Source organism: Acinetobacter sp. YH12095 (assembly GCF_013419245.1).
GTDB classification, from domain to species: Bacteria; Pseudomonadota; Gammaproteobacteria; order Pseudomonadales; family Moraxellaceae; genus Acinetobacter; species Acinetobacter towneri.
This window is the reverse complement of record NZ_VPAL01000009.1, coordinates 1-57,671: the sequence shown is the minus strand read 5'-3', so window position 1 is coordinate 57,671 and position 57,671 is coordinate 1. Positions and strand designations below refer to the sequence as shown.

General features: G+C 40.8%; 45 protein-coding genes and 1 rRNA gene (1 of these 46 running past the window's edge). 12 read left to right on the top strand and 34 right to left on the bottom strand.

Going from position 1 to position 57,671, the window contains the following annotated elements; all coding sequences use genetic code 11:
- Together FTU35_RS08100 and FTU35_RS08095 are read right to left on the bottom strand one after the other, a co-directional pair.
- Positions 1 to 3,204 carry the 5' portion of a DEAD/DEAH box helicase gene (locus FTU35_RS08100; RefSeq protein ID WP_180064671.1) on the bottom strand. Its footprint begins 144 nt before the window's first position, so the window shows 3,204 of its 3,348 coding nt (coding positions 1–3,204); it begins with the start codon at positions 3,202 to 3,204; its stop codon lies off the left edge, out of view.
- 166 nt (positions 3,205 to 3,370) lie between these two features.
- Positions 3,371 to 4,609, bottom strand: a complete 1,239-nt coding sequence (locus FTU35_RS08095) for a hypothetical protein (protein ID WP_180064670.1) — start codon at positions 4,607 to 4,609, stop codon at positions 3,371 to 3,373.
- 213 nt (positions 4,610 to 4,822) lie between these two features.
- Between FTU35_RS08095 and FTU35_RS08090 the strand changes: the two genes are divergently transcribed.
- Positions 4,823 to 6,193 (top strand): phosphomannomutase CpsG, encoded by a 1,371-nt coding sequence (locus FTU35_RS08090; protein ID WP_180064669.1) that lies wholly within the window; start codon positions 4,823 to 4,825, stop codon positions 6,191 to 6,193.
- 88 nt (positions 6,194 to 6,281) lie between these two features.
- Here FTU35_RS08090 and galE read toward each other — a convergent pair whose 3' ends face one another.
- The 17 genes from galE to tviB all read right to left on the bottom strand — a co-directional run bounded on the left by galE (position 6,282) and on the right by tviB (position 23,727).
- A complete protein-coding gene (gene galE, locus FTU35_RS08085) occupies positions 6,282 to 7,307 on the bottom strand; it encodes a UDP-glucose 4-epimerase GalE (RefSeq protein ID WP_180064668.1) in 1,026 nt (341 codons plus the stop codon).
- Positions 7,300 to 9,015 (bottom strand): glucose-6-phosphate isomerase, encoded by a 1,716-nt coding sequence (gene pgi, locus FTU35_RS08080; RefSeq protein ID WP_180064667.1) that lies wholly within the window; start codon positions 9,013 to 9,015, stop codon positions 7,300 to 7,302. Before pgi ends, galE begins: the two co-directional genes overlap by 8 nt.
- Complete coding sequence (locus FTU35_RS08075; RefSeq protein ID WP_180064666.1) at positions 9,015 to 10,283, bottom strand: nucleotide sugar dehydrogenase; 1,269 nt, start codon at positions 10,281 to 10,283, stop codon at positions 9,015 to 9,017. Before FTU35_RS08075 ends, pgi begins: the two co-directional genes overlap by 1 nt.
- A 306-nt stretch (positions 10,284 to 10,589) precedes the next feature.
- Positions 10,590 to 11,471 carry a UTP--glucose-1-phosphate uridylyltransferase GalU gene (galU, locus tag FTU35_RS08070; protein ID WP_180064665.1) on the bottom strand — a complete coding sequence of 294 codons (882 nt, stop codon included), beginning with the start codon at positions 11,469 to 11,471 and terminating at the stop codon, positions 10,590 to 10,592.
- Positions 11,472 to 11,494: 23 nt separating this feature from the next.
- Positions 11,495 to 12,118 carry a sugar transferase gene (locus tag FTU35_RS08065; protein WP_180064664.1) on the bottom strand — a complete coding sequence of 208 codons (624 nt, stop codon included), beginning with the start codon at positions 12,116 to 12,118 and terminating at the stop codon, positions 11,495 to 11,497.
- 15 nt (positions 12,119 to 12,133) lie between these two features.
- Complete coding sequence (locus FTU35_RS08060) at positions 12,134 to 12,949, bottom strand: glycosyltransferase (RefSeq protein ID WP_180064663.1); 816 nt, start codon at positions 12,947 to 12,949, stop codon at positions 12,134 to 12,136.
- 91 nt (positions 12,950 to 13,040) lie between these two features.
- Positions 13,041 to 13,370, bottom strand: a complete 330-nt coding sequence (locus tag FTU35_RS13465; RefSeq protein WP_373686816.1) for a hypothetical protein — start codon at positions 13,368 to 13,370, stop codon at positions 13,041 to 13,043.
- Between the two features lie 259 nt (positions 13,371 to 13,629).
- Entirely contained in the window at positions 13,630 to 14,430 is an 801-nt protein-coding gene (locus FTU35_RS08050) for a glycosyltransferase family A protein (protein ID WP_180064662.1), read from the bottom strand.
- The gene (locus FTU35_RS08045) at positions 14,409 to 15,461 is read right to left on the bottom strand and encodes a glycosyltransferase family 4 protein (protein ID WP_180064677.1); all 1,053 of its coding nucleotides are present in this window, start codon (positions 15,459 to 15,461) and stop codon (positions 14,409 to 14,411) included. Before FTU35_RS08045 ends, FTU35_RS08050 begins: the two co-directional genes overlap by 22 nt.
- A 38-nt stretch (positions 15,462 to 15,499) precedes the next feature.
- Positions 15,500 to 16,534, bottom strand: coding sequence for an EpsG family protein (locus FTU35_RS08040; protein WP_180064661.1), 1,035 nt, complete (start codon positions 16,532 to 16,534; stop codon positions 15,500 to 15,502).
- A gap of 54 nt (positions 16,535 to 16,588) precedes the next feature.
- The gene (locus tag FTU35_RS08035; protein WP_180064660.1) at positions 16,589 to 17,482 is read right to left on the bottom strand and encodes a glycosyltransferase family 2 protein; all 894 of its coding nucleotides are present in this window, start codon (positions 17,480 to 17,482) and stop codon (positions 16,589 to 16,591) included.
- A 109-nt stretch (positions 17,483 to 17,591) separates the two neighbouring features.
- Positions 17,592 to 18,860, bottom strand: a complete 1,269-nt coding sequence (locus tag FTU35_RS08030; protein ID WP_180064659.1) for an oligosaccharide flippase family protein — start codon at positions 18,858 to 18,860, stop codon at positions 17,592 to 17,594.
- Between the two features lie 128 nt (positions 18,861 to 18,988).
- Positions 18,989 to 19,543 (bottom strand): dTDP-4-dehydrorhamnose 3,5-epimerase, encoded by a 555-nt coding sequence (gene rfbC, locus FTU35_RS08025; RefSeq protein WP_180064658.1) that lies wholly within the window; start codon positions 19,541 to 19,543, stop codon positions 18,989 to 18,991.
- A gap of 21 nt (positions 19,544 to 19,564) precedes the next feature.
- Entirely contained in the window at positions 19,565 to 20,467 is a 903-nt protein-coding gene (gene rfbA, locus FTU35_RS08020) for a glucose-1-phosphate thymidylyltransferase RfbA (RefSeq protein WP_180064657.1), read from the bottom strand.
- On the bottom strand, positions 20,468 to 21,373 hold the full coding sequence (rfbD, locus tag FTU35_RS08015; RefSeq protein ID WP_180064676.1) for a dTDP-4-dehydrorhamnose reductase: 906 nt from the start codon (positions 21,371 to 21,373) through the stop codon (positions 20,468 to 20,470).
- An 8-nt stretch (positions 21,374 to 21,381) separates the two neighbouring features.
- Complete coding sequence (rfbB, locus tag FTU35_RS08010; protein WP_180064656.1) at positions 21,382 to 22,437, bottom strand: dTDP-glucose 4,6-dehydratase; 1,056 nt, start codon at positions 22,435 to 22,437, stop codon at positions 21,382 to 21,384.
- A gap of 12 nt (positions 22,438 to 22,449) precedes the next feature.
- Positions 22,450 to 23,727: a Vi polysaccharide biosynthesis UDP-N-acetylglucosamine C-6 dehydrogenase TviB gene (tviB, locus tag FTU35_RS08005; RefSeq protein ID WP_180064655.1), complete on the bottom strand. Its 1,278-nt coding sequence runs from the start codon at positions 23,725 to 23,727 to the stop codon at positions 22,450 to 22,452.
- Between the two features lie 343 nt (positions 23,728 to 24,070).
- On the opposite strand from tviB, the gene FTU35_RS08000 reads away from it, so the two are divergent.
- The 4 genes from FTU35_RS08000 to FTU35_RS07985 all read left to right on the top strand — a co-directional run bounded on the left by FTU35_RS08000 (position 24,071) and on the right by FTU35_RS07985 (position 29,531).
- A complete protein-coding gene (locus tag FTU35_RS08000) occupies positions 24,071 to 25,138 on the top strand; it encodes a polysaccharide biosynthesis/export family protein (RefSeq protein WP_373686818.1) in 1,068 nt (355 codons plus the stop codon).
- Position 25,139: 1 nt separating this feature from the next.
- Complete coding sequence (locus tag FTU35_RS07995) at positions 25,140 to 25,568, top strand: low molecular weight protein-tyrosine-phosphatase (RefSeq protein WP_004680161.1); 429 nt, start codon at positions 25,140 to 25,142, stop codon at positions 25,566 to 25,568.
- A gap of 19 nt (positions 25,569 to 25,587) precedes the next feature.
- Complete coding sequence (locus FTU35_RS07990; protein WP_180064653.1) at positions 25,588 to 27,786, top strand: polysaccharide biosynthesis tyrosine autokinase; 2,199 nt, start codon at positions 25,588 to 25,590, stop codon at positions 27,784 to 27,786.
- 305 nt (positions 27,787 to 28,091) lie between these two features.
- Positions 28,092 to 29,531: a capsule assembly Wzi family protein gene (locus tag FTU35_RS07985; protein WP_180064652.1), complete on the top strand. Its 1,440-nt coding sequence runs from the start codon at positions 28,092 to 28,094 to the stop codon at positions 29,529 to 29,531.
- A gap of 92 nt (positions 29,532 to 29,623) precedes the next feature.
- Here the strand turns inward: FTU35_RS07985 and FTU35_RS07980 are convergent, their stop codons facing one another.
- Positions 29,624 to 30,241, bottom strand: a complete 618-nt coding sequence (locus FTU35_RS07980; RefSeq protein ID WP_373686817.1) for an START domain-containing protein — start codon at positions 30,239 to 30,241, stop codon at positions 29,624 to 29,626.
- Positions 30,242 to 30,397: 156 nt separating this feature from the next.
- Positions 30,398 to 31,219 carry a 4-hydroxy-tetrahydrodipicolinate reductase gene (dapB, locus tag FTU35_RS07975; RefSeq protein WP_180064650.1) on the bottom strand — a complete coding sequence of 274 codons (822 nt, stop codon included), beginning with the start codon at positions 31,217 to 31,219 and terminating at the stop codon, positions 30,398 to 30,400.
- A 283-nt stretch (positions 31,220 to 31,502) separates the two neighbouring features.
- On the opposite strand from dapB, the gene FTU35_RS07970 reads away from it, so the two are divergent.
- Positions 31,503 to 31,787, top strand: a complete 285-nt coding sequence (locus tag FTU35_RS07970; protein WP_180064649.1) for a hypothetical protein — start codon at positions 31,503 to 31,505, stop codon at positions 31,785 to 31,787.
- A gap of 94 nt (positions 31,788 to 31,881) precedes the next feature.
- Here the strand turns inward: FTU35_RS07970 and dnaJ are convergent, their stop codons facing one another.
- The 4 genes from dnaJ to FTU35_RS07950 form a co-directional block, all read right to left on the bottom strand.
- Positions 31,882 to 32,997: a molecular chaperone DnaJ gene (dnaJ, locus tag FTU35_RS07965; protein WP_180064648.1), complete on the bottom strand. Its 1,116-nt coding sequence runs from the start codon at positions 32,995 to 32,997 to the stop codon at positions 31,882 to 31,884.
- 129 nt (positions 32,998 to 33,126) lie between these two features.
- A complete protein-coding gene (locus FTU35_RS07960; RefSeq protein WP_026438412.1) occupies positions 33,127 to 33,504 on the bottom strand; it encodes a hypothetical protein in 378 nt (125 codons plus the stop codon).
- Between the two features lie 135 nt (positions 33,505 to 33,639).
- A complete protein-coding gene (locus tag FTU35_RS07955) occupies positions 33,640 to 36,774 on the bottom strand; it encodes an efflux RND transporter permease subunit (protein WP_180064647.1) in 3,135 nt (1,044 codons plus the stop codon).
- A 3-nt stretch (positions 36,775 to 36,777) separates the two neighbouring features.
- On the bottom strand, positions 36,778 to 37,917 hold the full coding sequence (locus tag FTU35_RS07950; protein ID WP_168525909.1) for an efflux RND transporter periplasmic adaptor subunit: 1,140 nt from the start codon (positions 37,915 to 37,917) through the stop codon (positions 36,778 to 36,780).
- 413 nt (positions 37,918 to 38,330) lie between these two features.
- Between FTU35_RS07950 and FTU35_RS07945 the strand changes: the two genes are divergently transcribed.
- The 3 genes from FTU35_RS07945 to FTU35_RS07935 all read left to right on the top strand — a co-directional run bounded on the left by FTU35_RS07945 (position 38,331) and on the right by FTU35_RS07935 (position 43,561).
- Entirely contained in the window at positions 38,331 to 38,945 is a 615-nt protein-coding gene (locus FTU35_RS07945; protein ID WP_019837343.1) for a TetR/AcrR family transcriptional regulator, read from the top strand.
- A gap of 235 nt (positions 38,946 to 39,180) precedes the next feature.
- On the top strand, positions 39,181 to 41,865 hold the full coding sequence (gene ppc, locus FTU35_RS07940; protein WP_180064646.1) for a phosphoenolpyruvate carboxylase: 2,685 nt from the start codon (positions 39,181 to 39,183) through the stop codon (positions 41,863 to 41,865).
- A 397-nt stretch (positions 41,866 to 42,262) separates the two neighbouring features.
- On the top strand, positions 42,263 to 43,561 hold the full coding sequence (locus FTU35_RS07935; RefSeq protein ID WP_004970352.1) for a solute carrier family 23 protein: 1,299 nt from the start codon (positions 42,263 to 42,265) through the stop codon (positions 43,559 to 43,561).
- Between the two features lie 279 nt (positions 43,562 to 43,840).
- Here FTU35_RS07935 and FTU35_RS07930 read toward each other — a convergent pair whose 3' ends face one another.
- From FTU35_RS07930 to ilvD (FTU35_RS07910), 5 genes are all read right to left on the bottom strand, one after another.
- Positions 43,841 to 44,020, bottom strand: a complete 180-nt coding sequence (locus FTU35_RS07930; protein ID WP_004970356.1) for a hypothetical protein — start codon at positions 44,018 to 44,020, stop codon at positions 43,841 to 43,843.
- Positions 44,021 to 44,337: 317 nt separating this feature from the next.
- Positions 44,338 to 44,625 (bottom strand): chorismate mutase, encoded by a 288-nt coding sequence (locus FTU35_RS07925; RefSeq protein WP_179988877.1) that lies wholly within the window; start codon positions 44,623 to 44,625, stop codon positions 44,338 to 44,340.
- Entirely contained in the window at positions 44,615 to 45,934 is a 1,320-nt protein-coding gene (locus FTU35_RS07920; RefSeq protein WP_179990365.1) for a hypothetical protein, read from the bottom strand. The genes FTU35_RS07925 and FTU35_RS07920 overlap by 11 nt, the downstream gene beginning before the upstream one ends.
- Before the next feature lie 118 nt (positions 45,935 to 46,052).
- Positions 46,053 to 47,738 carry a dihydroxy-acid dehydratase gene (ilvD, locus tag FTU35_RS07915; RefSeq protein ID WP_004970362.1) on the bottom strand — a complete coding sequence of 562 codons (1,686 nt, stop codon included), beginning with the start codon at positions 47,736 to 47,738 and terminating at the stop codon, positions 46,053 to 46,055.
- A 218-nt stretch (positions 47,739 to 47,956) separates the two neighbouring features.
- Positions 47,957 to 49,786 (bottom strand): dihydroxy-acid dehydratase, encoded by a 1,830-nt coding sequence (ilvD, locus tag FTU35_RS07910; protein ID WP_019837334.1) that lies wholly within the window; start codon positions 49,784 to 49,786, stop codon positions 47,957 to 47,959.
- A gap of 370 nt (positions 49,787 to 50,156) precedes the next feature.
- Here ilvD (FTU35_RS07910) and fmt point away from each other — a divergent pair, with 370 nt between their 5' ends.
- Together fmt and rsmB are read left to right on the top strand one after the other, a co-directional pair.
- Positions 50,157 to 51,119 carry a methionyl-tRNA formyltransferase gene (gene fmt, locus FTU35_RS07905; protein WP_179994460.1) on the top strand — a complete coding sequence of 321 codons (963 nt, stop codon included), beginning with the start codon at positions 50,157 to 50,159 and terminating at the stop codon, positions 51,117 to 51,119.
- Positions 51,116 to 52,423, top strand: coding sequence for a 16S rRNA (cytosine(967)-C(5))-methyltransferase RsmB (gene rsmB / locus FTU35_RS07900; RefSeq protein WP_180064645.1), 1,308 nt, complete (start codon positions 51,116 to 51,118; stop codon positions 52,421 to 52,423). The genes fmt and rsmB overlap by 4 nt, the downstream gene beginning before the upstream one ends.
- 303 nt (positions 52,424 to 52,726) lie before the next feature.
- Here rsmB and FTU35_RS07895 read toward each other — a convergent pair whose 3' ends face one another.
- The 3 genes from FTU35_RS07895 to FTU35_RS07885 all read right to left on the bottom strand — a co-directional run bounded on the left by FTU35_RS07895 (position 52,727) and on the right by FTU35_RS07885 (position 56,331).
- Positions 52,727 to 52,837 (bottom strand): methionine/alanine import family NSS transporter small subunit, encoded by a 111-nt coding sequence (locus tag FTU35_RS07895; RefSeq protein ID WP_004970370.1) that lies wholly within the window; start codon positions 52,835 to 52,837, stop codon positions 52,727 to 52,729.
- A gap of 1 nt (position 52,838) precedes the next feature.
- Positions 52,839 to 54,323: a sodium-dependent transporter gene (locus FTU35_RS07890; protein WP_104852799.1), complete on the bottom strand. Its 1,485-nt coding sequence runs from the start codon at positions 54,321 to 54,323 to the stop codon at positions 52,839 to 52,841.
- A gap of 565 nt (positions 54,324 to 54,888) precedes the next feature.
- The gene (locus FTU35_RS07885) at positions 54,889 to 56,331 is read right to left on the bottom strand and encodes an aldehyde dehydrogenase family protein (protein WP_154321224.1); all 1,443 of its coding nucleotides are present in this window, start codon (positions 56,329 to 56,331) and stop codon (positions 54,889 to 54,891) included.
- Between the two features lie 172 nt (positions 56,332 to 56,503).
- Here FTU35_RS07885 and FTU35_RS07880 point away from each other — a divergent pair, with 172 nt between their 5' ends.
- Positions 56,504 to 57,187 carry a TIGR04219 family outer membrane beta-barrel protein gene (locus FTU35_RS07880; protein ID WP_154321225.1) on the top strand — a complete coding sequence of 228 codons (684 nt, stop codon included), beginning with the start codon at positions 56,504 to 56,506 and terminating at the stop codon, positions 57,185 to 57,187.
- A 123-nt stretch (positions 57,188 to 57,310) separates the two neighbouring features.
- Here FTU35_RS07880 and rrf read toward each other — a convergent pair.
- Positions 57,311 to 57,425, bottom strand: a 5S ribosomal RNA gene (rrf, locus tag FTU35_RS07875).
- Positions 57,426 to 57,671 lie beyond the last annotated feature (246 nt).

The following is a 57,671-nucleotide window of genomic DNA, read 5'->3' as shown; positions in this document are numbered from 1 at the left end:
CAGCTTATAGACAAATACCGGCTTGTCCTGTCCAATCCGCCATGCACGATCTGAAGCTTGATCTTCAGCAGCAGGGTTCCACCATGGATCATAGTGAATGACCGTATCTGCGGCAGTTAGATTCAAACCGACCCCTCCTGCTTTCAGACTGATTAAAAATACCGGCACTTGTCCAGACTGAAACGCTGTAATGACTTCATCTCGCTTTTTGGTCTTTCCAGTCAGCTTCACATAGCCAATTTCTGCGTGATGGAACTTTTGTTCAATCAGTTCCAACATTGAGGTAAACTGAGAGAAGATAAGAATTTTTCGCCCCTCTTCCACCATTGGAACGACCATATCCATCAACTGTTCAAGTTTGGCAGAATGCGCCTGCCCAATTTTCACTGAATCCAGCTTTAGTAAGCTAGGATGGCAGCACACCTGACGTAGCTTCAGTAAGGCATCTAAAATTTGAATTTGACTACGTTTAAAGCCTTTTTCTGCCACAATTTTCTGAATGCTTGCCTGCATCGTGGCACGAACAGCCTCATATAACTTGGATTGCTGGTCATTCATATCAATATTGACTTCAATCGTGGTTTTTTCAGGCAATTCCTTGGCAACGTCAGTTTTCAAGCGACGTAAAATAAAGGGTTTAATGCGGTTGACCAACTTTTGCCTTAACTGCTGATCACCGCGCTTTTCAATCGGATGACGGTACTTTTTATTAAAAATTTCTTGTGAATATAAAAATCCTGGCATCAGGAAATAAAATAGTGCCCACAGCTCACCCAAATGATTTTCCATAGGTGTACCGGTTAGACATAGACGATGTCGCGCTGTTAATTGTCGTACTACCTGTGCAGCTTTGGCGCGCGGATTTTTGATATTCTGCGCCTCATCCAAAATGAGTTGATGATATTCATATTGCTTTAGTTGCTCTTCATCTCTCGCCAGAAGCGGATAGGTGGTTAACACAATATCATAGTGCGGAATCTGCTCAAAATACTGATGGCGATCGGGCCCCTGTAGCAGCAATACCTTGAGCTCTGGGGTAAATTTCTCCGCTTCTTTGAACCAGTTATGCATCAGCGATGTGGGTGCAACAATTAAGGCGGGACTATCCTGCAAATATCCAGCCTGCTTTTCCATGAGTAAATGGGCTAAAGTTTGTGCTGTTTTCCCCAAGCCCATATCATCTGCCAGAATCCCGCCATGCTGGGTTTCCCTTAAAAACTGTAACCAGCCTAAGCCCTGCTGCTGGTATAGACGCAACTCCCCCTGAAAACCTTGTGGTGTCGGCAGTTGTTGCTGATAGCCTTGTTTGAATTTATGTACAAATTTCTGCAGGCGATCACTGACCTGCCATGTCATCCCAAGATTATGCTGCAATTCTAATAATTGACTCGCATCATAGCGATCAATACTGCGCTCTTCTTGCTGTAAAATGCTCTGCAAATGCAATAATACCGGCTTAATATCCCTAGCGGATAGCGCCAAATCAGGTTGATCAACTGCAGTTTTCACGGTGAAAATTTGACTGTCATGCAGATGAATAAAAGTCCGCGGATCAAGTAAATCAGGATTTACTCGCACCAAAGCTACGAGCGCATCAAGTAAATTATAAGAATTGCCTGCACTGTCTTGAACCGTCGCCCCGATATTGAACCAGTCCTGCTGGCCTTCAGATTCAGTGATAGAAATATTTAAATTTTCAACATATTGCAGGTTAAAGGGGCTGTTTTCCAGATGCTCTATCTGCCAGCCCATCAACTCAATTTGATTGATGGGCATCAGCTGTTTGATCCAGTCTCCATAGAAAGCAAAAACCATAGAATCGAGACGTTGTTTATCCAGTTTTAATTGCTGGTCATAACTAAGATCTTTCACCCACTTCAGTGATTCGACCAATAGCTGTAAACGCTGGATTGACTGTTGTTCCTGAACTAAGTCCCGAAGCTGTCGCACCATTTTGTCATGCTGCTCACCAATGAAACTGTCACCTGATGTACCTGCTTTAATTCGCCCGCCTGCATAGGAGAATTCAATTTCAGCACAAACAGACTCTTCCCATTTCCAATCAAATTTATCTAAAACACCGAAGCGTAAAATTGGCTGGGGACTACCCTCAAGGACATCAATATGCTGAATAAACTCGGGTTGAGGCAGATTTTGCACGTCTGAATATTGATGAGTCAGTTGCTCAAACTCTGGCAAGAGCGTAGCTGGAAGATCAGGCATCTGTAAAAAATGGTAGAGCAGATTTGCCGTATATTCACCATATAACTGGCCCACCGTGTTCTGTTGAATATCCACATAACATGGTGGCTGGCTCGCGAGAATCTGGATATGTGGATTTGATTTTAAATCGAGTCGAATATCGCCATTAACCAATTCAATGTTTAAATGCTCCGTCTGTTTGTTGACACCTTGTTCCCAGATCAATTCGATGTGATAGCCTTGTTCTGACCATTGAAGTGCAGCATAGCTCTTTTTTTGCCAGTACACATCGCCACTTTGAATAAAAGATTTAAAGTGCTCCAATGAAATTCCGGAGATATCAAGATTGCTTTGATAAAAACGCTCGTCGCTGTTTATTTTGGCGTAATAATAAATCTGGTTAAATAATTGTCGTTTTTGTTCAGGTAAAGTCAGATGCTTTCTGGTGATATTTTCATATTGGGTATAATAACTTTCCCCCGCAATTGAGCCGTTTTTATTGCGTCTGGCCTTCTGAACATCAACTGTCAATTTCTTTAAGCTGACCGACTGATCTAGCAGGTAAATTAAATAATTGTTTGTTTTGACAGATTGCTCTGGTTCAGTCTGTTGTAAATACCGTTTAAAATCATTCAACCAGCGCTGCGCCTGATCATCCCCCCATCGGCGTTTTGCGATTCCCTGCGGGGATTGAGAGTCAGCATAACGCTGCTGAAATTCCTGGCGATATTCCTGAAAGAATAACCGCGCTAAAGCAGCAGCATGTTTACAGTTATATCCAACCGGACAAGTGCAGTCGTCATCGATTAAACGGTCTTTTTGGGGATTATAGGTAATTGCAGTATCGTAATAATCTGTCCCTTCAATTTGGGCATACATCGTAACCCCGTCTTTTTCCTCAAAGAACTCAATCGTTTCCCTATCAATGCGTTTAGCATAGCTAAGACTGCGCTGAAGAGTTGCTGTACTAAAGCGAGATAGAAAATTGATCAATGAGGACATAATTACCAGACACTAAAAATGTTTATACAATTATAACGGACAAAGGTGTCATTTCAGAATAGTAGCCGAACGGCCCAACCTGAGCATAACTTGGATTCACTCAAAAGGAATATTGTAAATAAAGACTACTTTTTGCATAAACATTCAAAGCCAAACCTCAATATGTCTACATCATCACAGCATGCATTTCCCACACATATTGACTGCGCATCAATTGCTTTAATTGTTTAAGGTCTTGATATTTTTCCAGTATCTCTTGCGCTCGAGCTAATTTTTGTTGAACATGTCGATAGTCTTGCTCATATTTTCGATACAAATCCTGCACTTTAATTTTACGGTTAGAATATAAAAACTGACTCCAATTAAAAGAGTAAATAATGTCATCTACTTGCATTTGCAAAGTTTCTAACTGTTCTTCTAAAAGCAGGTTATACGCTTTTAATTGTTGATTGGCGAAAGACAAATTATGCTGCTGACCCAACTGAATTTGCAAATTTAACAATGTCAATAAATCATTGGCTTCATAAGCCTGATTGGCTTGCTGCATCAATACGGTTTTTTCTTGTTTTTTCTGCTCATCTTGCTCACGATCTGGGTGAATCCACGCTGTAATTTTTAAGTAAATCGCTTTAATGGACTGATTTGCTAGTTTCTTGGCTTCTTCACGCTGTTGCTGTTTTTTTGCTGCTTTGGCTTTTTCACGGGCAATTTGCTGTTCGGCAAAAGCTTTTTGCGCACTACTCAACTGACTTAAAAAATCCAGCTCCTCTTGTTCTTGCATTTTTTGTTCAAATTTTTTTATAAAGTCATCTAAATCTAATGGATCATGCTGAAAATCAAAAAAATCTAGATCTAGGTCATATTCTTCACAAAGAAAATGCTTCAAACTTTCTAGCTTGAGCTGTGCCAAGCGCTCTTGTTCAGACTTATCATGTTCAAAACTATTTTGTTCACATTGTTCAACATTTTCGTCTTCTGACTCTGTTGCTGTTTTAGCTTCAGATCTTAAATCCACATCATCTGTGTCTAGCAATTCAATATGATGCCCATAACTGTTCAGCAATTCTGTTAAAAACTGAACTTGTTCGGTAGACATCTGCTGCGAATCCAAAAGTTGTAAACTGAGTTGCTCAATTTTTTGATCCAGCTTAGTTTGCTGGGCTGCCGTCACTTTTTGTTGTTTTTGCTGAAGCAATTGTTGAATTTGCTGAAATATAACTTCACGCAATTGCGCATAAGTCAGTAAAATTTCACGGCTGGCACGTGCCTGAATATCGGCTTGTGCGGTCTGCCATTCATTCAAACGTAGCTGTTCCTGCTCAATTTTTTGGCATAATTTCTGAAATTTTTTCTGTGGCGCAGAAAGTTTCTGCTCTGGCTCTAAAGTACTTTTCTGTAATTCCATCTTCAATCATATCGAACACATAAGTCTGAGTCGTATTTTAACCAACTTCTTACTCATTAAAAACACATTTGCCCATCACCACGTCTTTTCTCATCCATAGTCTTTGACCTGAAACATCTTCAAGCAATTGATCTTCCATTCTATACAGCACATTACACACAGTTCGATTATCATAGGCAGCAATACGATTTTTCCAAATATTTAGGACAATACATGAGCACATTAACCTGTTTTAAAGCCTATGACATTCGCGGAAAATTGGGCACAGAACTCAATGAAGAGATTGCCTATAAAATTGGTCGTGCTTACGGACAAATTTACCAACCCAAAACCGTTGCGATTGGTTGCGATATTCGCCTTAGCAGCGAAGGCTTAAAGCAGGCCACCATTCGTGGTTTAAATGATGCAGGGGTCAATGTGCTCGACTTGGGAATGACAGGCACAGAAGAAGTCTATTTCGCAGCCTTTCATTTAGACGTGCAAGGTGGCATTGAAGTAACTGCCAGCCATAACCCCATGGACTACAACGGCATGAAACTGGTACGTGAAAATGCACGTCCGATTAGTGCCGATACCGGCCTAAAAGACATTCAGGCTTTGGCAGAATCGGGCGAATTTACCCCAGTTGAGCACAAAGGTAGCACTCAAAGCTACAATATTTTGCCTGAATTTATTGACCATTTAATGACTTATATCGAGCCTAGCAAAATTCGCCCAATGAAACTGGTCATGAATGCAGGCAATGGCGCTGCAGGACATGTGGTCGATGCAATTGAGCAAAAATTCAAAGCTCTGAATATCCCTGTTGAGTTTGTCAAAATTCACAATGATGCCGATGGTACTTTCCCCAATGGTATCCCCAATCCAATTTTAGTGGAAAACCGTGATAGCACCCGCAATGCCGTATTAGAGCATCAAGCCGACATGGGCATTGCGTGGGATGGTGACTTTGACCGCTGTTTCTTGTTCGATGAAAAAGGCCAGTTTATTGAAGGCTATTATATTGTCGGCTTATTGGCACAGGCGTTTTTGCTCAAACAAGCAGGCGAAAAAATCGTGCATGACCCGCGTTTGGTCTGGAATACCTTTGATGTAGTCGCGCAATATCAGGGTGAAGCGATTCAATCTAAATCTGGACATGCCTTTATTAAAGATGTGATGCGTGAGCACAATGCCGTTTACGGCGGTGAAATGAGCGCACACCACTATTTCCGTGATTTCGCCTATTGTGACAGCGGCATGATTCCCTGGTTATTGGTGCTTTCTGTGTTGTCTGAAACAGGAGAATCGCTATCGAGTCTGGTCGAAGAAATGATTGCCAAGTTCCCATGTTCGGGCGAAATTAACTTTAAAGTGACCGATACTCAAGTCACGATCCAAAAAATCTTTGAGCATTATGCCAACCAAAACCCAGCGATTGACCAAACCGATGGTGTGAGCCTTGACTTTGGTGCATGGCGTTTTAATGTGCGTGCGTCAAATACTGAGCCATTATTGCGCTTAAATATTGAAAGCCGTCGTGATCAAAACCCGCGCCCAATGCAGGACTATGTGGATGAGTTGACACAATTGATTCAAGCTTAATCTGAAAATCAAAGCAATATAAAAAAGGGAGTCAAAACTGACTCCCTTTTTTATGCTCTAAACCTTGTGGCTGAGTGTATGGCTAGAATCATTCATCTTGACGATAACCATTCGGATTCTGCTTTTGCCAGTTCCAACTATCGGCCAACATATCCTCTAAAGCATATTGTGGTGTCCAGCCCAGTTCTTGCACGGCGCGGCTATTATCTGCAAAAGAGGTCGCCACATCGCCTTCACGACGTGGTCCAAACTCAAATGGAATCTGCACACCATTGACCTGTTCAAAAGTATTCTTCACTTGCAGCACCGAAATTCCATTACCCGTACCAATATTCCAAGCACGGCAACCCTGGGCAGTCAAACGGTTATTCAAGGCACATAAATGCGCATTGGCCAAATCGACCACATGAATATAATCGCGCACACCAGTACCATCTGGTGTGGCATAATCCTGCCCAAAAATTGACAGTTTTTCACGACGTCCCACCGCTACTTGGGTGACATAAGGCATTAAATTATTTGGAATACCTTGTGGGTCTTCGCCAATGCAGCCACTTTTGTGCGCCCCCACAGGGTTAAAATAACGCAATAATGCAATTGACCAACGTGCATCGGCAAGGGCTGCTTTTTGTAAAAGCTGTTCTACAATCAGTTTGGTATAGCCATAGTTATTGCTTGGCATACCCGTTGGCATCTCTTCATTCAACGGTGAAATATTGGCTTCATCGTACACCGTGGCCGATGAACTAAACACCAGTTTAAACACATGCGCACGTTGCATCGCCTGAACCAGACTAATTGAACCCGCAATATTGTTGTCAAAATAGCTCAGTGGAATTTGTTGGCTTTCTCCCACTGCTTTGAGTCCTGCAAAATGAATCACCGCATCAATTTGATGTGCAGCAAACACAGCATCCAAAGCAGCAGCATCACGAATATCACCCTGAATAAACTGCAAGGTTTTGCCCGTCAGTTGTTGCACCCGCGCCAATGACTCTGCCGAGCTATTGGACAAATTATCTAGCACCACCACACTGTGCCCTGCATTCAGCAACTCGACACAGGTATGTGAACCAATATAGCCAGCACCGCCTGTTACTAAAACATTAGCCATCTATTTTTCCTAATAAAATTTTTAATAAACCTTGAGTCGATGCATCAAGCTTGGACACATCTGTTTGTTCTCCACTTAAAATCGGCAACAGTTGATTGGCAATCTCTTTACCTTTTTCAACACCCCACTGATCAAATGGGTTGATATTCCAAAGCACAGATTGCACAAAGACTTTGTGTTCATACAAAGCAATCAACATGCCTAAGCTATACGGATTGAGTTCTTGCAATAAAATACTGCTACTTGGCTGATTACCACTGTACTGCTTATACGCAGCTAAGCCATCTAATTCCTGCTGATCTAATGCTTGATTACCAAAGGCCAAAAGCCGCGACTGCGCCAAGCAGTTGGACAAGGCCAAATGATGCTGCTCTACTAAAGCCTCGGCATTTTCCGCATAGGTAAACTGATTGGCATTATAACGCTGCACAGGAGCAATAAAATCACAGCTGACCGCATGTGTCCCTTGGTGCAGCAATTGATAAAACGCATGCTGTGCATTCGGCCCAACCTCACCCCAAACAATCGGGCAAGTGTCCAAGCTCACCGCCTCGCCATTACGCTGAATCGACTTGCCATTCGATTCCATTTCTAATTGCTGTAAATACGAAGCGAAGTATTTTAAACGTCCATCATAAGGCAAGACCGCATGAGTCTGAATATTCAGGAAATTATTATTCCATACCCCAAGCAAGCCCATCAGCACTGGGATGTTCTGATCAAATGCAGCCGTTTGAAAATGCTGATCAACCGCATGTGCACCTGCTAAAAACCGCTGAAAACCCGCAACGCCAATGGTCAGGGCAATCGGTAAGCCAATACACGACCATAACGAATAGCGACCACCCACCCAATCCCACAGCAAGAGCTGATTTTCAGGACAAATGCCCCAAGCAGTCATTTTATCGGCTTTAGTGGATACCCCAATAAAGTGATGTTTCAGAATTTGCGCATGTGTACCCAAAGCCTTTTCCAGCCATTGTTTCACCGTTTGCGCATTGGATAAGGTATCAATGGTGCCAAAAGACTTGGACGAAATAATAAATAAAGTGGTTTCAGGACGCAGACGATGCAGCAATTCGGATAGCTGGCTGCCATCCATGGTGGACACAAAATGTACATTCAGTGGTTTTTCAGTTGCCACTTTAAAATCAGATAAGGCTTGGGTCACCATCAAGGGGCCTAAATCTGAGCCACCCACACCAATATTGACCACATCCTGAATCACTTCACCCGTGGCACCACGGTATTGGCCTGCATGGATTTTTTCCACCAAGGCATACATACGTTCAAGCTGGGTATGCACTTGCTCAGTCAATGCAGCGTAGGCATCACTCTGTTCGGAAGCGTATGCTGCTGGGCTGGTCGCAGGCAAACGCAAGGCCCAATGCATCGCATCGCGCTGTTCGGTATAGTTGATTTTCTCTGAGCCCGTTGCCGTTAAAAATAAACGTTGAATCCACTCAGCAAGCTGACTCTGCTGTGCAAACTGAACCAGAGTCTGCAACACCTTGGCATCAATCCGATGCTTGCTATAATCAAACAGCACACTGTCCAAAGCCACCGAGAAACGCTGAAAACGCTGTGGATCTTGAGCAAACAGCTGATTTAAATGCAGCTGCTGAAACTGTTGTTGCAAGTGTTGTAATTGCTGCAAGGCCGTTTGCTGTGGCTGATTATTTGCCTGTGATGTTGTGGTACCCATCATTAGCGACCGACTCCCATATAAGCAAAACCTTGTGCCTTCACAAATTCAGGATCATAAATATTACGACCATCCAAAATCAGCGGATGCTGCATCTGCTGCAACAAAGTTGGATAAGCCAAACTCCAGTACTGTTTCCACGCGGTCAGCACACATAATGCCGATGCCCCCTCTACCGCTTGGTATTGGTCTGTACATAAAATCAGATCATCACGCTGACCATATTGTGCCGCAATTTCAGGTAAGGCTTGTGGGTCGTGCAATTTGACCGTCACACCCTGCGCCCACAACGCAGGTAACATCACATGAATGGGAGAATGTTGCACCCGTGCGGTATTTTCTTTAAAGGCTGCGCCCCAAATGGCCACAGTTTTGCCGTGTAAATCGCCCTGATAATAATTCCACAGCTTTCTAAACAAGAGTTCTTTTTGTTGTTCGTTAATATCCCAAACCTGCGCCAACAGCTGACTTTTTACCCCTGTGGTGGATACGGTACTGGCCAGAGTCTGAATATCATGGCTAAAGTTTTCACCACCAAACCCCGCACCAGGATACATATAAGATGCACCAATGCGACTATCTGCCGCCATACCCTGCCGCACATGCTCAATATCAATCCCCAGTTTTTCTGCCACCACCGCCAAGTCATTGATATAACTGATACGGGTTGCCAACATGCCTGAAATACTCAGTTTGGTAAATTCTGCATCCAACACGGGCATAAACAGGTATTGCTGTGCACGTGGAAATAAAGGGCGGAGTAATTCTTTGAGTTTGACTTGCGCACGTTCATTTTCACAACCCACCGTGAGTTGCTGTGCACGGGTCATACTTTGAACGGCATTGCCCTCTTGAATCATGTCGGGCAAATACATCCAGTCATCTTGTGGCAAGATTTTTTGCAGGCGCTGTGTGCCATTTAAACCCAAAGTTGAGGCATTGATCATCAATTTAGGGTGAATGATCGGACGTTGTTGCAACTGCCCCAAAACGGTTAAGGCGTGGGCTTCTTCAGTCGGGTTCAAACTGAGTAGATACACATCCACATCTAAAGGCAATGCAGCAAAATCACAATAGTTTAAAAAGCCTTTGCTGCATTGTTGTTGTAATAACAGGCTCAAGGCTTGGTCTTGAAAGCTGAGATGTTGCTGTTCGAGTGGATGGGCAGCATCCTGAAAGATATCGCACCAATAGACGTGATGCCCACATTCTGCCAAGAGTGCAGACATCACGCCTGCATAGAGGGTTTTTCCAAAGACTGCGACTTTCAAAATGTGTTCCTGTGTATTGGTTGATGCTGTTTATTTCACGTGGGTTCCTCCCTTTTTTAAAGGGAGGTTAGGAGGGATTTTTACATTTCATCCTTTCCTACATCATATATGAATAACTTTTCAGGTTTTTTAATCCCCCCTCCTTGCGCCATACATGGCTCACCTTTTTCAAAGGGGGAAGTTCGCACTAGCAAAAGCTTTATAATGGATGTTCCTCCCTGAGCAAGAGTTTAAGCACTGCTTTAAATTCTTGCGTAAGAAGGGAGGCTAGGAGAGATTTTCTAATCTTCCCCCCCTTAATCACCTTTATGACTCAAGCTTTAACTCTTGAATCAAGGCTTTAAAATCATCACCTAATTTTGGATGATCGAGCCCATAATGCAACACTGCTTTTAAGTAACCCAACTTGCTGCCACAATCAAAAGTCTGACCTTGCATACGGTAAGCTTCTACAGCTTCTGTCTGCTGCAACATGGCAATGGCATCGGTCAATTGAATTTCATTGCCTGCCCCTTTAGGGGTATTTTCCAGCAAAGTCATAATTTCTGCAGGCAAGACATAACGCCCCACCACCGATAAATTAGAAGGTGCAGTGCCGACTGCAGGTTTTTCAACAATGCCCTGCATCACGGTACTTTCACCTTCGGCAGGTGTAGTCGCAACATCCACAATACCATATTGATCGACCAGATGATCTGGTACTGCTTCAACCATAATCTGTGCTGCATTAGTTTCATCAAAACGTTGAATCATTAAACTCAAATCATTGGTTTTTGATGAATCTTTTACAAGAACATCTGGTAATAGCACAGCAAAATCATCACCACCTACTACAGCTTTAGCACACAGTACAGCATGACCTAAACCAAGTGGCTGTGGTTGACGTACGCTAATCACACTCACATGTGGCGGTAAAATTTCAGTGATTTCTTTGAGTAAATCAAATTTCTTTTTATGTTCTAGAGTGGTTTCCAGCTCAAAGTTACGATCAAAATAGTTTTCAATGGATACTTTTGAGGAATGGGTAACAAGAATAATCTGTTCAATGCCAGCAGCAATCGCTTCTTTGACCACATATTCAATCGCAGGACGATCGACCACAGTCACCATTTCTTTGGGAATGGCTTTACTGGCAGGCAGAAAACGGGTGCCTAAACCAGCAACAGGCAGAATGGCTTTTTTGATCATTAGAAATATTTCACTAATAAAATTTATGACTTGATTTCATCTTTAATTTTTTCAGGATCATTTCCTTGAAATAAAGAAGGGCCAACATGACCCGGTGCATTAATACCTTCTCGTTTGATCATCACAGCGACTGTTTTGAACATGATTTTAAAGTCCACTAAAGTATTATGGTTATCTACATACCAAACGTCAAATTTAAAGCGTTCTTCATAATCAAGTTCATTTCGACCACTGACCTGTGCTAGGCCAGTCATACCGGGTTTAACTTCCAAACGACGAGCTTGTTCTGGTGAATATAATGCTACAAAGTCTTTAAGCATAGGACGTGGTCCAACAATACTCATATCCCCTTTTAAGACGTTTATGAGTTGTGGCATTTCATCTAAACTTGTAGAACGAAGTTTTTGTCCAAAAGGTGTTATACGCTGTTCATCTGGTAATGGATTGCCTTCTTTATCCACTGCATTTTTCATCGACCGGAACTTAATCATTTTAAAAAGCTTGCCATCTTTACCTGGTCGCTCTTGCAAAAAGAATATCGGTGATCCCAATTTTTTGCGTACTTGATATGCAACATATGCAAAAATAGGAGAGAGTACAATAAGTGCTAAACTAGCAATTATTAAATCTAAAAGCCTTTTAAGCATTTTACTAAAACCCTGTTATGTATTTTGTTTAAAGACAGCTTGATCTAAACATTTGGTATTTAGCTTGGTCTTGTTCAAGTCAAAAAACCATCCCCATTTATTAAAGTATTTAAAAGCACTTTGAAGATGTGCTTTTAATAACTTAGTGTTTTTATAGGAAGATTGCTCATGATGATGTATAACCGTTGCAAGAGGATAATAAATTGTACCAAATTTTTCAGCACATCTCCTTGATAAATCAATATCCTCTAAATACATAAAGAATCTTTCATCAAAACCTTCTAATTCCAACAAATTTACAGATCGAAAGAACATAAAGCAACCTGAGAGATTAGGGACAAAAACTGGCTGGCTAAGATCCATATCTTTTAGCAAGTATTGCTGATCAAGTTGATCCGCGAGTTTTGGAGCAAATCTGCGTGCAAAGAGGTTTAATGGACTCGGTAGTAATCGCGCACCGAACTGATTCTCTCCACTAGGGTACACGATTTTAGGCAAGAATAGGCCTTCAGTACGGGTTTCAGCAAAATCTACTATTTTTTGAAATTCACTTTGAGTAAACTCGATATCAGGATTACAAATCAGAAAATAATCACTTTCTCTTGCATACTTTTGAATTGCAAGATTATGACCATAACCAAATCCAAAATTTCCTGCTGATTTTTCGTATATGACTTTGGGATGATGAAACTTTGAAGCCCAATCACTTTCATCATTATCTACCAAAATAATTTTTTCTATAAGTGGAGATAAAAATAAGCTTTCTAATGTTGGTTTTAAATCAGCATAGGAATGCTTAAATAGTACAACTGAAACAATTACTTTATGCATTATATCCACTCAAAAAATTATAAGCTCGCTAAACTTGATTAAAAAAACAATAAATATTTACTCTAAAATCCACAGTAAACCTTCACACCAATTATATCTTCCGCCATCTCTGCTTCTCAAAATCAAAAAAATTTATTGGCTTTGCTGGTGTGCCAACAGCAATAACATATGGGGGAAGACTTTTAGAAACTACCGAATTTGCTCCAACAATTGTTCCTTTTCCAATTGTGACACCTGGTAGAACTGAAACAAACTCTCCCAACCACACATTATCTTCAATTTTTACAGCTTTTACAGATAACCGTCGATATATAGGTAAAGACATTGGATCACTATCATATTCATTTCCGATATAGCTACCATGAGTACAATCTGAAATATATATTTTACTCGCCATGAGTACATTATTTCCAATTTCCACAGAATGAGCAGCCGTTATATGCACATAATCATTTAATTAGATATTATTTCGAAATTTCAATAATTTAGAATCAGTCAGAGTTTGCGGACAGCTTTCAAACCTACACCCTACACCTGTAGTTAAATTTTCACCAAAATCTATATTTTTTTATTACTTACATCGATTGGAAAACGGATCAACCTAGCTTTTGGAAAGAAAATTTTTGTTTTAATAAGAAACAATAATATTTTCAAAGCACCAAAAATCCCATACGTTGAAATCATTTTTTCATCCTCACAATCACTATGCGGCGAACATATTTTATCGATTCCCACATTCGAGCTAAAATGTATTGTTTTAAAGTTATCAATTGATTTTCATAAGCAAATTTTAAGTTTTTATTAACTCCTCTATGCATTTCTTTAAGATTAGCACTCAAACCACTATCACCAAAACCAGCCTTACCATCTCCGTAATTAATAACTATTAAGTTACAAAAATAACAATTGAACTTACTAGCTACACAAATGAAATAATTAATATCTTCAGCATATTTTTGATTTTCATCAAAATAACCTATTTCTTCAAAAACTTTACGCTTCATAATGACTGTAGAGGGTTGGAAATAATTTTTAAATATCAATTTACTAATATCGATTTTCAAAAGACTACCATCTGGTGTATTAGGTAGATACAAACCATCAAATGCACATCCTAAAAGATCAATCTGCGGATTCAATTCCAGCAGTTTTGTTTGCTTCTCTAATTTATCAGGAAACCATTGGTCATCAGAATCAAGAAAAGCAATAAAATCACCATTTGAAGACCGCAAACCCGTATTTCGAGCTTTAGAAACTCCTCCATTAGATTGATTTATTAAGTTAACATTAAAACTTTTGTTATCTAAAATATATTTTTCAACAACCGATTTACTATCATCAGTAGAACCATCATTAACTACAAAAACCTCAAAATCGCAATTAAAGGATTGATTTTTAACAGAATCAAGCGCTTTGACTATCGTATCGGATGCATTATACATCGGTATAATAACTGAAATTAATAAAGAACTTTTTTCCATTTGTTTAATATAACCTCATCATTCCACTTTGAACTAGATTCAAAAGCACCATTGGAAAGTTTAATCAGTGTATCTTTATTATTGATTAATTTTAAGAGAGCAGATTTCAAACTCTCAAAATCATCCATCGGTATCAAATAACCATTATGTTCATTCTTAATAATATCTCTAGGACCAGAAGGACAATCATATGAGATACAAGGCAAGCCAAAAGAAATTGCTTCTAATAGTACCATACCAAAACCTTCAGAATGCGAAGTTAACATAAATAAGGACGCAGATTGATAATACCTTTCAACATCCTGAACAGGAGGCAGTATTTTCACATAATCTTGCAGTCCAAGAGTAATTATTTTGTTGTTTAACTGCTCATATAAATTGCCATTGCCAACAAGATGTAATTGCCAATCTTTTATATGATGTTTATTAACGATCTTGTTCCATAAATCGATCATTATCCATTGACGCTTGGCTTCCGTCATACGACCAATGGATAGAACAACTTTATTTGATAAGTCACTGCGAACATAATTCATCGTTGATTTGAAATGAGGTATATAAACTACTGGTAAATCCATCTCTGAATATGTCTTAGCATCACTACTCGTTGGAACTACATAACAACGTGCTTTAGGGTATAACCATTGTTTAACTTTTTTATAAACAATATTATAAGCATTTATACCCCCATGTTCTGTGATAATAACTTGCTTATCAATTCCTCTTGCCAAATGAAACTCTATAACATTCAGTGGATGTGCTAAATAATATAAATCATATTCATTTTCATTTAAGAATTGCTTTAGCTTGGCTGCACTTTTGAACAAGTTCGCACCTGCCTGAGCAACTCTTTTAAACTTATTATTCATATCCAAATATAATTTTGAATCTAATGAAATAATTTTAATCTTATCAGAAAGAGGATAATGACTATATGCTTTATCTTTAACTAAGATAGTCACTTCCATGAACTCACAAAAGTGATTTGCCAACGTACTGATGACTCGTTCTATTCCACCCGCAGGAGTCATACTATTAAAATAAAATAAAATTTTTTTCACAATATACCCTAAATTAGCTCGCTTAAAGGTTTGTAATTTAAAATACCATACATTGACCAGTAGTTTATTAAAAATAGATAAAAATACAAAAATGTAAAGATTAATATTAAGAGTACGCCATTTTTTTTGTTAGAAAAGTACTCCCAAACAACAGGCAATAAAAAAATAGGTCCTATGAATAAATACCTACGATTAACTTCATCAATTCCTAGTGTTATAGCCAGAAGCAAAACGTATAAAAAATAAACATTGAAGTAAGTTTTTTCCTTAACAATCTTATAAACAAAAGGAGCCATGCAAATAAACATAAAATTTCGAACTAATATAGTTTTAGATTCTGAAGTCATTTCTGAATAGATCTCTAATTTTTGTGATATAACTCCAGCACCTAAAAAACCACCCAGCTTCACCAATATAAATTTACCCAAAATCCCAATAATGATAAAAATAAAAAAATAACTAAATTTATTTCTTATAAAGAAAAAAATTGGCAAGAAAACAAAAGGAATGGCTGAATAGTGACAACCTATGGCTAAAAATAAAAAAATATAGTATTTCAACCAATCTTTATTTTTAACTAAATAAGCTATACCTAAAAGCAAAAAGGCAATTGACATACCTTGTCTAACTGCTTCAAATAAAATATAATGAAAAGAAAATGTAGATAATAAAATCCAATAAGCCAAATATGATGAATTCAGGCCTAATAATTTTTTATATGACAAAAAGAATAAACTGGATGTTAAAAAAGCACAAAAAAACAGAAAAAATACTGGATCCTGTGGATAAAGATTAATGAATAATCTAGCAAGCCAATCAAATAAAGGCTCAAAATTAATATAATTATGTTCATAATTATAAAAATTGACATAATTTAAAGTATCACCATAGTCAAAATCTCTTTGAATCGCATATAGCGCAGTTAAAAAACTGGATAGAATTAAAAAGAAACTATTAAGTTCTTTTTTGGACTTAACTGCAGAAAAAATAATGCTTATGAAAAACATCATTATATTAAATGTTAAAACCAATCCAATTGACATTAAAATATCCAAGCACTATAAATTTAATTTAAAAAGAGAAAATTAACATATAATTTACTTTGATTTAAACCATCTAAGTAAACTAGACCAATAAGTCAATTTTTCATCATTTTTTGTAATTTTAAAAATAACAATTCTCTGAATTATCATAACCATAAAAATAAAAGAGGAAATTGTAAATTCGAAATTAGATTTATTTTTTAGATAATACTTCCTTTTACTTTCAAATGACCAATCCCATTTATTGGGTTTAAAGGATTCTGATGCTCCCTCAAGATGAATAATTTTACTTGATGGAACAATGTAAGTTGTATACCCTTGTTTTCTCAAACGAAAAAGCAAATCTGTTTCTTCATAATACATAAAATAATTTTCATCAAACCCTTTTATTTCATCGAAAAATAATTTTGGAATCATCAAATTAGCTCCAGATATATTACCAAAAATTTTAAAAGGTTTATTAGAACTAGAGTGAAATATATCACCATTATACAAAACTTTTGAAATAATATTAAAGAATAGAGAGTCTAAATCAGAAATTAGAGAGGGCATAAATCGAGTAAATGACGTTGCGGGCTTAAATTTTTCATCGTAAAGATTTCCTCCACAAGCTCCAACATGTGGGTTTTCAGACATAAATTTATACAATTCATAAATTGAATTATCTATAACTATAGTATCTGAATTTAATAGAAATATGAATTTCCCATTAGCAACTTTATTTCCAATATTATTTGCTATTCCAAAGCCACTATTATCATTGTTCAAAATTAATTTTACTTGAGGGAAAACCTTATTTAGATTCTCAATTTCTCGGTTAGGAGAATTATTATCAACCACTATAATTTCATAACGAATACCACTGGTATTCTTTATAACAGATTCAATACACTGCAAAACCAAACCATAAGTATTGTAATTTACAATAATAATTGAAACATCATACATATTAATACTCTCTTTTTAAGAATGCAATTATTCAATGCAAATTAACTTTTACGATTTAAAATTACATCTTATAAAAAACTATTTAATTATAGATGATTTAAGTATAACTCTAAATAGGTGTTTCGCTTTTTTTTTCAACTTTTAAAAACTTGATAAAATAATATATCATTAATAAAGCAACTAAAAGTTCAGTTAACAAAACAGCAAAAGTAGTTCCTATTTCTTTATAAAAATAGGTTAATATAGATACTTGAAATACTGCAAAAACCCCTGCCACTACGTAAATATTTTGAAAAACTTTTCTTGCATAAATATTATCAATATAAGCGATAAGCCCCATTTGTCCTGCTACTCCACCTACCGCACTTAAAAACGGTACTAGGCACAGAATCTGCACCAGTATGTTTATGCCTTGATAATCTTTTCCAATGATACTTTCAATAAAATTTGAAAATATAAACAGTGATATTGAAATAATTATCATCAAAATTAATGTAAAATTTGCAACCCTATATATTAGTTTTAATGCAACACCTCGATCTATAGACGTCATATAAGCAATTTTTGGATAGTAAACTTGACTGATCGGAGTATAAAATAGCAAACTTACAGTTCTAATTATTTTTTCTGCAGCAGTATATATACCTACCACTGCTGGATTAGTAAACACACCCAAAACCACAACAAATAATTGTGTATATAGTGAAATTGATGCGAGTGATAAGAAGAAAGGAAAACTCTCTTTTAGCTCTAGCAATATATCTGAAAATTTAATGTTTTCAAAAACCACTAATTTATTTTTAATTATCCAAAGAATCGAAATTAATGCAACTAAAATATAAACCATAGAGTTTAAAGATATTGCATATATATAATCTTCAGGAGTTTGTACGAAATAAAATGTTAAAGGTAATATTAATATTCTGCACACCATACTCAGTATTGACAAATATCTTATTTGCCCAATTCCTTGGTAAAACCATGTAAAAGTGAATGTGTTTCCAATCAGTATTGGTAATGTACAAAGAAGAGCTAATTGATATTCAGAAAACCTAGGAATATGATACACCGCCAAAAACACTATTAAACTTAATGATAATAATATTACTTTAGCGCACACTGTTGAAAAAAAAATATGGCTCAATACTTTTTTATCATCTTTATTAATAGCAACCCTTTTCGTGCCCCCCATATTAAAACCAAAATCCACAAACAATATCAAAAATTGAATAATTGCTGTGGAAAAACCAATTAAACCATAAGATTCAACTCCTAGTTTAATCATTAAATATGGTATTAATACTAAAGGTATTGCATAGTTCATACCCTGCAGCAGGAAAAGATACAAAGTATCTTTTTGCTCGGTGTTTATTTTCATGTCGTCAAAAACACCAATTTCATTAACTAAGAATTAGTAAACACATATGTTAACTCTCAATTTTAATCAAAATATTAAATCACACAATTACTAATAATTGTGTGTATATCTTTTAACCAAAATATTAATTATTTTAATGATTTAAAGACTGTTGCAAGCTTATCTTTTTCTGACAAATTCACCTGATCTTCATCAACTGGCCATTCAATTTTCAAATCAGGATCATTCCAGATGATTGCTCCCTCACTCTCCTTATTATAATAGTTCGTGGTCTTATACAAAAATTGAGTGTTATCTTCTAATGCAACAAAGCCATGTGCAAATCCTTCAGGAATCCAAAATTGCTTATGATTCTCACCACTTAACTCTACTCCCACCCATTGACCATAAGTTTTAGAGTCTGGTCGAATATCTACAGCCACATCCCAGGCTTTGCCTTGCACCACACGCACAAGTTTACCTTGCCCATAGGGCGCTTTTTGGAAATGAAGCCCTCTTAAGGTGTTTTTCTGTGAACACGAGTGATTATCTTGCACAAATTGCGGAATATCTAAATTTCTTTCCTTTAGAATTTGCTCAAATGCTCGTTGGTTAAAACTTTCCATAAACCAACCACGGTCGTCACCAAAAACACGGGGCTGTAAAATTAACAAGCCGTCAATCTTTGTTTCTATAACATTCATTTTAAATCTCTTTTCTGAAATTTAAATTTTAGATTTTTTTAAATTTTCTTTATGTAGCTTTAATAAATATTGACCATAGCCTGTCTTTTTAAAGAAATTAGCACGCTCAAGAAGTTGCTCACTGTTGATCCAACCATTGTTGAAGGAAATTTCTTCTAAACACGCAATTTTTAAACCTTGGCGATGTTCAACCGTCTGTACAAATTGACTTGCTTCAAGCAATGAATCATGTGTTCCTGTATCTAACCAGGCAAAACCACGACCTAGAAGTTCAACATTGAGTCCAGATCTTTCAAGATAAATATTATTGACGTCTGTAATTTCTAGCTCACCGCGGTGTGAAGGTTTAATATTTTTTGCAATCTCAACAACATCATTGTCATAAAAATATAGACCTGTCACTGCATAGTTTGATTTAGGCTCAGTTGGTTTTTCTTCAATACTCAAAGCTTTACCCGTTTCATCAAAGTCAACCACACCAAAACGTTCAGGGTCATTCACATAATAACCAAATACTGTTGCGCCTTGCTGTTGATCTGCCGCACGCTTGAGCTGTGTTCCGAAGCTTTGACCATAGAAAATATTATCACCTAATACCAAGCATACATTATCGTCTCCGATAAACTCTTCACCCAAAATGAATGCTTGAGCAAGACCATCTGGTGAAGGTTGTACCTTATAAGAAAGTTGAATTCCAAGCTCTTCACCTGTACCTAAAAGTTTTTCAAAATTAGGTAAATCTTCTGGTGTCGAAATGATCAATACTTCTTTGATCCCTGCCAACATTAGTACAGATAAGGGATAATAAATCATCGGCTTATCATAGATCGGTAACAATTGTTTAGATGTACCCATCGTAATTGGATATAAACGCGTACCTGAACCGCCAGCTAAAATAATACCTTTTCTATTTTTTTTAATCATTTAGATGATTTCCTCTAATACTTGAGCAACACCTACCTTCCAATGCGGTAGATGAATTTTAAATTGTGATTGTAATTTTTGCGTATTCAATCTTGAGTTCAAAGGTCGTTTTGCTGGGGTTGGATAATCGACGGTCCCAATAGCATTGACTTTTTGAATAGCTAGCATTTGACCATGCTGCTTTGCATGATCAAAGATAAAATTAGCATAGTCAAACCATGAACACTGACCTGAAGCTGCTAAGTGATAATGTCCGCATAATGAGTTTTGCTGCTGTGATGAACTCAACTGATAAACGCGAAGCGCTTGAGCAGTAACATCTGCAATTAATGCAGCTCCTGTGGGCGCACCAATTTGGTCATGAATAACACTTAATTCTTCACGATTAGCAGCCAATTTAAGCATGGTTTTAACAAAATTATGCCCATGCGACCCATAAACCCAGCACGTTCTAAAGTTAATAAATGCGCAGCCAATTTGTTCAATCGCCAGTTCACCTAAGCGCTTAGTATGACCATATAAATTCACAGGATGAGTTTGATCATCTTCAGACCAAGGCTCGGTCCCTTCACCATTAAAGACATAGTCTGTTGAGTAATGTACAAGCAATATATTTTGCTTTTTACATTGTTCTGCAAGATGTTTTACCGCGAGGTGATTAATTAAATCAGCATTACTCTGATCTGTTTCTGCTTTATCAACGGCTGTATAAGCAGCCGCATTGATCACTACATCGGGATCAATGATATTAATAGCTTGAGTGATTGCCTCAAAATTTGCTAAATCCCCGCTTAAACCATCTTTATTTTGGGTTCTGTCTAAAGCAATTACTTGACCTAATGGCTGAAGTGCACGCTGTAACTCCCAGCCCACTTGACCATTTTTTCCTAATAACAATATTTTCATACCAAGTCCTAGTATTGCTTCTCTAACCAAGACTGATATTCACCACTTTTCACACGATTTACCCATTCGCTATTATTGAGATACCATTCAACTGTTTTACGAATGCCAGTCTCAAAAGTCTCTTCAGGCGTCCAACCTAATTCATTTTGAATTTTTGTGGCATCAATTGCATAGCGTAAGTCATGCCCAGGGCGGTCTTTTACAAATGTAATCAGTGATTCATAAGTTTGACCGTTGGCTTGTGGTTTTAACTCATCCAAAATTTTACAAATGGTTTTGACCACTTCTATATTCTGCTTTTCATTATGACCACCAATATTATAGGTTTCACCCACTACACCTTCGGTCACCACTTTATATAAAGCACGCGCATGATCTTCTACAAATAACCAATCCCGAATTTGCTGACCATTCCCATATACAGGTAAAGGTTTAGCATCTAGCGCATTTAGAATCACCAATGGAATTAACTTTTCGGGGAAGTGATACGGACCATAATTATTTGAACAATTAGTCACAATTACTGGCAGACCATAGGTCCTATGCCAAGCGCGTACCAAATGATCCGAACTGGCTTTAGAGGCAGAATATGGAGAGCTTGGCGCGTATGAAGTTGTTTCTGTAAACAAATCTGTCGTGCCTTCTAAGTCACCATAAACTTCATCAGTTGAAATATGATGAAAGCGAAAGTTTTGCTGAGCTTCGGCGTCAAGCTCCATCCAATACTTTCGAGCGGCTTCCAATAAAGTATAAGTTCCCACAATATTGGTTTGAATAAATGCTGCTGGGCCATCAATTGAGCGGTCTACATGTGACTCTGCAGCCAAATGCATAATTGCATTAGGTTGAAATGCATCTATTGCAGCTGTAATTTGTTCTGTATCGCAAATATCAATTTGTTTAAACTCATAGTTCGAGTGTTGATCAATTTCTTTTAACGATTCTAAATTACCCGCATAAGTCAGTTTATCGATATTCAGAACTTGGTTATTGGTATTTTGAATAATATGGCGGATCACAGCTGAACCAATAAATCCCGCACCGCCAGTCACTAAAATTTTCATAGTTTCCTTTTGTTATAAGCGAATATCTACATCTGTATGATTTAAAATATATTTTAAATCGTATAAAACATATTTTTCTTTAGCCAATGCTTTAAATTCATCTATAGACATCTGCTTAAATTGATCATGCGCAACTGCTAAAACAATGGCATCATATTTAGCGTTCGCCAAACTAGAAACAGGGTCTATACCATATTCCTTTGCAGCTTCTAACGGATCCACCCACGGGTCATAAATATCTAAATCTAAATCATATTCTTTTAAAGCTTTGACCATATCTACAATTTTAGTATTGCGAATATCTGGACAGTTCTCTTTAAAACTCAAACCCATCACTAAAATTTTTGAACCCACCACTTGTATACGCTGCTTCACCATCTCTTTAATCAATTGTGTTGCAACATATTCACCCATACGGTCATTTAAACGACGTGCCGCTAAAATAATTTCTGGATGCAGGCCTAAAGACTGTGCTTTATGGGTTAAATAATACGGGTCTACCCCAATACAGTGCCCACCAACCAAACCAGGGCGGAAAGGTAAAAAATTCCACTTGGTTCCCGCAGCCTGCAACACCGCTTCAGTATCTATACCCAACTTATTAAAGATCACAGCCAATTCATTAATTAAAGCAATATTCACATCACGCTGGGTATTTTCAATGACCTTTGCGGCTTCAGCCACTTTTATACTCGGTGCTTTATGCGTACCTGCAGTCACAATCAGTTGATAGACTTCATCAACAAAATCTGCAACTTTTGGGGTAGAACCCGAAGTCACTTTTAAAATATTGGTCACACGGTGTACCTTATCACCTGGGTTAATCCGTTCTGGGCTATAGCCTGCAAAAAAGTCCTGATTAAACTTTAAGCCTGACACTTCTTCCAAAACTGGAATACAAGCTTCTTCAGTTGCACCGGGATACACGGTAGACTCATACACCACCACATCGGCTTTTTTAAGTACTTTCCCAATACTGGTAGAGGCTTTAATAAGTGGGGTTAAATCAGGTTGTTTAAATTCATCAATGGGGGTTGGCACCGTCACAATAAAAAAATTGCAGCTATTCAAATCATCTAAATTAGCGGAATAAGTCAGTTGTGTCGCTTGTTTAAGTTCTTCTGGTGACACTTCTAAAGTATGATCTTGTCCGCTTTTTAATTCTTGTATGCGTTTTTGCTGAATATCAAAACCCACCACAGGCAACTGCTTGCCGAATTCTACCGCTAGGGGTAAACCGACATAGCCTAAACCAATAATGGCAATTTTTAGGTCTGAAAGCTGTAGCATTTGAGCGCCTTTCAATTTATATCTGTATTTTATAAAGAATGAATCTTTCAGCAGGGATTCTAGCAGAAAATCATGAAATTTCTATTGTGATTTGTGCTCAAATTCGTTGAATGATGCATCAGTGTATAGTTTTTGTGAATATTTAACTTTTTAAATTTAGAGTAAATTCACAATTTACGATTTTTATCATTTTTTTCGCAAGGAATTTGACAGAATCTGCAAAATGATTACAAATTGCTATGTACCTATTTGACAAGTTCGGTAAAATGGCGGGAATTGATTTAAATATTTTAATAAATTAAAAATGGAATCTCGAGTGCGACACTTTCAACTGGCTGTTTTAATGGCATGTGGCATTGCCGCCACTGGCTGTGCTGTGACCTCTGGCTTACAAACCTATGACCTACCTACACAAGGTGCGTATCAAACAGACCAAGGCGCCCAACTAACGGTCGTTCAGCTAACACAGGACAATTTACCTAGCCTCTTGCTCAATAATATTCAGAGTGCAAATTCAACCTATCATTTATTTAACAATAAGCAACACATTTACCGTTTAACCGCAGGTGATGTACTTTCAATTCAGCTTTGGGCTTATCCTGAAATCACACCACCTATCCAAGATATTAGTAATATCAAAGCGGCTGGCTATCCAATTGACCCAAATGGTAATGTATATTTACCTCTGCTTGGACAAGTCAAAGTTGCTGGCAAAACGCTGGCTGAAATCAATCAATATTTACGCTCACAATTTTCGCGCTATTTAAAACACCCAGATGTTGTTGTTCGGGTTCTTTCTTACGAAGGACGCCGCTATTTTGTAAATGGTCAAGTTATGCGTAGCGGTCAGTACACACTAAATGACCAACCTATCAGTATTTATACAGCTTTGGGACAAGCTGGTGGTGTAAATACTGAAACAGGTGATAACACCAATATTCAACTGATCCGACAAGGACAAACCTATCACTTAAATGCTGTAGAATTAGAAAAGCAAGGGTTGTCTTTGCACAACCTACTTATTCAACCCAATGACACAATTTTTGTAAATGCAAAACAAAATCAAAAGTTGTACGTTATGGGGGAGTCAAACAAAAGTCAGGCACTTACTTTACGTGATCAAGGTATGACCTTAAGTGATGTATTGGGTGAAAGTGAAGGTGTTAACCCTTATTCTGCAAGTGCTGCACGTATTTTTGTGATGCGTACAGATTTAAATACTAAAACCTCTACAATTTATCATTTGAACTTAAGCAGCTTAGGCAATTTAGCTTTAGCCAATCAATTTCAGATGCAAAAAAATGATATTGTATATATCGATGCAACGGGGCTTACACGTTGGCAACGTATCATGAATCAAATTGTGCCTTTCTCGAGTGCACTTTACACATTTGACCAGTTAGGTAAATAGCATGCAAATTCAAAATGTTTTAGTTGTATGCATTGGAAATATATGTCGTAGTCCCATGGCTGAATATTTTCTAAAAAACAATCATCCCAATTTAAATATTGAGTCTGCAGGTCTCTCTGCAATGTCTGGGCATTCGGCAGATGCAAAAGCTATTCACTGTATGGATCAGCTGAATATTGATATGCGTCCACACATTGCTAGACAAATTACTGCCGAAATGATTAAAAAATCAGATTTAATTTTAGTCATGAGTAATAATCAAAAAAAACATCTTGAGCAAACTTGGTCTTTTGCCAAAGGAAAGGTTTTTCGTTTGGGGCATTGGCAAAATCAAAATGTGCCCGATCCTTATCAACATGATCAAGCTTTTTTTGATGAAACTTGTCGCAACATTCAAAAATACGTTTCTGACTGGCAATCCCATTTTTAATTTTTAGCAGTTTTATTTCATGAATTCGAATAGCACACCTCAAGACGATACCATTGACTTAAAAGAATTATTCTTTTCTTTGCTGTCGCAATGGAAGCTCATTGCTCTATGTACACTCCTTAGCCTCGTTTTCGCTCTCCTTTACTTAAAAGTAACGCCAAATGTCTACTCAACGGATGCTATGATTCAGGTTGAGGACGCTAAAGGTGCTGGTGCCGCAGCTCTTTTAGGGGATTTAGGAAGCGCACTACCTGGAGGAATGGGTGGAAAGTCAGTTGCAGATGCGGAAATTGAAATCTTAAACTCGCGCAAAGTGCTCGGACAAACCATACAAGACTTAAAGTTAGATATTCGTATCACCGATGAACAAAGTAGCTTGACGTATCGTTTGCTCAACACAGTTCAAAGTAAAGTTATCTATAAAAATAATGTTGTGACTTGGCAAGATAAAAAAAATGTATTTGTTATTCAATCTTTTGATGTGCCTAATTTTTATCTAGATAAAAAGCTCACATTAAACTTTATCAATGGACAAGAGTTTAGCCTGTCTTATAAAAAAGATGTTGTATTTAAAGGAAAATTAAATGCGATCAATCAAAGCCTAGATCAGAAAGGTTTATGGAAAATTCAAATTTATGCGAAAAACCCTATATCGCATGATTTTTCAGTCACTAAATTATCTATGCCTTCAGCCGTACAATGGATTAAAAAAGATTACGACGTAGCGGAAAGAGGTAAAAACTCTGGTGTGATTGGTCTTAACTACAATGGTGAAGATAAAGAACATATCACACAAGTACTTAACCACATCTTAAATATTTACCAAGCACAAAATATTGAACGTAAATCACTGGAATCGGCTCAAACATTGAGCTTCCTTGAAAAGCAACTGCCTGAGTTAAAACAACAACTCGAAGACTCTGAAATTAAATTTAACCGTTTCCGAGAACAATACAACACAATTGATGTAACACAAGAAGCGGAGTTAATGCTAAAGCAGAATGTTGAGCTGGAAAAATTAAAAATCCAACTACAACAGCAACAAGCAGAACTCTCTTCAAAATATACGCCTGACCACCCATTAATGTCAGCAATTAACGCTCAACTTTCTGAAATTAACAAAAAAACTTCAGAAATGACTCAATCCATTAAGCGTTTACCTGAAACCCAGCGACTGTACTTACAACTGTACCGCGATGTTAAAGTAAATACTGAGTTATACACTGCGTTATTGAATAGCTATCAACAACTCAAAATTGCCAAAGCAGGTGAAATTGGTAATGTACGCATTATTGATACTGCAATTGAACCTGTAAAACCAATTAAACCTAAAAAGCTCATCACATTAGTACTTGCTATTTTTGTAGGTGGTTTTCTGGGTACGTTGTTGGCCTTACTGCGTAATATGTTGCGCTCAGGTATTAAAGACTCAAATCAAATTGAAAATGAACTTGATTTACCTGTTTATGCCACTGTACCACGATCACCTGTGCAAGAAAGCCGTATTAACATTCTGAAAAAGAAAAAGAATATTCCTATTCTTGCGGTGAAACACAGTGATGATATTGCCATTGAAAGCCTGCGCAGCATGCGTACTGCTATTCACTTTGCTTTAAGCAGTGCCAAAAACAATATCATTATGATTTCTGGCCCTGCACCAGAGTTGGGTAAATCGTTTATTTCAACTAACTTAGCGACTATTTTGGCGCAAAGCGATAAGCGCGTATTATTGATTGATGCCGATTTACGTCGCGGCTATATGCACAAATACTTTAACTATGATGTGCAACCTGGTTTGGCTGAATATTTAAATGGTCAGCAAGATTTTGGCAGCATTGTACGCAGTACTGAAGTTGAAAATTTAAGCATCATCAGTCGTGGCAAAAGCCCTGCTAATCCATCAGAGTTGTTAAGCACGCAAAAATTTGCAGACATGCTCACGCACTTGTCGAGTCAGTTTGACCATATTCTGATTGATACCCCGCCAGTTCTTGCCGTCACCGATGGGATTATTATTTCACAATATGCGGGTGTGAATTTGGTTGTGGCACGTTATGCCAAGACGCAAATGAAAGAGCTTGAACTGACTGTCAACCGCTTTGAACAAGCTGGCGTGAAAGTAAACGGCTTTATTTTGAATGATATTCAACGTGAAGCGGGTGGCAGTTATGGTTATAATTATGCTTATGCCTATAAAGCTAATAAGGATGAGGATTAAACTATTGACTCAACCTCCCTTTTTGCTAGGCTTCCCTCTTTGTCAAAGATGAGCTATATATAGCAAAAGCCACCAACGTTAAAATCCCTCCTAACCTCCCTTTCTTACGCAAGAGTTTAAGCACAGCTTTAAACTCTTGCGTAAGAAAGGGAGGAACTCCATTACAAAGTTGCACTTGTGCATCTCCCCCTTTTACAGAAGCATTTTCTATTGAAATTTACAACAATACTCAACAATTCAGATTGCAAAACTCCACTCAAAAACCTATCTTGTTTACAGTTTATAAACGCTGAGTATATATAAGCATGTTTGCACCCAAAGCGCTGCTGGCGACACTGGCATTAAGCTCCTCCTTCACCTTTGCCCAAGGCATTGTCTTAAATGACCAAAACTTACGTACCGATTTAAACTGGCTAAATCAGCAAGGCGTCATTCAAATTAGTACGTCAACTTGGCCTATGAGTGGTGATGAAATTCAACGTGCACTTTCTCAAGCCAAAGTCAGCAACAACAATCAACAAAAAGTCATCGATGCAGTGGTGGCACACTTAAATGCCAATAACCAACTGCTCAAAGCCTCGCTTTTTGCAGAAACAGATCAAAAAAATATTCCACAAGCCTTTGGCGACCAACAAAAAGCGCAATATCAAGCAGGTTTGGAACTCAATGCAGGCAATCAATACTGGGATGCTAAAATTCGGGTTAATACAGAAAAAGACCCACAAATTGATAACGATCAAGATGTCAATGTTGAAGGCTCCTATATTGCAGCCAAGCTTTGGAATCAATGGCTCATTGCTGGGCAAATTCCAACCTACTGGGGTCCTGCACATGATGGCAGTTTAATTCGTGGCGATGCTAGCCGCCCAGTTTATGGCGTAACCATGCAACGTGCCGAACAACAAGCCTTCAGCAACAAATGGCTATCATGGATTGGTCCATGGCAATATCAAGCCTTTGCAGGTCAATTGCATGATTATGATGATGTACCCGATGCCAAATTGATTGGTTTACGTGTCACTGCACAACCGCTACCTTATTTCGAACTTGGGGCATCACGTATGATGCAGTGGGGTGGGGGTGATCGTTCAGAAAGTCTATCCACACTTTGGAATGCAATCAAAGGCAACGATAACTTTAATAACAGTGATGATGATAAATCTAACCAAGTTGCAGGTTTTGATGCACGCTTAAACCTACAGCCATTGCTACAAGTGCCAATGGGTGTTTATGCACAATACGCAGGTGAAGATGAAGCTGGTGGCTTACCTTCAAAAAAAATGTATTTGGCTGGGGTAGACTATTCATCGAGCTATCAAAATATGCCGTTCCAACTCTATACCGAATGGGCAGATACCCGTACTAACGGTAAAGCACAAGGTATTACCTATAACCACCATGTCTACACTGATGGTTTCTATCAACATGGCTATCCTTTAGCGCATGCCATGGGCGGTGATGGACAAATGATCTCAGTCGGTGGGGATATTCGTTTTGATCGTATCAACCGCGTGAATGCACGTGTAATGTTTGCCAAATTGAATGAATCAAATCGAGGCACGAATTATGCTTTCCCAGAAAAAGATGAGTTAAAAGCTTTGGATTTAACTTGGACACACTATTTACGCCCAGATATTCCACTTAAACTGAATGGCTGGATTAGCGATTCAGATGTCCTTGGCAATGATGGTGGTGCATCGATTGGTATTGAATTTCCTTTAGAAAAAGGGCTGTTTTCTTATTAAGTCTACCCGCTAGACCGAAATACTTCGTGGATGAGATCGACACCGATTTCATCCATTTTTCTAAGATTAAAAATTCAGCGCAACTCAATTATTTAACGCAAAATTTCAGGCAACGCCTTATAACCACCGCTTTTGCTTAATTCAATTTTCATTTTTTGCAGCATTTGATAGGGTTGTTGCTGCACAAACATATTCACAAAACTTAAAGGAATAGCACCTTCAGGGTTAGCATAGCCATAAGTGCTGACTTTGACTTTCTGATTGCTCAATTTCTGAAATGTCCAATCTCCCTCATACTGCCGAATACGCACATAGTCAGGATTCAGCGGATAGCCGCCTTCAATCGCTGTGTTTTGAATACTGATGACTCCCTGTGCATCTTTGCTCATTTTTCCTTTAACCACCAAATCTCGGTCTTTCAAGGGAAACGGAAAATCCAGCACCATATACAATAAGAACTCACCTTTTTGATCATCTCGTGACAAAACTTTCACGCTGCCCACATAAGGTACCCATTTCACAGCATGATCAACATCTAAAATTAGAGCAGCTGCTTTTTCTAAAGGCACATTAAAGGTGGTTTCTGCCTTGTATAAAAATACAGGACTAGACTGCTGTTGATAGGTCCAGACTTTAATATTGTTTTTATGAATACTGAGTTTGGCATGTTCAAGGCTTTGCGCATGCGTGATACAGCTACAGGCGATCATGCCAAGAATTGGCAGAATTTTTTTCATTATCTTGTGCATCTTATTTTAGTTTTGTGTGGGGTCTGATGCTTCATCATCCATGACATCAGACCCTAGTTTTAACTGCAGATCACGATTTGTTCAAGCAGTTTTTATTATTTTATCATCAGTGGCGATTTAAACTTGAATATCGTTAAAGCCTAGTACATCTTTCATGTCGTATTTACGGGCTTCTCGTCCAACCACCCAAGCAGCTGCACGAACAGCACCTGCAGCAAAGTTCATACGGTTGGTGGCTTTATGGGTAATTTCCACGCGCTCACCATCGGCAATAAACATTGCGGTATGTTCACCGACAATATCGCCACCACGAATGGTTTGAAAGCCGATGCTCTTGCGTTCACGCGCACCCGTATGTCCTTCACGGCAGTAAACTGCATCTTGTTTAAGATCACGACCAAGCGTGGCCGCAATCGCCTCACCCATCATTAATGCCGTGCCTGATGGTGCATCGACTTTATGACGATGATGCGCTTCAATCACTTCAATATCTACACTATCACCAAAGACTTTGGCTGCCAGTTCCAACAGTTTAATAGATACGTTTACCCCAACTGAATAGTTGGCGGCATACACCACTGGCGTCTGTTGAGCCGATTCTTCTAAGAGTGCTTTTTGTGCATCACTCATGCCTGTGGTGCCAATCACAATCGCCACGCCTGCTTCACGACAAAGCTTTAAGTGTTGTGCTGTGGCGGCTGGTGCGGTAAAGTCGATTACGACATCACAGTCAGCTAATACTTGTTCTAGGCTGCCCACGACTTTCACACCGAGTGTACCCACACCTGCCAGCTCTCCCGCATCTGCCCCCAAGAGACTGCTTTCTGGGCGTTCGACTGCGGCTGCCAATTGGTAGCCCGCTTCTTGAACGGCTTGAATTAAGATGCGCCCCATACGGCCGCCTGCGCCTAATACACCAATGCGTGGAGTTGCTGACATAGCATATTCCTAAAATAGATTCTAAATTGTGCTTACTATAGCAAAACTCGCTGCCTAGACTAAGTTTGTCAGCCAAGTTTCTGGGTTTATTTTTATTCAAAAGCAAGCCGAGCTGTACTGCTGATGGTCACTTTACACACCTCAGGCAAACTTTTAACGAAGCGATGCTAAAAATTTATCTGAAAATGCTCATTTTTTGTTTTTATTTCACAAATTTGCAAACTTGCATGCGCAGACTAGCCTGCACGAATGAAAACAACTGCACAAATTAAAGGGGATTTACATGCATTCGAAGAACATGGTATTGGCATTATTGTTAGGCATGAGCACAGCATCCGTATTTGCAGAGCCTGCACTTCAAGAAGGTGATACGCTTGAAAGCCTGTCTAAAGTCCGTATTAGCGTGACGCTACAAGAACCTCTTGCTGTTGAAGTCGATGCACCTGAACTAGAAGAAACAGCAGCAGAACATGGGGTTGTTGCAAGCGCTCAACCACAAACTACCGTTGAAACAGCAACGACTGAAATGGTGGATGTTTTAGAGATTGATGTACCTGAAGTCGAATAAGAGTACAGCAGATACAACAAAGGCGATCTTCAAGATCGCCTTTATTTTTGAGTTTAGATGAGGTCGTGCTTTGACATACCTAACCTAGGTTTCCTTAATCAAACAAACGATCAAAGAAAGACTTTTTCTTTGGTGATGACTGACTGCCCTCACCTTCCATCGTCGTCTGCAACTCTTTTAACAATTCACGCTGACGTGCCGTTAAATTCACAGGTGTTTCCACCACAATACGGCAGAGTAAATCGCCCTGCATACTGGTACGCACAGGTTTTACCCCTTTACCACGCAAACGGAACAATTTACCCGTTTGTGTTCCCTCAGGTACTTTCAGGCTCACGCGACCATCTAGAGTAGGAATTTCAATTTCCTTACCTAAAGCAGCATCGGCAATGCTAACAGGCACATCCATATACAGATCAGCACCATCACGCTGGAAGATTTCGTGCTCACGCACCACTACTTCTACATATAGGTCGCCCGATTGACCATCACGAATGGCTTCACCTTTACCTGTTAAGCGTACGCGGTCGCCATTGTCCACGCCAGCAGGAATGGTCACCTCAAGGGTTTGCTGACGATCTGACACACCCGAACCATGACATTTTTTACATGGATTCTTGATGATTTTGCCCTGACCACGACAAGTGCTACAGGTTTGCTGTACCGAGAAGAAACCTTGCTGCATGCGTACTTGACCCGCACCATGACAGGTTGGACAGGTTTCAACATCATTTGGATTTTCCGAGCCTTTACCATCACAAGCTTCACATGGCGCAGGTGCTGTAAAGGTGATGGTTTTCTTAACGCCTTTGACTGCTTCTTCAAGCGTCAATTCTATCACATAGCGTAAGTCTGAACCACGGCGTTGACGTTGCTGGCCACGCCCCCCCCCACCAAAGGCTCCACCGAAAATATCCCCAAACTGGCTGAAAATATCTTCCGCACTGAAACCACCGAAGCCGCCAGCACCACCGCCCATACCACCTTCAAAGGCTTGATGGCCCATACGGTCGTACATGCTGCGTTTTTCGCTGTCTGATAGAACTTCATACGCTTCTGAAGCTTCTTTAAACTTCTCTTCAGCTTCAGGATTGTCCGGGTTACGGTCTGGATGATATTTCATCGCCAACTTACGGTAGGCTTTTTTAATTTCATCATCACTAGCGGTTTTAGAGACGCCCAAAACCTCATAATAATCACGTTTAGCCATGTCTGGCGATGCTCCTCACGGAATTCTATTTAAAACTTAACTGAAGTCTGAAATTGGGGTCAAACTGAGTTTTACAAGGGAAAGCTGTTAAAAATTTTAGCTGAAGTGCTTTAGATGAAGTTCAAGCCATTAGAACACAGCTTTATTTTTCAAAAATTTGGATAGCCCTTTAATCCAAGCATTGATTAAAAATAAGAAGGCAATCACGGCAAAGACCACACCTGCTACGGTGCAGGCTTTGACCCATAAAAAGGCATCCCAAGGAAAGAAGGCCAATGGAATAAACCACAATGCAGCAAACAATGCCAATACACTGTAAATCACCACATTACGCATGATCCATAAAGCCTGTGCCTGTAACCAGACTTCAGTGCTATCGACCACAATCACTTTTCGTGCATACCAATACGCCAATGCACCACTCACCACAGTAAATAAAGCAAAAAACATAAACACGTAAGAGATCGCGACAGACCGGCGAAACTTTACCAAGTTATCTTGCTTCATAATGTGATTTAACCCCATCTGTGCCATGCTTTATTTTTTAATCTGGCGCATGCTGTAACGTATGCAAAGGCTGAAAAATATAAGGTGCTACTATATTGAAATTTTCCAAGTTTCGCACCCGTTATTATGTCACTTTTACAGATTATGTGGATTTTTTTTCACTTTAAACCACTGTGCATATAATGCAGGTAAAAAGAACAGGGTTAATAGGGTCGCGACAATTAATCCGCCCATAATCGCCACAGCCATCGGGCCAAAGAAAATACTGCGAGAAAGTGGAATCATGGCCAAAACAGCCGCTAATGCTGTGAGGACAATTGGACGACAACGGCGTACCGTGGCGTTAATAATCGCATCCCACTGTAACTCTCCTGCTCGAATATCCTGCTCAATCTGATCAATTAAAATCAGGGAATTGCGCATGATCATGCCCGATAAGGCAATGGTGCCGAGCATCGCCACAAAACCAAAGGGTTTGTTAAACAGCAACAGGAACAATACCACGCCAATAATGCCGAGCGGTGCAGTTAAAAACACGATGAATGCACGGGACATGCTACGCAGCTGAATCATCAACAAAGTCATCACCACGGCAAGGAAAAATGGCATGCCTGCATTGACTGACTTTTGCCCACGTGCCGATTCTTCAACCGTGCCACCCACTTCAATTAAATAGCCACTTGGCAACTTTTCACGCAGGGCCGCCATCGGTTCAGACAGTTCTGCCACCACCGTTGCAGGTTGCAAATTGCTACGAATATCACCACGTACGGTAATGGTCGGCAAGCGGTTACGATGCCAAATTAAACCTTCTTCAAAACGGTATTGAATTTGTGCAATTTGCGCCAACGGCACCGATGTTCCACGTGAAGTCGGTACGGCCAAGCTGCTTAAAGATGCGACATCTAGTCGCTCGGTTTGATCGCCACGTAAACGGATTTCAATCAGTTCACGTTTTTCACGATACTGGTTAATAGCCGCGCCACTGATAGAGCTATTAAGGAAGTTAGCTAAATCCAGACTCGACACCCCCATTTGACGGGCACGGTCTTGATCAATCTGCAATTGAATGACTTTGCTCGGCTCACCCCAATCTAAATGCACATTGGTACTGTTTGGATTGGCACTGATGGTGGCTGCGACTTGCTGCGCCCATTGTCGCACTTGTGCCAAGTCTTCTCCTGACACGCGGAATTGCAATGGATAACCCACTGGTGGGCCATTTTCCAATAATGACACGCGAGTACGCACCTCTGGCAATAACAAGCGAATTTGTTCAGATAAATTACGGCGAATTTCATTGCGGTCTTCTAAAGACGATGCCAATACCACAAATTGGGCAAAACTGGCCTGCGGTAATTGCTGATCTAAAGGCAAATAGAAACGCGGCGAACCTGTGCCAACATAGGCTACATAATTGTCGATGCCTTGTTGTTGCGCCAAGAACTTTTCAACTTTTTTAACGGCTGCTTCTGTGGCTGTTAAAGACGCACCTTCTTCAAGTTTTAAATCGACTAAAATTTCTGCCCGATTGGAAGGTGGGAAAAATTGCTGTGGTACCAATTTAAACATCGCAATTGACAGTACAAATATGCCAACTGTGATTGCAATGACGGTTTTTCGATAGCGCACACAAGTATTAACCCATCCACGAAACACTTGATAAAAGCGGGTTTGATATGGGTCGTGTAATTCACCTGCGTGCTGTAGCACAGGCTGCGGTTCAGCTTGTTTGCGTACACGCGCCCAAAGACGTTGATACCACGGCGCTCGCTGTGCATGGCGCTGAAAATCTGGCAATAATTTATCGCCCAGATAGGGTACAAACAGCACGGCAGCAAACCATGACACCACCAAAGCAATGGTCACCACTTGGAAAATTGAACGGGTATATTCCCCTGTACTTGAGGCTGCCGTGGCAATGGGTAAAAAACCTGCTGCGGTAATCAATGTTCCAGTCAGCATAGGGAAAGCAGTCGTTCGCCACGCATGACCTGCGGCTTGCAAGCGGCTATAGCCTTGCTCCATCTTAATTGCCATCATTTCAATGGCGATAATGGCATCATCCACGAGCAATCCGAGGGCTAAAATAAGCGCACCGAGTGAAATTTTGTGCAGCCCGACATCAAACAAATGCATACCTGCAAAAGTCATCGCCAAGACCAGTGGAATGGAAAATGCCACCACCAAACCTGTGCGAAAACCCAGTGAAAAGAAGCTGACCAAGAGCACGATAATCACCGCCTCAGCCAATACTTTCATAAATTCATTGACGCTGTGTTTTACCGCAACAGGCTGATCAGAAACTTTTTGCAGTTGCATGCCCAAAGGCAAGGTCTTTTGCAAACGGGCAAATTCTGTTTCCAGATTTTCACCCAAAGCCAGAATATCACCGCCTTTACGCATCGACACCGCAATGCCAATGCCATTTTCGCCCATAAAGCGCATACGCGGTTGAGCAGGTTCGCTAAACCCACGATAGACCTCGGCAACATCGCCCAGTTGAATGGTGGTGCCATTCACCAACAGCGGCATTTGTTTCAACTCATCGACACTGTGCAACGCACCGCTGACACGCACCTGAATACGGTCTGAATGGGTTTCAAAAAAACCTGCGCTTGCCATGCTGTTTTGTTGTTGTAAGGCTTGCTGAATCGCGGTAACAGGAATACCGAGTTGCGCGGCTTTGGTGTTAGATAACTCAATCCATATTTTTTGATCTTGTAAACCCACCAAATTAACTTTGGCTACATCTTTGACCCGCTGTAATTGTAGCTGCAAACGGTCGGCATATTCTTTGAGGGTGGCGTAGTCATAGTCTGCGCCTGTCAGCACATAAATATTGCCAAAAGTGTCGCCAAACTCATCATTAAAAAATGGGCCTTGTACCCCTTGTGGCAGTTCATGGCGAATGTCATTGACCTTTTTACGCACCTTGTACCAAACATCTGGAATTTGGCTGGAGCGCATAGAATCTTTGGCAATAAAAGTCACCATGGACTCGCCCGGACGCGAATAGGCCATGATGCGTTCATAATCGCCCGTGCTCATCAATTCTTTTTCAATACGGTCAGTGACTTGTAAGGAAACCTCTTTGGCACTCGCTCCTGGCCAATAGGTTTGAATCACCATCACTTTAAAGGTAAACGGTGGATCTTCACTTTGTGCCAGTTTGGAATAGGAAAAAATCCCGACAATGCCCAACAGCAGCATCAAGTAGACCACTAGACCTTTATTTTTCAGCGCCCATTCGGATAAGTTAAAATTCATATTTTAACGCTCCGTCTGTGTGGCCGCAGAAGCTGCCTGAGCTGTTGGATTGACTGCCTGTACAGCTTGATTGTCACGGTTAATCGGGCGAATTTTTTGTCGATCACGCAGTAAATGCACCCCACCCATCACCACATAATCTTGCGGCTGTAAGCCACTCAGTACAGGCACGCTGTCACGTCCATAAGCGCCCAATGTAACAGGAATTTGGCGCACGGTTGAGTCTGGCTGTAAGACCAAAACAAAAGCTTGTTGCCCTGTTGCCGACACGCTAGATAAAGGCACATATAAACCCTGATTGGCTTGGCGAGTCAGAAATACCCGCGCACTTTGCCCCAATTGAATCTGTGCATTGCCTTCACGTAAAGCCACTTTGACTTTAAAAGTACGCGACTGATCTGCCGCAGGGGAAATTTCTCGAACCGTGCCTGCAAAACGGGTATCGGGTTGTGACCATAAACTTACCGTTGCCTCTTGCCCGACTCGAATTTCACCCACCGCTTGTTCAGGTACGCCAATCACGACTTCACGTTCCCCATCAATCGCCAATTGATAAGCGACCTGCCCTGCCGCTAAAACCTGCCCAACTTCAATATTGCGTTCAGTAATCACACCATTTTTTGTGGCCCGTAACTGGTTATAGTCGGTTTGATTACTACTAACCGCATAATTGGACTGCGCCTGTTTCAACTGCGCCATGGCATGTTGATACTGGTTTTTGACTGCATCATATTGCGAGCGACTGACGGCATTCATGGGTAATAATTGCTGAAAACGCTGTAACTCATCGCTAGCAATTTTTGCAGCAGATTGCGCACTTTCCAGTTGCGCACGCGCGGCATTGAGCTGCAATGCTGCATCTTGCACATCCAGTTTTGCTAAGACTTGCCCAACTTTGACCTGATCTCCCACATCGGCAAAACGCTGTGTAACTTGCCCTGCAACCCGAAATGCCAAAGCCGTTTGCTGACGTGCTTGCACCTCGCCTGCATAGCTTTTTTGCTCAAGATGTAAACTGCTGGGCTGGGTCACCATCACCAAAGGGACTTCCTGTTCAACCTCGGTTTTTTGCTTACTGCATCCAATTAGGGTGATACAGCACAGCAGCATCAGGCTGGCAATGAGATTCTGAGTCGTGTTCATCAGGTTTGCTCTTATTTAAACGTTTTTTTTAGGGCAGAATACGGTAGGGTTTGCTGACACTTCGTCTATGTTTGCGACAGCGCATATTTTTAGCTGATATAAGGCATGAGGCAGGAAACTTAGTCATTCTAAGTAACTGACTCATAACGTAATAGCAGTAAAAAATATGCTTGTTCCAAAGGACTGTGGCTAAAACTTTCTCAGATTGCGTTATGAAACTTGGTAATAGTCTCGCTATTCCCTGCGTTTCATGCCTGATCTGCTCAGTTTTAGCCTACAGCGCAAGCCATTTATGAAGTGCGTGCAAACCCCTATATTAAATTGATTATTTTTTAATTAATATACCACTGGGTACATTAATTAAAACTGAAGCGTCATTTTCCAGTTGTACTGATGCAAATTAGGATGAGCGTGTGCAGATTCATGTCGGACGACCAAAAGATTTAGAAAAACGCCAACGCATTTTAATGTCGGCAAAACACTTGTTTTTAAAGTTGGGCTTTCATGGTTCTAGTATGAATCAGATTGCACGTGAAGCAGGCGTGACCAAATTAACGGTGTATAACCACTTTCAAGACAAAGCCACCTTATTTTCCTGTGCCATTGAAGAAACCTGTGAAAGTCTGCTCAAAGCACAACCTTTGGACTTGACTGCACATAGCAATTTTAAGCAGGCCTTATACCAAGCCTGTAAACTGTCCTTGAACTTGGTCAATATGCCTGAAGCGATTAAATTAGAACATTTGCTGATGGAACTGGCCTCGGAGCAAAATCCGTTGGCATTGCAGTTTTACAATGCCTCACATGCCAAACTTCGCGCGATGTGGGAAAGCTTCTTTCGCCAAGCAGTAGAATTGCAGTTTATTCAGGCCGATGAACCAAAAACGCAAACTGAATTGATCGTTTCCTTACTGCATGGTTTACGTCACCATGAAGTTTTACTCGGTGTACGTGCCGTGCCCGATGCTGCACAATCTCAAAAGATTATTGAAGATGCAATTGGTATTTTTATGCTGCGTTATGGCTGAGCAAGCTAATTTTGCAGCCTCATCATGCGAAATCTAACTCTCACGTTGCACATATACGAATGATCAACTGACTCATATCTCCGTCCTGTATTTCTCTCCTAAATACTGCCACTTGGCACTATAACTTCAGATGCGCAAAATCCATGCAACTTTTGTAGATAGCCCGCTTGGATTGTAGCTAAATCGGGGTATAGTCTTAACAGAGTAGAAAAACACAGAACATGGAGAACAACGAATGATTCAACAAATTGATGCTCCTCTACGCGATGACGTACGCTTACTTGGCAACTTATTGGGTGAAACCCTCAAGTTACACGCAGGACAAGATTTGTTTAATCAGGTCGAACAAATTCGTGCCTTATCTAAAGGCGCGCGCGATGGACAAGCCGAAGCTGAAAAACAACTCGAACAACTGTTTTTAAGTCTGGAAGATGATGAAATCTTACCGCTCACCCGTGCCTTTACCCACTTTTTGAATTTTGCCAACATCGCTGAGCAATATCATGTGGTGCGGAGCCGTCGCCAAAGCGAATTTGATGAAAATGGCGTTTCTCCAAACCCGCTAGATCACTTATTTATCAAGTTTAAAGACAACCAAATTTCTGCAGAAACACTCTTTCAACAAGTCTGCGAGCTAAAAATTGAGTTGGTTTTAACTGCGCATCCGACTGAAGTCAGCCGTCGTACCCTCATTCAAAAATATGACGATATTAATGACTGCTTGTTTAAAATGGATCAGCAAAAACTGACACCACGTGAACGTCAGGCAGTTTTGGCAGATTTAAAACAGCTGATCAGCTCGGCTTGGCAAACCGATGAAATTCGCCAACATCGCCCAACCCCTGTCGATGAAGCCAAATGGGGCTTTACCACCATCGAACAAACCCTGTGGAATGCGGTGCCTAAATTCATGCGTGAATTAGACAGCATTGTGCAGGAACATTGTGGACAAAGCCTACCGCTGAGCGTTGCACCTGTACGTTTCGCCTCTTGGATGGGCGGTGACCGCGATGGTAACCCGAATGTCACTCATAAAGTTACTCAAGAAGTGCTGTGGCTGTCACGCTGGAAAGCAGCAGAACTGTATTTACGTGATATTGAAAACCTGCGTTGGGAACTCTCCATTCAGCAATGCAGCCCAGAATTGGCAGATGCTTTGGGACATTTCCATGCCGAGCCGTACCGTGAATATTTACGCGACACCCGAGAACGCCTAAAAGCCACCCGCGACTGGTTAGCAGCGAAACTGCAAGGCAAAGAGGCTGATGACAGTTTGGTGATAAAAAACAAAGACGAGTTGTTACAGCCTTTATTGCTGTGTTATCGCTCGCTGACGGCTTGCCAATTATCAGACATTGCGAACGGCAAATTGTTGGATTTAATTCATCGTGTGAATTGTTTCGGCATTGAATTACTAAAACTGGATATTCGCCAAGAATCGGGACGTCATCGTCAAGCCATTTCTGCCATTACCGAATATTTAGGTTTGGGCAATTTTGAAACTTGGACTGAACAAGCGCGTCAGAACTTCTTGCTTCAAGAGCTACAAAGTAAACGTCCGTTATTGCCAAAATTCATGCAAGAACCTGCACAAAGCCTGATTCAACATCCCGATGTGCAAGAAGTGTTTGCCACCATGCGCACTTTGGCTGCACAGCCGCAGGAAAGTTTGGGCGCTTATATTATTTCCATGGCGGAATATCCAAGTGATGTATTGGCAGTGTTATTGCTGCAAAAAGAAGCGGGCATTCAGCATCCTTTGCGTGTGGTGCCGCTGTTTGAAACCCTGAAAGACTTGGATGGGGCTGCCCAAACCATGAATACCCTATTTAATATGCATTGGTACAAACAGCATATTCAGGGCAAACATGAGGTGATGATTGGCTACTCAGACTCCGCCAAAGATGCAGGTTTCATGTCTGCCAACTGGGCACAGTACCGCGCGCAGGAAGAACTGACTGCGGTAGCGCAGCAACATGCTGTGCAGCTGACTTTATTCCATGGTCGTGGTGGTTCCATCAGCCGTGGCGGTGCGCCAACGCAACAAGCATTGTTCTCACAACCTCCAGGGTCTATTTCAGGTGCAATTCGCGTCACCGAACAAGGTGAAATGATTCGCTTTAAATTTGGGCTTGAAGGGGTTGCCTTACAAAATCTGGAAGTCTATACCGCTGCAACCTTAGAAGCGACGCTGATGCCACCACCTGTGCCGAAAGCAGAATGGCGCGAGCTGATGGATAACATGACCGAACTTTCGGTGCAGGTCTATCGTCAAACCGTGCGTGAAAATCCGCATTTTGTGAAATATTTACGCACTGTCACGCCAGAGCTGGAATTGCAAATGTTGCCACTCGGTTCACGTCCCGCGAAACGTAAAGTGAGCGGTGGAATTGAATCCTTACGTGCCATTCCATGGGTATTTGCATGGACACAAATCCGTTTGATGCTGCCTGCTTGGTTAGGGACAGGCGCAGCAATTAACCAAACGCTCGATCAGGGACAAAAAGCCACTTTGGATGAAATGCTCAGCGATTGGCCGTATTTCCAGACTTTAATTGATATGCTAGAAATGGTGCTATCTAAAGCCGACAGCAATATTGCCCTGTACTACGAATCTAACCTGACCGATGACGAAGACTTAAAACAACTGGGTGAGCAACTCCGTCAACGTCTGCGTGATGCTGTGACGACCCTACTGACCCTCAAAGGTGAATCGCAATTGCTCAGCAGCAATGATGTGCTAGATCAATCGATGCGGGTGCGTAAACCGTATTTATTGCCACTGCATTTGCTACAGGCAGAGTTGATGAAACGTCGTCGTTTATATTTGGCAGAACAGAATGCCGAACATACCCCTGTCGATCATGCCCTCATGGTAAGCATTGCAGGGATTGCAGCAGGCTTACGCAATACAGGTTAAGCCTCTACGAATAGCACAACAAGCAGAGTCTGTACTCTGCTTGTGGCTACTGCTCTCTCTTAGAAATGACTTAGGCTCATGCTTTATAAAGCCAAACACAGTGGACATAATAACGTGAAAGCAGACATGGACTAAGACATGCGTTACGAGGCAAAAAAACCAGCCTAAATTATGTGCAATTAAATTTATTCTTAGTCTGTTTTCATCCCACTAATGCAGCAATACATTCTTTAAATTTATAAATAAAATTACTTATTTATATTAAATGTAAATTTTATCAAATAGTAAAATTTAATCCTAAAAATAAGCAGCTGATCTGTTTTCTGGCAAAATTTTTAAAAAATTTAGGCAATACAAGAGTATGATGTGCTCAATTTAGCTTTTGAGTGCTTACTTTATGTCCAATTGGTTTCCCAAATGGCGCCCTTATGAAGGCAGCATTGATGCACGTCCTGTAGGTACCAATGAGTATCTACCGCCTGCACAAACCGTTGTATTGGGGATACAACACGCATTTGCCATGTTTGGTGCCACTGTACTTGCACCTTTTTTAATGGGCTTTGATCCGAACCTTGCCATTTTAATGTCAGGAATTTGTACCATCCTGTTCTTTTTCATGACAGGTGGGCGTGTTCCAAGTTATTTAGGCTCAAGCTTTGCCTTTATTGGGGTGGTGATTGCTGCCACAGGCTATGCAGGCGCAGCAGGCGGTTTAAATGCCAATATTGGGGTTGCGGCAGGCGGGATTATTGCCTGCGGTATTTTATATGCCCTGATTGGCTTTTTGGTGATGGCTACTGGCACCCGCTGGATTGAAAAATTAATGCCACCTGTGGTGACAGGTGCGGTGGTGATGATCATTGGTTTAAACCTTGCTCCTGTCACGGTCAAAGCGGTTGCAGGCAATCCATTTAATATGTGGATGGCCTTGGTGACTGTGCTATGTATGGGCATGATTGCCGTATTTACCAAAGGTTTACTGCAACGCCTCTTGCTCCTGATTGGCTTGCTCATATCGTATCTGATCTATTTTGTAGTCACCAATGTCATGGGTTGGGGGACGCCAATTAACTTCGCACCGATTCAGCAAGCCGCTTGGTTTGGCGTACCAGACTTTCATGCGCCTGTATTTGATGTGAATGCCATGCTGATTATTGCCCCAATTGCCTTCATTTTGGTGGCAGAGAACTTGGGACACATTAAAGCAGTAGGTGCCATGACTGGTGAAAACCTCGATCCACACATTGGTAAAGCCTTTGTAGCCGATGGTGTTGCCACAACCCTTGCAGGTGGTGTCGGTGCACCGGGTATGACTACCTATGGTGAAAACATTGGGGTGATGGCTGTTACCCGCGTGTATTCCACGATTATTTTTGTGGTGGCGGGGGTCTTTGCTATTTTCCTTGGCTTATCACCAAAATTTGGGGCAATCATCCATACCATTCCTACCGCCATTTTAACGGGCGCTTCGATTGTGGTATTTGGTTTGATTACCATTGCTGGCGCGAAAATCTGGATTGAAAACAAAGTCGATTTTTCTAAAAACAAAAATCTGATGGTGGCTGCCGTGACCATTATTTTAGGAACGGGTGACTTTGCGTTGCAATTGGGCAGCTTTAACTTGGGCGGGATTGGGACAGCAACTTTTGCAGCCTTGTTCCTGAACTGGTTCTTTAGTTTGCGTGATCCCTCTTAATCAGAACTTGCGGTCATTTGCTTGAACCTAAGTAAATGCCGAAACAATGCAAAAAGACCGAACAACAGTGATTGTTCGGTCTTTTTTTACCTCAAACGGTCTGTCTAGAATGAACCGTTTTTAAGAGATAATGCTTTTACTTGGCTTATTTCTGTTTTTTAAGCTCTTGCTTAAGTTGCTTCAATTTGCCTTTATGTTTTGAAATCTTTTTCAAACGTGCTTTGATTTGTTGCTTCAAAGATTTAACTTGCTTAGCCATGGTATTACTCCTTAGTAAGGCTATTCGTTGCCATTGTGTTGTTTCACAAAACTACGAATAAATTTTCTTAATTCACGAGCAGCACTAGTATCAAGTTCTTCACATAAACGAATAAATTCATCACGTTCAGTACTATTAATACGAATTAAAAGTTGTCCATCTTTCTTGCCTGTCTTTATTTTTTTGATTTGCTCGTTCATTGCTGATCTCTCCAAAATAAAGACTGCTTTGCAAAAGATGTATATACAATATATATACTTTTTAAAATAAAGCAAACTTACAATATTAAAAAATGTAATAAAATCATATTCTTTTTTTTACCAATTCTTTTTAAAAACCCAGCAAAGCCAAGACAGGCAAGGCTTTGCGCTTAAAACCACCTGCAGAAAAAATAAGCAAATTATTTTTAAAAATTATGCTTTGAATACCAAGATGGCATATAAATACGCGGTTTTACCGCAAAAACGCAAAGTTTGGGCTGCGTTTGAAGCATCGCCCAAACTTAGGGATAGATCAATTAAGGACGGAATTCTTTTAATTCACGCTGAATAAAATGCTGAATCATATCGTGATACAAACGCTCGACCATGTCAGGATCGACTGCATGTTGCAGAGCCAAAGTACGGACTTTTTCAATCACTTCTTTCACGCGCTGCGGTGACTGTACATCTTCCACAGTCTGTTTATGGCGCATGGCCTGATCGACATAAAACTGACGCGATGCAATCAGTTCAATTAAAGCCACATCAATTTGGTCTATTTTGTCACGTGCTTGTTGTAATGAGTTTACTTTTTCATTGTTCATGGGCTTGGGCTACACTTTCAGTTTCGGTTTCGTTTTCACTCTTATACTTTTCTTCTAACACATTACTGAAAATACTTTCAATCATCCACACCCGATATAAGCTGTTAAACACGTAGCTTTGCCCATCTATGCGCAATTCCAACACAGGAAAATCGGGCTGAGATTTCATTTCACACAGCATATCGTTTTCTTTGAGCAACTCGGTCACATCGGCTGTGGTCAGTTGATCTAACTCCAGTTCACGCTGCATACGCTCAAAATGCGCTTTAAAGGATAAATCCTGTCCCCTCGTCCATACCGCCTGCAAAATGCGATACATGGCATCCACACGCTGTTCTTCAGGCGCACTGTAATACAGTTGTGCCATTTGATAAGTCGCCTGCTCAGTCGGGCGGCAAAACGGCGTAAACGCAACATCAGTACGTTTAGATAAACGTGTTGCCAAACTCCAGTCAAACCAGTCGCGTCCATGATAAGACAAGGGATACACATTCAAATGGATATTGTAATAGGCAGCTAATTCTTCTTTGATATACGCCAATAACAACCAAGAAATCGGGTCTTCCAGTGCAATATACAAATCCAGTTCAGGGTCGAGTGCCTGAATTTCATTGAGTTCTTCGGCATCACTAATTAAATGTTCTCGCCATTCAATGTGATTGATCAAGAAAATAGGATTATCGGTGAGTAATTTTTGTTGTTTTAAACGGCGTGTCAAACGCAATAAATCATCGACCGCATGATATTTACGTCCACCAAACTCAAAATAACTGGCCAATACAGGTGCATCATCAAAAACCCGTTCAGGAAAATCCTGAATTTGATGATGACGGCTGGACATGGCATATAAAGTGCGTAATTTACCCGACTGCTTTTGCCACAGCATGTGAAACACATCTTCGAGTAAATACAAGAAATCCTGACCACGTAACGGCGTATGCCGCAAAATAGCTTCTGCCTGCATTAAGGCCTCTGCAGTCGGTGGTTCAGGGCTATCGTGAAAACTAAAACGGTGTTGTTTGGCAAGAATTTGTGCATCTTGAATACAATAATTTTGCCATTCTGCAGCCGACATTTGATTCGGTGCATCGCCACTTTGCCGCGAAATCACCACGGTTAAAGGTTTTAATTCATCGGCCAGAATATCTTCTAATTGCGGCAACTGCTGTACCGCCAAATAGCTATATACATCATCTAGACGTAAATACACACTCAGTCCGTGTTCCGTGGGCAACACCGCTTGCCGAGATGGTTTTTGATAAAACCAACTCGATCTGATCGGATCGAACCAACGGCGTAACAGTGACATGAGATCAGCCTCTAAAAAGAAAATCCTTGTGGTTTGGGGACAAGCCACATGCAAATCATGTGCGCTCGTCCTTCAATAGTACACAAGGATTTATATCAATTCATATAAAAATGATCAATTAGACCTCTAAATTCAGATCAGTCACTGCACCTTTTTCTGCGCCCGATGCCAATTTAGCAAATTTCGCCAATGCACCATGGGTATAGTTTGGCTTTGGTTTGACCCATGCCGCTTTACGTGCTGCCATTTCCTCTTCCGACACATGCCAAGTCATTTCACGGGTTTCGGCATTAATCGAAATTTTATCGCCATTTTTCACCAGACCAATTGGCCCGCCTTCATACGCTTCTGGGGTCACATGCCCAATCACAAAACCGTGACTGCCACCCGAAAAACGTCCATCGGTAATTAACGCGACTGAATTACCCAAACCTTTACCAATAATTGCAGAAGTTGGTTTCAGCATTTCTGGCATACCCGGGCCGCCTTTAGGGCCTTCGCCGCGAATCACCACCACTTCACCTTCTTGCACTTCGCCATCTAAAATACCGCGCATCGCACCAATTTCACCTTCAAAGACACGTGCAGGGCCTTCAAAATACAAGCCTTCTTTGCCTGTAATTTTTGCCACTGCGCCCGTAGGCGATAAGTTGCCTTTTAAAACCACCAAGTGCGAATCTTTTTTGATTGGCGCATCAAACGGTAAAATAATTTGCTGACCTTCAGGATAATCGGCAACATCGGCCAAGTTTTCTGCCAAAGTTTTACCTGTAACCGTTAAGCAAGAACCATCAAGCATGCCTGCATCTAGCATGCGTTTCATCAACGGTTGAATGCCGCCAATGGCAATCAGCTCCGACATTAAATACTTGCCCGATGGACGTACATCGGCCACCACTGGGGTTTCCTGACCAATACGCACGAAATCATCTAGTGTGAGTTCAACCCCTGCAGAATGTGCCATGGCAATCAAATGCAACACACCATTGGTCGATCCACCCAAAGCAATCAATACTTTAATGGCATTTTCAAAGGCAGATTTGGTCATAATGTCACGTGGTTTAATATCCAGACGTAACAGATTCATGACCGCTTCGCCTGCGCGTTGGCAGTCATCCATTTTATCTTGAGAAACAGCTTCTTGTGCTGAAGATCCCGGCAAACTCATGCCCAATGCTTCAATGGCCGATGCCATAGAGTTGGCGGTGTACATGCCACCACAAGAGCCTGCACCTGGCAAAGCCACTTCTTCAATTTGTTTGACCTGAATTTCGTTAATTTCACCTTTGGCATGCTGACCCACGGCTTCAAACACCGAAATAATATCGGTATGTCCTGCACCAGGTTTAATCGTGCCGCCATAAACAAACAAGCCCGGACGGTTTAAACGCGCCAGTCCCATAATGCAGCCCGGCATGTTTTTATCACAGCCACCAATGGCAATCACCCCATCATAGGCCTGACAGCCCACCACAGCTTCAATTGAATCGGCAATGATTTCACGTGAAACCAGTGAATATTTCATACCCTCAGTGCCGTTTGAAATCCCGTCTGAAATGGTGATGGTATTGAAAATAATGCCTTTACCACCCGCCTGATTCACGCCTGTTTCTGCTTCACGCGCCAAGCCATCAATATGCATATTACATGGTGTGACATTGGCCCAAGTCGATGCAATGCCAATAAATGGACGAGTAAAATCTTCATCCTTAAAACCCACCGCACGCATCATGGAGCGTGCAGGTGCATTTTCAATGCCTTCATAGACTTCGGCTGAATGTTCGCGGATATTCTGTTTACTCATGGCTGATTCCTTAGCGAGATGGGTGAAATGTCGTGTTCATTATGACGATTTATTTTATTTTTCATTGTATCGAAAGCAGGTAGGATGTAAACGAAAATGCCTGTCTAATTTCATTGCTCAAATTTGTTGCACTACTGACGTTGCTCATAACAGGCTCATAAAAGAAGCACCCCAATTTTGGAGTGCTTTTTGTGGCAGCTTAAATTGCTAAGTACTGCTTAGATTTCACGTACCGCACCTTTTGCCGCACTGGTAGTGTGCATGGCATAGGCTTTCAACGCTTTAGAAATTTTACGTGGACGTTCTTCTGCAGGATGCCAGCCTTTAGCTTCTTGCGCTTCACGACGTGCCGCCATGGTTGCGTCATCTACCGCCAAGTGAATGCTGCGGTTTGGAATATCAATTTCGATACGGTCACCATCTTCAACCAGACCAATCGCGCCACCTTCAGCCGCTTCTGGAGAAACGTGACCAATTGAAAGACCTGAAGAACCGCCCGAGAAACGACCATCAGTCAGTAATGCACATTCTTTACCTAAACCTTTCGATTTCAAATAGCTGGTTGGATAGAGCATTTCTTGCATACCTGGGCCACCACGTGGGCCTTCGTAGCGAATCACCACCACATCACCCGCTGTGATTTTACCGCCCAAAATCGCGTCTACTGCAGCATCCTGACTTTCAAAAACACGTGCTGTGCCGTTGAATTTCAAAATAGAATCATCCACCCCTGCAGTTTTTACAATACAGCCATCTAAAGCAATATTGCCGTAAAGTACCGCCAAACCACCATCTTTAGAGAAAGCGTGTTCTGCATTACGAATCACACCATTGTCACGGTCACCATCTAAACGTGAATAGTAACGGTCTTGTGAGAATGCTGTTTGGGTGGGTACGCCGCCCGGTGCAGAACGGAAGAACTGGTAAACGTCTTCATTTTCGGTACGGATGATGTCCCATTTATCCAAAGCATCTTTTAAAGTCGCTTCGTGAACTGTGCCTACTGAAGTGTCCAATAAACCTGCGCGATCCAGCTCGCCTAAAATAGACATAATGCCACCCGCACGGTGTACATCTTCCATGTGAACATCTTGTTTTGCAGGCGCTACTTTACATAGTACAGGCACTTTACGTGATAAACGGTCAATGTCATCCATGGTGAAATCCACACCTGCCTCATTGGCAGCCGCCAACAAGTGCAGTACGGTGTTGGTTGAACCGCCCATGGCAATGTCCAACGTCATAGCATTTTCATAAGATGCTTTGGTTGCAATTGAACGTGGCAATACGCTGTAATCGTCTTGTTCATAATGGCGTTTGGCCAATTCCACAATCAACTGACCTGCTTTATCAAACAGTTTTTTACGGTTGGCGTGAGTTGCTACAATTGAACCGTTGCCCGGTAAAGATAAACCTAGAGCTTCTGTTAAGCAGTTCATTGAGTTTGCAGTGAACATCCCTGAGCATGAACCACAAGTTGGACATGCAGAACGCTCATATTCAGCAACTTCTTCATCCGTATAGTTGTCATCTGCCGCCACAATCATCGCGTCAATCAAGTCAATCGCGTGTTCATTGCCACGAATTTTGACTTTACCTGCTTCCATTGGGCCGCCAGACACAAACACCACTGGAATGTTCAGACGCATAGCAGCCATCAGCATCCCTGGTGTGATTTTGTCACAGTTGGATATACACACCATTGCATCGGCGCAGTGTGCGCTGACCATGTATTCTACCGAGTCGGCAATCAAGTCACGCGATGGCAATGAATACAACATGCCGTCATGACCCATGGCAATCCCGTCATCTACAGCAATGGTGTTAAATTCTTTGGCAACACCACCTGCCGCCTGAATTTGCTCTGCCACCATTTGACCGAGGTCTTTTAAATGCACATGGCCAGGTACAAATTGGGTAAATGAGTTGACCACCGCAATAATCGGCTTACCGAAATCTTCGTCTTTCATACCCGTTGCACGCCATAAGCCGCGTGCACCCGCCATATTTCTTCCGTGTGTCGATGTTTTTGAACGATAGTCAGGCATTATAAAGTTCCAACTTGGTTGTGCTGAAATGAATCTGAAATTCATTCTGGCGAAATAATACTGTTTGCAAGATCTGTATCACTGCAAAATAGTTTAAGAGTCTTTCTATTTTACTACAGCTTGAGGTAGTAAGGCTGCTGCTTTACCAACTTTATGATGGATAAAAAGTGACGAGAACCCACAGCACCTTGTTGATCATACTGAATGCAATACAAAACTTTCATGAATAATTTTTAAATTTTGCATTACTAATTTTTATCATAATAATTTATAGCACAGCGACAAGGTGGATTTGTTACAACCCGTTCCGACCTTTGAGCCGCAATTTGTTATAATTGCCGCGTCATCTAAAACTATGGGTTGATTTCCATTGAAAATCGTTTTTGCAGGTACGCCTGAATTTGCTGCAAGCGCTTTGGCAGCACTCCTGAACACCGAACATGAGATTGTCGCGGTTTACACCCAGCCTGACCGTAAAGCAGGACGTGGACAAAAACTCACAGCATCTGCGGTGAAGCAATTGGCACTACAACACGATCTTCCTGTCTATCAACCTTTACATTTTAAATCATCTACTGAAGAAGGTCTGGCGGCTCAACAAGAATTGGCTGCATTGAATGCCGATGTGATGGTGGTTGCTGCCTATGGTTTAATTTTGCCGCAAGTGGTTTTAGATACTCCAAAATATGGCTGCTTGAATATTCACGGTTCTTTACTACCACGTTGGCGTGGTGCAGCGCCGATTCAGCGTGCTATTGCCACAGGTGATACCGAAACAGGCATTACCATTATGAAAATGGCTGCAGGCTTAGATACAGGCGATATGATGTATAAAACCCTATGCCCAATTACTGCCACAGACACCTCTGCCACTTTACATGACAAACTGGCACAGCAAGGTGCTGAAGCGATTGTTGAAGTATTGGCTTCAGAGCAAAAATTGCAAGACTATTTGGCTGCGCGTGAAGTGCAAGATGAAGCCTTGACGGTCTACGCACACAAACTGACGAAAGCCGAAGCGCAAATTAACTGGTCACAAACTGCAGCCGAAATTGACCGTAATATCCGTGCCTTTAATCCGTGGCCTGTGGCGTTTATCCCTTTAGATGACACTCAAAACTTGCGCGTTTGGGGTTCAGCATTATCGGATGAATCTGCACAAGGCAAAGCTGCAGGCACAATTTTAAAACTGGACAAACAAGGCGTACACGTCGCTTGTGGCGATCAACAAGCTGTATGCTTAAGCTCGTTGCAATGGCCAGGCGCTAAACCGCTGAATCCTGTGCAAATCATTCAAACTCAAAAACTTCAAACAGGACAAGTTCTCGCATGAGCCATTCTGAATCAGGCAACTCACATTTGAACTTGCGTGCCCAAGTCATCCGTACGCTATTGGCTGTACAACAAGGGCAATCGTTGGCGAGCGTCTTACCTGCACATTTAAGTAAAATCGCAGAACGTGACCGCGCTCTATTTCATGAGCTGGTTTTGGGCACCTTGCGTCAATGGTATGCCCTAAAAAGCATTACTTTGCCGCTGTTGGTGAAACCACTCAACAATGAAACTATTGAAACCTGTTTATATGTCGGCTTATATCAAGTGCTTTGTACTCGTGTAGCCAGTCATGCCGCAATTTCTGAAACCGTAACTGCAGCCAAACAATTGGGCTATCAAGCACTCAGCGGTGTGGTGAATGCAATTCTGCGTCGTGTTTCACGTGAAACATCGGAATTTCAAAAGGCTTTGGCGCAGGCACATGGTTTGCCAAGTTGGTTGTATAAACGTCTGAAAAAAGATTGGCCTGAACAACAAGAACAACTGACGCAAACTTTAAAGCAAACCGCGCCTCTGACTTTAAGAGTCAATACACGCCAAATCAGCCGCGATGACTATTTAGAAATTTTGCAGGAACAAGAGATTGCTGCAGAAGCTTGCACCGTGTCTGAAGTCGGTATTGTGATGCTGCAAAATGTGCACATTCCAGACTTGCCTGGTTTTGATGAAGGCGTATTTTCCGTACAGGACGAACATGCCCAACTGTGTGCAACGCTCTTGCCAAATTTAGATGGCAAAGTGGTAGTCGATGCCTGCGCAGCACCCGGTGGTAAAACAGCGCATCTGCTTGAAAAATTTCAGCCTAAAAAATTGATTGCCATAGATCAGGATACCAAACGTCTGTTACGTGTCAGCGAAAATCTAGAACGTCTGCAACTGAATCAAGAAGCGCAAGTTGAAATTTTGGCTGCCGATGCAACCACATGGAATGCCAGTGAAGCAGTGGACTGTATTGTATTGGATGCACCGTGTTCTGCAATTGGAGTCTTGCGTCGCCATCCAGATATTCGTTTGCTGCGTCAATCTAGCGATATTCAGCAAACGGTGGCATTACAGCAACAGATTTTGCAGCAGATGTGGCAGCAACTCAAAGTTGGTGGCACCTTGCTTTACATTACCTGCTCGGTTTTAAAAGCCGAAAATGAACAGCAAATGCAGCAATTCTTTGCCGAACATCAAAATGCCAAAGAAGTCAAAATTGATGCAGATTGGGGCATTCCACAACTGTATGGACGCCAATTATTGCCGCAACAAGGACGCGGGGATGGTTTTTATTATTGTCGTATTGAAAAAACCGCCTAAGCTGTTTCTGTTTTAACGATTCTTCTCATTTAATAGCCTTTCCAAAAAAATAACCCTTGAATCAATCAAGGGTTAATTTAGGGTCTGTTGACACTTCGTCTATGTTTGCGACGACGCATATTTTTTAGCTGATATAAGGCATGGGACAGGAAATTTAGTCATTCTAAATGACTGGCACATAACGCAATAGCAGCAAAAAATATGCTTGTCCTTCGCTGCGCCTTGCGCTGCAAACAAAGCAGTGCTTGTTTTTGCTCAGGCTGTGCAATGCCTTACAACATCGCACCCGTTTCAGCAAAATGCTTAGTCTTCGAGTTCATCTGGGTTTTTGATCAGGTGAATCATCGCCAAAACCAAACCACCCCAAAGTACCACTGTTGAAATAATCAACATCACCAATGCAGATGTATTCATCTTATTTCTCCGCTGCGTCGTGATCTTTTAAGCGGCTAAGCAATACCGCGCCAATAATAAAGAGCACCACGGTACCACCACCCACGGTGAGTAAAATGTGTAATGGATAACCACCATAGCCTTCTGCAAAAATAGATTTCAGGGTTAAGCCTAAAGCCACGAGCAATGAAAGCGGAGTCACGATGGTTAATAGGAAATTCCAGCCCCAACCCAATTTAATGCTTGAGTATTGGTTAACGTGTTGCTGCAATTCTTTGAGCAATGGACGACGGAACCAAGTCACCAAAATGATCGACAATAAACCACCACCAACAATACCAATGTTGTTGGCAAAGTAGTCAATGATGTCGACAAAAGTGATCGCGCTGTGGGTAGAGAATAAAATGGTTGAAACAATAGCTGAACCACCCGCAATGATGGTTACTGCACGCTTACGCGACCAACCCAGTTTGTCTTGGAACGCAGCAATGGGCACTTGCAGAATACTCACCATTGAGGTCACCCCTGCAACCGTCAATGAAGCGAAGAATAAGAAACCAAATAAATCGCCACCTGCACCCAAGCTTGAAATGATTTTCGGGAATGCAATAAAGGCTAAACCAATACCACCAGAAACCACTTCATCTACCGATGAACCTGCGCTGTACGCCATGAAACCAAGCGCAGCAAAAATACCAATACCCGCTAAAATTTCAAAAGATGAGTTTGCAAGTGCAACCACCAAGCCTGAACCAGTCAAGTTGGTTTTACGTTTTAGGTAAGATGAGTAGGTCAACATAATCCCGAAACCCACTGAAAGTGAGAAGAAGATATGACCAAAGGCAGCTAACCATACTTTATAGTTCGCCATCGCTTCCCAGTTAGGCGTAAAGAAAGCATTTAAGCCATCGACTGCACCCGGTAAACGTAAAGCTTGAACCACGAGAATAGAGAACAAAATCAGCAAAAGTGGTATAAAGATTTTATTTGACAGCTCAACCCCTTTTTTCACCCCGCCGTATAAAATGAACATCACCACCGTCCATACGATGACTAGACCAATAAATAAGGTTGGTACAAAACCAAAGGCTAAGCCTTCACCATTTTGTAAGTAGCTTGTGAAAAAGAATTTTTCAGTGTCTGTTCCCCATTGCTGACCAATGGAATAGAACATATAACTGCCTGCCCAAGACAATACGCTGGCATAGTAAATACCAATCAGCAAAGTCACCATCACCTGCCACCAGCCCAATGCTTCACTGTTCATGAGCTTTTTATAAGCGGTTGGTGGTGCTTTACGGTATTTATGCCCAACTGCATAGTCCAAAAACAGCAATGGCAAACCTGCGGCAAAGATCGCAATTAAATAAGGGATTAAAAATGCGCCGCCGCCATTTTCATAGGCAACATAAGGGAAACGCCAAATATTGCCCAACCCGACCGCAGAACCAATGGCTGCGATAATAAAGCCTGATCGCGCGGACCAACTCTCACGAGAATCTGTCATAGAACACCTAAACTTCAGGCTATTTTTTGCTGCTTGTTTTTTAATTCTGACCTTTTATATAAATAACTTGCTTTTTCATTAGCTTAAATTTACTTTATATAACGGTACTTTAGCGCACGCAAAAAATATCCTGCAAAAAATGAAAATCTGGGTGTTTGCTTTAGAGTCACACCTTTTGAGCATCAAATTCTAAAGGTCAAACAGCGAAATATTCGGAAAATCTTGCTTAAAGTCTTTGCCCAATATTGCGCTTTTGTATGGCTTAACAATACTCATTTTTGAACAATTTTTCTGTAAATTCTGCTTAGAAAGATGCTTTTTGTATGCATTTTTTTAATCAAACGTTCAAATTCCACTCCATTTTGACTTGATTTTTTAGTTATAAATCGTATAACTATTTGGAATGAAATTTTGATGCTATTTGAGTTATTTTAATTTTCATCTATTTTAGCAGCGCTGTAGCCTATTATTCACCGAACTACAGCACTGTAATCAATCATCTCAAAATTCAGAGTTAACTCATCCTTTCTCTTTATTTATAACGATGCATCATTAGATCAGATACTTAACGCTTAATTACCAATAAACGCTCTTCCTGCATATCCCGAATAGCAGATTGAATCCCTTCACGCCCTAAACCCGAATCTTTCACTCCACCATAAGGCATATTGTCCACACGGAACGATGGAATATCATTAATAATCACCCCACCAACTTGTAACTGATCCCATGCATACAGCATTTTTTCCAAGCTTTGTGTATAAATACCCGCCTGTAAACCAAAACGACTTTGGTTGATACGTGCAATCCCTTGCTCAAAAGATGAATATTTTTCCAAAATGGCAACAGGGCCAAAAACTTCATCTTTATAAACTTCCAAGTTTGGATCGACCTGTTCCAATAAAGTCGGCTCAAACATCACACCTTTCAGCTCGCCACCTGCCAATATTTTTGCACCTTTTTTCACCGCTTTATCAATCCACTTTTTCAAGCGCTGCGCTTCAGCTTCCTTAATCATTGGCCCGACCAAAGTGCTGTCTAAATCAGGATCTGCCGCTTTAATTTTCTTGAGCTGGCTCACAAGTTTCTTTTTCAGTTCGGCATATACGTCAGCATGCACCAAAATACGTTGCACACTAATACACACCTGCCCAGCATGATTATACGCACCACCAATTAAGCGATGAATCAATGCATCATTCAATTCAGTATCGGGTTCAATCATCACTGCTGCATTGCCGCCCAACTCTAGCGTTACTTTTTTGCGTCCTGCGCGGGCTTTCATATCCCAACCCACCACATCTGAACCGGTAAAACTGAGCAGTTTAAAGCGGTCATCTGTCACTAAAACATCAGCTTGTTCACGCTCACAAGGCAATACCGAAAACGCACCTTTAGGTAAATCTGTTTCTGCCAACACTTCTGCAATTTTCAATGCTGAAATAGGCGTGGCACTGGCAGGTTTTAATACAAAAGGACAACCTGCGGCAATCGCAGGTGCAATTTTATGTGCAGTTAAATTCAACGGAAAATTAAAAGGACTAATCAAAGACACGGTACCAATGGGTACATGCTTAACCATCCCTTGATAATTCGCAGCAGCAGCCGTCACTGCCAACGGCAAAATACGCCCTTCATCTAGTTGTGACACCGCATCTGCCGCAATTTGGAAGGTATTAATTAAACGCTCGACTTCTGCCATCGCAGCCAAACGTGGTTTTCCACCTTCGGCAATTAAAATTTCGACCAATTCTTCACGCATGTTTTGAAAACGCTGCACACAATGCAACAGAATTTTTTGTTTTTGAAAGGGCTGTAATTTTGCCATTTCAGCTTCTGCTTTTACGGCTGCACGAATGGCCTTTTCAATACTTTTTTCATCGGCAAGTGCAACACGCGCATATACTTTTTGAGAATATTTATGCTGAACGGCTAACCATTGCCCTGTTTCTACGGCTTTATTGGCAAGATAGAGCGGGTAATCGACAGGTGGATGGGTATTTTGCATACTGAAATCCTCTATTTTTGGCGCGAATTAGGCTATATTTTTACAAGAATTTTGATTCAAGAAAATGTATGATGCGCTAAGTTGGACAATATTTCACATGATTTTTTGTCACGAGAACATCACAACACTAAACCATTCATCCCAAATGATGATGAAAAATACTAGGGTTTATATGCTTACATTACAACGTTTTGCTTTAGCATGCAGTTTAATTGGTTGTTCAGCGGTTCATGCCGATATTATTGGGGTAAAAGCCAGTGTAGATTATTGGAAATATAGCGCAGACTGGAATCAGGCTCAGTTATCACCAAACTTAGATGACGATTTTGCCTTACCCTTTACTCTGGCAGTAGAACATCCTGTTCCTTTTTTACCCAATGCCAAAATTAAGCATGCCAATTTGCAGGCCGAAAGCGAGCAAAGCGCTGCTGGTGTAAAAATCAATCAGCTGGATTTAGATTACTCAGACTTCATTTTATATTATGAAATTTTAGATAACATTGTTGCAGCAGATGTTGGATTTGGCGCCAAAGTACTTGAAGGTGACTTAAGATCTAATTTGTTTTCAACACAAGACGTCAGTGAAACTTTAGCTATGTTATATGCAGAGGCAGCAGTTAAATTACCGTTTACGGGTTTAAGTGCCAAAGCTGAAGCAAATTACGCCAAAAATAGCGACAATGAAGTTCGTGATGCTCAGGCAGAAATTAAATATAACTTTGTCGATACCGTTTTGGTCGATGTGGGTTTAAAAGCGGGCTATCGCATTTTAGATATTAAGCTCAATCAAGATTCCAATCAGGAAACTCAATTAGAGTTTAAAGGCCCATATTTAGGCTTAGAAGCACATTTCTAAATATTTGATATTTAAATAAATTTAAAACCCTTAAATTATGTTTAAGGGTTTTTTTATTCATTCTACTTTTCTTTTCTACATAAAAAAACACCCTCAACATTTGTTGAGGGTGTTCGAATAATGAGCTGGCGATGACTTACTCTCACATGGGTAACCCCACACTACCATCAGCGCGAAGAGGTTTCACTTCTGAGTTCGGTAAGGGATCAGGTGGTTCACTCTTGCTATGGTCGCCAGCACAACTGTTTATGGACTTGTTCGGGTCTTAGTTACTCTGCTTTTGCATGTAATGCCTTACTTTGTTCCAAATGAGTTATTAACAGGTTGGCTATTGGGTCTGAATTTTATTGTTTAGCGTTAACTAAATCAAGGTCAGTCTGTATTGACTGATTGGATTTGAATCGATTGAGCATTCAACCCCAACTGTTTGGGTGTTGTATAGTCAAGCCTCACGAGCAATTAGTATTGGTCAGCTTCACATATC

Bases quoted from the DNA above. Each gene is read 5' to 3' on its own strand.
- FTU35_RS08095 (WP_180064670.1), bottom strand. From the start codon at position 4,609: ATGGAATTACAGAAAAGTACTTTAGAGCCAGAGCAGAAACTTTCTGCG.
- FTU35_RS08090 (WP_180064669.1), top strand. From the start codon at position 4,823: ATGAGCACATTAACCTGTTTTAAAGCCTATGACATTCGCGGAAAATTG.
- galE (WP_180064668.1), bottom strand. From the start codon at position 7,307: ATGGCTAATGTTTTAGTAACAGGCGGTGCTGGCTATATTGGTTCACAT.
- pgi (WP_180064667.1), bottom strand. From the start codon at position 9,015: ATGATGGGTACCACAACATCACAGGCAAATAATCAGCCACAGCAAACG.
- galU (WP_180064665.1), bottom strand. From the start codon at position 11,471: ATGATCAAAAAAGCCATTCTGCCTGTTGCTGGTTTAGGCACCCGTTTT.
- FTU35_RS08065 (WP_180064664.1), bottom strand. From the start codon at position 12,118: ATGCTTAAAAGGCTTTTAGATTTAATAATTGCTAGTTTAGCACTTATT.
- FTU35_RS08060 (WP_180064663.1), bottom strand. From the start codon at position 12,949: ATGCATAAAGTAATTGTTTCAGTTGTACTATTTAAGCATTCCTATGCT.
- FTU35_RS08050 (WP_180064662.1), bottom strand. From the start codon at position 14,430: ATGGAAAAAAGTTCTTTATTAATTTCAGTTATTATACCGATGTATAAT.
- FTU35_RS08045 (WP_180064677.1), bottom strand. From the start codon at position 15,461: ATGACTCCTGCGGGTGGAATAGAACGAGTCATCAGTACGTTGGCAAAT.
- FTU35_RS08040 (WP_180064661.1), bottom strand. From the start codon at position 16,534: ATGTCAATTGGATTGGTTTTAACATTTAATATAATGATGTTTTTCATA.
- FTU35_RS08035 (WP_180064660.1), bottom strand. From the start codon at position 17,482: ATGTATGATGTTTCAATTATTATTGTAAATTACAATACTTATGGTTTG.
- FTU35_RS08030 (WP_180064659.1), bottom strand. From the start codon at position 18,860: ATGAAAATAAACACCGAGCAAAAAGATACTTTGTATCTTTTCCTGCTG.
- rfbC (WP_180064658.1), bottom strand. From the start codon at position 19,543: ATGAATGTTATAGAAACAAAGATTGACGGCTTGTTAATTTTACAGCCC.
- rfbA (WP_180064657.1), bottom strand. From the start codon at position 20,467: ATGATTAAAAAAAATAGAAAAGGTATTATTTTAGCTGGCGGTTCAGGT.
- rfbD (WP_180064676.1), bottom strand. From the start codon at position 21,373: ATGAAAATATTGTTATTAGGAAAAAATGGTCAAGTGGGCTGGGAGTTA.
- rfbB (WP_180064656.1), bottom strand. From the start codon at position 22,437: ATGAAAATTTTAGTGACTGGCGGTGCGGGATTTATTGGTTCAGCTGTG.
- tviB (WP_180064655.1), bottom strand. From the start codon at position 23,727: ATGCTACAGCTTTCAGACCTAAAAATTGCCATTATTGGTTTAGGCTAT.
- FTU35_RS08000 (WP_373686818.1), top strand. From the start codon at position 24,071: ATGGCATGTGGCATTGCCGCCACTGGCTGTGCTGTGACCTCTGGCTTA.
- FTU35_RS07995 (WP_004680161.1), top strand. From the start codon at position 25,140: ATGCAAATTCAAAATGTTTTAGTTGTATGCATTGGAAATATATGTCGT.
- FTU35_RS07990 (WP_180064653.1), top strand. From the start codon at position 25,588: ATGAATTCGAATAGCACACCTCAAGACGATACCATTGACTTAAAAGAA.
- FTU35_RS07985 (WP_180064652.1), top strand. From the start codon at position 28,092: ATGTTTGCACCCAAAGCGCTGCTGGCGACACTGGCATTAAGCTCCTCC.
- FTU35_RS07980 (WP_373686817.1), bottom strand. From the start codon at position 30,241: ATGATCGCCTGTAGCTGTATCACGCATGCGCAAAGCCTTGAACATGCC.
- dapB (WP_180064650.1), bottom strand. From the start codon at position 31,219: ATGTCAGCAACTCCACGCATTGGTGTATTAGGCGCAGGCGGCCGTATG.
- FTU35_RS07970 (WP_180064649.1), top strand. From the start codon at position 31,503: ATGCATTCGAAGAACATGGTATTGGCATTATTGTTAGGCATGAGCACA.
- dnaJ (WP_180064648.1), bottom strand. From the start codon at position 32,997: ATGGCTAAACGTGATTATTATGAGGTTTTGGGCGTCTCTAAAACCGCT.
- FTU35_RS07960 (WP_026438412.1), bottom strand. From the start codon at position 33,504: ATGAAGCAAGATAACTTGGTAAAGTTTCGCCGGTCTGTCGCGATCTCT.
- FTU35_RS07955 (WP_180064647.1), bottom strand. From the start codon at position 36,774: ATGAATTTTAACTTATCCGAATGGGCGCTGAAAAATAAAGGTCTAGTG.
- FTU35_RS07950 (WP_168525909.1), bottom strand. From the start codon at position 37,917: ATGAACACGACTCAGAATCTCATTGCCAGCCTGATGCTGCTGTGCTGT.
- ppc (WP_180064646.1), top strand. From the start codon at position 39,181: ATGATTCAACAAATTGATGCTCCTCTACGCGATGACGTACGCTTACTT.
- FTU35_RS07935 (WP_004970352.1), top strand. From the start codon at position 42,263: ATGTCCAATTGGTTTCCCAAATGGCGCCCTTATGAAGGCAGCATTGAT.
- FTU35_RS07930 (WP_004970356.1), bottom strand. From the start codon at position 44,020: ATGAACGAGCAAATCAAAAAAATAAAGACAGGCAAGAAAGATGGACAA.
- FTU35_RS07925 (WP_179988877.1), bottom strand. From the start codon at position 44,625: ATGAACAATGAAAAAGTAAACTCATTACAACAAGCACGTGACAAAATA.
- FTU35_RS07920 (WP_179990365.1), bottom strand. From the start codon at position 45,934: ATGTCACTGTTACGCCGTTGGTTCGATCCGATCAGATCGAGTTGGTTT.
- ilvD (WP_004970362.1), bottom strand. From the start codon at position 47,738: ATGAGTAAACAGAATATCCGCGAACATTCAGCCGAAGTCTATGAAGGC.
- ilvD (WP_019837334.1), bottom strand. From the start codon at position 49,786: ATGCCTGACTATCGTTCAAAAACATCGACACACGGAAGAAATATGGCG.
- rsmB (WP_180064645.1), top strand. From the start codon at position 51,116: ATGAGCCATTCTGAATCAGGCAACTCACATTTGAACTTGCGTGCCCAA.
- FTU35_RS07895 (WP_004970370.1), bottom strand. From the start codon at position 52,837: ATGAATACATCTGCATTGGTGATGTTGATTATTTCAACAGTGGTACTT.
- FTU35_RS07890 (WP_104852799.1), bottom strand. From the start codon at position 54,323: ATGACAGATTCTCGTGAGAGTTGGTCCGCGCGATCAGGCTTTATTATC.
- FTU35_RS07885 (WP_154321224.1), bottom strand. From the start codon at position 56,331: ATGCAAAATACCCATCCACCTGTCGATTACCCGCTCTATCTTGCCAAT.
- FTU35_RS07880 (WP_154321225.1), top strand. From the start codon at position 56,504: ATGCTTACATTACAACGTTTTGCTTTAGCATGCAGTTTAATTGGTTGT.